Below are 57,671 nucleotides of genomic sequence, written 5' to 3' on the forward strand. Positions count from 1 at the left end.
AAAGACGAGATCTTGGATGCTGTAGAAAAAGACGAGATCTTGGATTCTGTAGAAGAAGAATCTATAAAGCCGGAAGAATCGGTTGTTTCTCGTGCTGGTCTTAAAACTATTGGGTCAGGAGTAATGATGCAAGCTTTTTATTGGGATGTTCCTGCTGGCGGTACCTGGTGGAATGTCGTAAAAGGAAAGGTTAGTTCCTGGAGTAATGCAGGTATCGATGCGATATGGTTACCACCTGTTAGTAAAGCGCAAAACGGTCCTTTTTCTATGGGATACGATCCTTTTGATTATTATGATTTTGGAGAATTTGATCAGATGGGAAGTAGAGAAACGAGATTTGGGTCTAGATCAGAACTAGAGTCGTTAATTTCCAGAGCACATAATAATGGGCTAAACGTTATAGCGGATATCGTTATCAATCATAACAGTGGAGGAGATTTAGAGCCGAATGAATTTGCGGGTAAGAATACATATACCTTGTTTAATCCAATGTCTAATAAGTTTAATAGAACAAAATACGATTTCCATCCAAATGAAGCATACAATTCTGATAGTGGTATTTTTGGAGGTTTTCCTGATTTAAGTCACAATAAATCATATGTGCAAGACTGGTTATGGAAGAGGAATAATTCTGTAGCAAAATATTATAAGAATACTATGGGATTTGATGGTTATAGATTTGATTATGTAAAAGGCTTTGCTCCATGGGTTGCAAAAGAATTTCGAAGATCAACAGGAGTATTTGGAGTTGGAGAATATTGGGATGGAAATGTGAATACACTAAAATGGTGGACAGATCAAGCGCAAATGTCTGCTTTTGATTTCGGATGTTATTATAAAATGAGAGATGCTTTTGTAGGTAATAATCTCAATGCACTAAGTGGCGATATGCTTTGGAAAAGAAATGCTAGTAGGGCGGTAACTTTTGTTGCTAATCATGATACTGATGAAATCTATAACAATAAAATATTGGCATACGCATATATTTTAACGCACGAAGGATATCCTGCGATTTTTTATAGAGATTATGAAGATTGGTTAGATAAAAATAAAATGAATAACTTAATATGGATTCATAATAATTTAGCAGGAGGAAGTACTACAAATTTATGGACTGATAATGATGAATATATTGCAAGAAGAAATGGAGGGTATGGAAAGAATGGTCTTATCGTATATATAAATAACTCCAATTCTTGGAAAGAAAGATGGGTTCAAACAAATTGGTCTAGTCGAAGAATAAAAGATTATACAGGAAGCTCTGGTTGGGAGCCTGTAACTCAAGGTGGAAGATGGGTTAAAATACAGGCGCCACCAAAAGGATATACAGTATGGGCTCTAAAATAATATTTATTAGAACTAGCTTAAATAAATGATATGCAAAAGTCTTATGATTTCCTAAATCAGGTAATTATAAGACTTTTTGTAGAATAAGAATTAGTCTATTAAAAAGCTCTACATTAAAATAATTAAAAAAAACTTTGTAGATAATACTTTTGTAGTATATTTGCATCCTAATTTTTAAAGAAAGGAGGTGCCACTATGTTAATTATACCAGTTAAAGACGGAGAAAATATAGATAGAGCGTTAAAGCGTTTTAAACGTAAATTCGACAGAACAGGAACTATGCGTCAGCTTAGAAAGCGTCAAGCATTTACAAAGCCTTCTGTAGAGCGTAGAGCTCAGATTCAAAAAGCGCAGTATATTCAGCACTTAAGAGATCAAGAAGAAATTTAATTAAATGTAAAACGTTGTGTTTATAGGTTTTTCTTAAGGAAAAATCATACTTCGTTTTTTACTATATAAATTAAGGACCATTGGAAGCTAAAAGTTTTATACTTTTGTCTTCTAATGGTTTTTTATGTTTATAAAAGAGTTTGTTGATTATTTACTGCTGGAAAAAAAATACTCTAAACACACAGTTACTGCATATCAAACAGATTTAGAATCTTTTTCTAACTTTTATTTGCAAGAATATGGAAACGAGGATATGTCGAAATCTAACTATTCGCAAATCCGTTCTTGGATAGTAAGTTTGGTTGATAAGGATGTTTCTAATAGAACTATTAATAGGAAAGTTTCATCGCTTAAAGCATATTATAGGTTTTTGTTGAAGCTAGAGATTATTGAAAAATCTCCTCTAGCTAAACATCAAGCTCTTAAAGTTTCTAAAAAAATGCAAATCCCTTTTTCTGATACCGAAGTAGATGATGTTTTGAAAGTGTTGGAAGAGGGAAGGGATTTCAAAAGTGTTAGAGATCGGTTAATCGTTGAGCTTTTTTATGCTACTGGAATGCGTAGAATTGAATTGGTTAACCTTAAGGTAAGTGATATTGATTTTAATGCTTGTCTGGTTAAAGTTGTGGGTAAGCGTAATAAAGAAAGGTATGTTCCTCTAATACCTTCAATCATTGAAACTGCTAAATTGTATTTAGAACTACGAAAAGATGTTGTAGGGGTGGATGGTAATTTAGAGTTGTTACTTACTGAAAAAGGAGTTAAAATCTACGAAATGCTTGTTTATCGAATCATAAATAGTTATTTTAGTAAGGTATCTTCTAAGGTAAAAAGGAGTCCGCATATACTCAGACATTCATTTGCGACACATCTCCTTAATGAAGGTGCTGATTTAAATGCTGTAAAAGAATTACTTGGTCATTCTAGCTTAGCTGCTACACAAGTTTATACTTATCAGAGTGTGGCACAGCTAGCAAAAGTATATAAGAAATCTCATCCTAGGAATAAAAAGTAATATGGAGGCAATCGTTCTTCTTTCTTTTAGGCTTTAAAAATTTGTTCAACCAATTAAAATATCACCTATGAAAGTAAACTTGCAATCCGTAAATTTTAATGCAGATCAGAAACTTGTAAATTTCACACAGGCAAAATTGGATAAGTTAGAAAATCATTTTAGTCGTATTATTTATGCAGATGTTTTTTTGAAAGTTATGAATACAAGTGGAAAAGAGAATAAGATTACTGAAATTTTATTAAGTGTTCCTGGAGACGAGTTTATTATTAAAAAAATAAATAAAACCTTTGAAGAAGGTGTGGATGAGTGTGTTAGTTCTTTAGAAAGACAGCTTCGAAAACGGAAAGAAAAATTAAATGCACATGTTTGATGATTTTTTTTTAAAAAATGTTTTGTGTAAGAAATAAATTCTATACATTTGCAGTCCGTTAGAAATAGCGGACTTTTTTATGTTCAAAAACATAGTGAAAAGCCGATATAGCTCAGCTGGCTAGAGCAGCTGATTTGTAATCAGCAGGTCGTGGGTTCGAGTCCCTCTATCGGCTCTTTAAAAGTGGTTTTTTTGAAAGAAATTAACACTTTTAAAATTTAATTTTGAATTGTAAAATATTTGTTTACTTTTGCGCTTCGAAATTGAAAAGTTCAGTATTAAATTAGTGAATTATTTGGGGAGATACTCAAGCGGCCAACGAGGACAGACTGTAAATCTGTTGGTTTTTACCTTCGCAGGTTCGAATCCTGCTCTCCCCACACCTTCAATTCTTATTTTTTAGGATTGTAAAAGCGGGAGTAGCTCAGTTGGTAGAGCGTCAGCCTTCCAAGCTGAATGTCGCCGGTTCGAACCCGGTCTCCCGCTCTAAAAGCACAGAGCTAATCTTGATGCATTATTGGCATTGGATTTTTAAAATAAAAATAATGATGAATCGGTTTTCTTTCGATAGTAAATGAAGAACTCTGGTTTATCATTCTGTACTTTAAAAAGCCGGTGTAGCTCAGGGGTAGAGCGTTTCCTTGGTAAGGAAGAGGTCACGAGTTCAAATCTCGTCATTGGCTCTTAGTTCAGAAGCATTAATTGAACACTAATATATAACTAAGATTAAATAAATTAATTATGGCAAAGGAAACTTTTGATCGTTCCAAACCGCACTTAAATATTGGTACTATTGGACACGTAGATCACGGTAAAACAACTTTAACGGCTGCGATTACTAAAGTATTAGCTGATGCTGGTCTTTCAGAGGCTAGAGATTTTGATACTATTGATAACGCTCCGGAAGAAAAAGAAAGAGGTATTACTATTAATACGTCTCACGTAGAATACCAAACAGCTAATCGTCACTATGCGCACGTTGACTGTCCAGGTCACGCCGATTATGTAAAGAACATGGTAACAGGTGCTGCTCAAATGGACGGTGCGATCTTAGTGGTTGCTGCTACAGATGGACCAATGCCACAAACTCGTGAGCATATATTATTAGGACGTCAGGTAGGTATTCCTAGAATTGTTGTGTTCCTTAACAAAGTGGACATGGTTGATGATGAGGAATTATTAGAATTAGTAGAGATGGAAGTAAGAGATCTTCTTTCTTTCTATGAGTATGATGGAGATAATGGGCCTGTTGTAGCTGGTTCTGCTCTTGGAGCTCTTAATGGTGAGCAAAAGTGGGTTGATACTGTTCTTGAATTAATGAAAGAAGTTGATGCTTGGATTGAGGAGCCATTACGTGAAATTGATAAAGATTTCTTAATGCCAATCGAAGATGTATTCTCTATTACTGGTCGTGGTACAGTAGCAACTGGACGTATTGAAACTGGTATTGCTAATACTGGAGACCCTGTAGAGATCATCGGTATGGGAGCTGAGAAGTTAACTTCTACTATAACTGGTATCGAGATGTTCCGTCAAATCCTTGATAGAGGTGAAGCTGGAGATAACGCTGGTATCTTATTAAGAGGTATTGAAAAGACTCAGATTTCTCGTGGTATGGTAATCACTAAGCCAGGGTCTGTAACTCCACATAAGAAATTCAAAGCTGAGGTTTATATCCTTAAGAAAGAAGAAGGTGGACGTCACACTCCATTCCATAATAATTACCGTCCTCAGTTCTACGTACGTACAACTGACGTAACTGGAAACATTGCACTTCCTGATGGAGTAGAGATGGTAATGCCTGGGGATAACTTAACAATTACTGTTGATCTTATCCAACCAATCGCAATGAATGTAGGTCTTCGTTTTGCTATCCGTGAAGGTGGTAGAACAGTAGGTGCTGGTCAGGTAACCGAAATTTTAGACTAAACAATATTTATAATATAAGGAGAGGTATTCGTTACGACGAATACCTTGACTTATGTATACGGGTTTAGCTCAGTTGGTAGAGCACTGGTCTCCAAAACCAGGTGTCGGGAGTTCGAGCCTCTCAACCCGTGCAATGAAAGGATTGATATCTTAGGTTTTGACATAAGATTTTTATAACGAATTTGATAATGGCAATGTACTTGTCATTTTAAAGAATAATAAGATGGCTGGATTAATAAATTACATTACGGAATCATACAATGAGCTGAAAAATCATGTGACTTGGACTCCTTGGGCAGAAGCACAAAGGCTTACATTAGTTACTATAGTTTTTTCTGTTATCTTTTCTTTGGCCATCTGGGGAGTAGATACAGTATTTAGCAATTTGATAGAATATTATTTTACTTTAGTTAAATCATAAAAAATGGCTGAGGTTAGTAATACAAAAAAATGGTACGTTGTTCGTGCCGTAAGTGGGCAAGAGAATAAGGTAAAGGACTATATTGAGAGAGAAATTGCTCATTTAGGAATGGAAGATTATGTGTCTCAAATTTTAGTTCCTACGGAGAAAGTAGTACAGATTCGTAATGGGAAGAAAATAAATAAAGAAAGAGTTTATTTTCCAGGTTACGTAATGATAGAGGCAAATTTATCAGGAGAGATACCACATATTATAAAATCTATTAATGGAGTTATTGGTTTTCTTGGTGAGGTAAAAGGAGGAGATCCCGTGCCACTGAGAAAAGCTGAGATTAATAGAATGCTAGGTAAGGTGGATGAACTTGCTGTAAAAACAGACAATGTTGCTATTCCTTACACTGTTGGTGAAACGGTAAAAGTTATTGATGGTCCTTTTAATGGATTTAACGGAACCGTTGAAAAAGTAAATGAAGAGAAGCGTAAACTTGAGGTGATGGTAAAGATTTTCGGAAGAAAAACACCATTAGAATTAAGTTATATGCAAGTAGAAAAAGTATAATAATTGTTACATTATATATTCTGAATTGTTCTTATTGCTTCCACTTTATAGAGCAATTCTAATTTAAAATTAGAAAAATGGCTAAAGAGATAAGTAAGGTTGTAAAACTTCAGGTACGTGGAGGAGCGGCTAATCCATCCCCACCAGTTGGACCTGCTTTAGGTGCTGCCGGAGTAAATATCATGGAATTCTGTAAGCAATTCAATGGTAGAACACAAGATAAAGCTGGTAAAGTATTACCTGTTGTTATTAGTGTTTATAAAGACAAGTCTTTTGACTTTGTTATTAAAACTCCACCTGCGGCAGTTCAAATACTGGAAGCAGCAAAAACAAAGAAGGGTTCAGGAGAGCCAAACCGTAAGAAAGTAGCTAGTGTTACTTGGGATCAAGTTCGTACGATCGCAGAAGATAAAATGCAGGATTTAAATGCATTTACTGTTGAGTCAGCTATGAAAATGATTGCTGGTACCGCTCGTTCAATGGGTGTTAATGTAAAAGGAGAAGCTCCTTTTTAATCCAAAACGTGTAGAAAATGGCAAAAGTAACTAAAAAGCAAAAAGAAGTTAGAGCTAAAGTAGATAAGAATAAAGCTTATACATTAGAAGAGGCTTCTACTCTAGTAAAAGAAATAACAAACGTAAATTTTGATGCTTCTGTGGATTTAGCGGTTCGTTTGAACGTAGATCCTCGTAAAGCAAATCAAATGGTACGAGGTGTGGTAACGTTACCACACGGAACAGGAAAGGATGTTAAGGTTCTTGCATTAGTAACTCCGGACAAAGAAGCGGAAGCTAAAGAAGCTGGTGCTGATTTTGTTGGCCTTGATGAGTACCTTGATAAAATTAAAGGTGGATGGACTGATGTAGATGTGATCATCACAATGCCTAGCGTTATGGGTAAATTAGGGCCATTAGGACGTGTTTTAGGTCCTCGTGGATTAATGCCTAACCCAAAAACAGGAACAGTAACAATGGACATTTCGAAGGCTGTTTCTGATGTAAAAGCAGGTAAAATCGATTTTAAAGTGGATAAGACGGGAATTGTACATGCTGCAATAGGAAAGTCTTCTTTTTCTGCTGATAAAATTGCCGGAAATGCTAAAGAATTATTGACAACATTAGTAAAGTTAAAGCCTGTAGCTGCTAAAGGAACTTATATAAAGTCAATTTATATCTCATCAACAATGAGTCCTGGAGTAGAAATAGATTCTAAAAACTTTGCTGGGTAATTAAGATAGACGATTATGACAAGAGAAGAAAAATCACAAGTAATTGAAGACTTAACTGCTCAGTTAGCCGAAAATTCTAATATCTATTTAGCTGATATTTCGGGATTAGATGCAGGAACAACTTCAAATTTACGTAGAGCTTGTTTTAAAGCTAACGTTTCATTAAAAGTTATTAAGAATACACTCCTTGCTAAAGCAATGGAGAATTCAGATAAGGATTTCGGAGAATTGCCAGATGTATTAAAAGGGAACACTTCTATTATGTTTTCTGAAACTGGTAATGCTCCAGCAAAAGTAATCAAAGAGTTTCGTAAGAAATCTGAGAAACCTTTATTAAAAGGAGCTTTTGTTGAAGAAGCAATCTTTGTAGGTGACGAAAACCTTGAAGCACTTGTAAATATCAAGTCTAAGGAAGAAGTTATCGGAGATATTATTGGCTTATTACAATCACCAGCTAAGAATGTTATTTCAGCATTAAAATCAGGTGGTGGTACTATAGCTGGAATCCTTAAAACATTATCCGAGAAAGAAGGATAGTATAAGCGTGTACGCACTTTTTAACAAATTATATTTCAATTAAAAAAAATTATTTAAAACGATAGAAAATGGCAGATTTAAAAGAATTCGCAGAACAATTAGTTAACTTAACAGTAAAAGAAGTTAATGAATTAGCTGATATATTAAAAGATGAGTATGGTATTGAGCCTGCTGCTGCTGCTGCAGTTGTTCAAGCTGGACCTGGTGGTGGTGGAGATGCCGCTGAGGAGAAGTCAGAATTTGACGTAATCCTTAAAGCTCCAGGAGGTGCTAAGTTAGCTGTTGTTAAATTAGTAAAAGAATTAACTGGTCTTGGTCTTAAAGACGCTAAAGGATTAGTTGATGGTGCTCCAAGTGCAATCAAAGAAGGAGTAGCAAAAGATGAAGCAGAAGCTCTTAAAGCTCAATTAGAAGAGGCTGGAGCTGAGGTTGAGCTTAAGTAAGCTTACCATATATTGACATAAAGGTTTAGACCTGGAGAATTTTCTCTGAGGTCTAAACCATTTTGCGTATATGACTGTTAGGTTATCATACGTTATTTTTAAAATTTTAATTTAATTCCGTCCATTGATGTTAGCAACGCAAACTGAAAGATTGAATTTTTCTTCCGTAAAGAACAGACCTGAGTATCCGGACTTCCTAGATATTCAGATTAAATCTTTTCAAGATTTCTTTCAATTAGAAACAAAGTCAGAAGAAAGAGGAAACGAGGGTCTTTATAACACCTTCATGGAAAACTTCCCGATTACAGATACACGTAATCAATTTGTACTAGAATTTTTAGATTATTTTGTAGATCCTCCAAGATATGATTTACAGGAGTGTATAGAGAGAGGACTTACCTATAGTGTTCCGTTAAAAGCACGTCTAAAACTTTTCTGTACAGATCCTGAGCACGAAGACTTTGAAACTATCGTTCAGGATGTATATTTAGGTACTATACCTTATATGACTCCTAGTGGTACATTTTGTATCAATGGAGCAGAACGTGTAGTAGTTTCTCAATTACACAGATCACCAGGTGTTTTCTTTGGACAATCTTTCCATGCAAATGGAACTAAATTATATTCTGCCAGAGTAATACCTTTTAAAGGTTCTTGGATAGAGTTTGCAACAGATATCAATAGCGTTATGTACGCTTATATTGATAGAAAGAAAAAATTACCAGTAACTACTCTTTTCCGTGCAATTGGATTTGAGAGAGATAAAGATATTTTAGAGATTTTTGACCTTGCAGAGGAAGTAAAAGTTTCTAAATCTGGATTGAAGAAAGTACTAGGTCGCAAATTGGCCGCTCGTGTTTTGAATACATGGCATGAAGATTTCGTAGATGAAGACACAGGAGAAGTAGTTTCTATTGAAAGAAATGAGATTGTATTAGATCGTGATACAGTTCTTGATAAAGATCACCTAGATGAGATTGTAGATTCTGGAGCAAAAACTATTTTACTTCATAAAGAAGACAATCAAAAAGGAGATTATGCAATCATCCACAATACATTACAAAAAGATCCTACAAATTCTGAGAAAGAAGCAGTAGAACATATATATCGTCAATTACGTAATGCAGAACCGCCTGATGAGGAGACTGCAAGAGGTATTATTGACAAATTATTCTTTTCTGATCAGCGTTATAACTTAGGTGAAGTTGGTCGTTATAGAATGAATAAGAAATTAGGTCTTAATATCGAAATGGATAAGCAAGTGCTTACTAAAGAAGATATTATTACCATAATTAAATATTTGATTGAGCTTATCAATTCTAAAGCAGAAATTGATGATATCGATCACCTTTCTAATCGTCGTGTTAGAACTGTAGGTGAGCAATTATCACAGCAATTTGGAGTTGGTTTAGCACGTATGGCTCGTACTATTCGTGAGCGTATGAATGTAAGAGATAATGAAGTATTTACTCCGATAGATTTAATTAACGCAAAGACCTTATCTTCTGTAATTAATTCATTCTTTGGAACCAATCAGTTATCTCAGTTTATGGATCAAACGAATCCATTAGCGGAGATTACACATAAACGTCGTCTTTCTGCATTAGGACCTGGAGGTTTATCTAGAGAGAGAGCTGGTTTTGAGGTTCGAGATGTTCACTATACACATTATGGTCGTTTGTGTCCAATTGAAACTCCTGAAGGACCAAATATTGGATTAATTTCTTCATTGGCTGTTTTTGCCAAAGTGAATTCTATGGGATTCTTAGAAACTCCTTATAGAAAAGTAGAAAATGGAAAGGTAAACTTAGAAGAATTTAGATATTTAAGTGCTGAGGAAGAAGAAGAAAAATTAATCATGCAAGCCAATCTTCCGTTAAAAGAAGATGGTACTATAGAAAGTGATAAAGTAATTGCACGTATGGAAGGTGACTTCCCAGTTATTGAACCTGATAATGTAAATTATGCAGATGTTGCACCAAATCAGATTGCTTCTATTTCGGCTTCATTGATTCCTTTCTTAGAGCATGATGATGCAAACCGTGCTTTGATGGGATCGAATATGATGCGTCAGGCAGTTCCATTATTAAGAGTTGACGCACCAATTGTAGGTACTGGATTAGAAAGACAAGTAGCTTCCGATTCAAGAGTATTGATAAACGCCGAAGGAGAAGGTGTTGTTGAATACGTAGATGCTCAGAAAATTATCATTAAATATGATAGAACTGAGGAAGAAAGAATGGTAAGTTTTGATAGTGATTCTAAAACTTATAATCTTATCAAGTTCCGTAAAACAAACCAAGGAACTTCTATTAACCTGAAACCAATCGTAAGAGCTGGAGATAGAGTTACTAAAGGTCAGGTTTTATGTCAAGGATATGCTACTGAAAATGGAGAGTTAGCTTTAGGTAGAAATATGAAAGTAGCCTTTATGCCTTGGAAAGGGTATAACTTTGAGGATGCGATTGTAATTTCTGAAAAAGTAGTAAGAGATGATATCTTTACTTCTATTCATATTGATGAGTATTCATTAGAAGTAAGAGATACAAAATTAGGTAATGAAGAATTAACTAATGATATTCCTAATGTTTCTGAAGAGGCTACCAAAGATTTAGATGAGAATGGAATGATCCGTGTCGGTGCGGAAATCAAACCAGGAGATATACTTATAGGTAAGATTACTCCAAAAGGAGAAAGTGATCCTACTCCAGAAGAAAAATTATTGAGAGCGATATTCGGTGATAAAGCAGGTGATGTTAAAGATGCTTCATTGAAAGCTTCTCCTTCTTTACACGGAGTTGTAATTGATAAGAAGTTATTCGCTAGAGCAATTAAAGATAAGCGTAAACGTTCTCAGGACAAAGAAGATATTTCAATTTTAGAAAGATCTTACGATGCTAAATTTGCATTACTTAAAGCTGAATTAGTAGATAAATTATTTGTAATTGTTGGAGGAAAAACTTCTCAAGGAGTTATAAATGATTTAGGTGAAGAAGTGCTTCCGAAAGGAAAGAAGTTTACTCAGAAAATGCTTAATAGCGTTGATGATTATGCTCACCTAACTAAAGGTACTTGGACGACAGATGATCATCTAAATAAGATGGTGGCTGATTTGATTCATAACTTTAAGATTAAAGAAAATGATTTACAAGGTAATTTAAGAAGAGAGAAATTTACAATCTCTGTTGGAGATGAATTACCTTCTGGAATTATAAAACTTGCTAAAGTTTACATTGCTAAAAAGCGTAAACTTAAAGTAGGAGATAAGATGGCAGGTCGTCACGGTAATAAAGGTATCGTTGCACGTATCGTAAGAGAAGAAGATATGCCATTCTTAGAAGATGGAACACCAGTAGATATTGTATTGAATCCATTAGGGGTACCTTCTCGTATGAATATTGGTCAGATTTATGAGACCGTATTAGGTTGGGCTGGTCAGAAATTAGGTAGAAAATATGCTACACCAATTTTTGATGGAGCTTCCTTAGATCAGATTAATGAATTTACGGATGAAGCGGGTATTCCAAGATTTGGACATACATATTTATATGATGGAGGTACAGGAGATCGTTTTGATCAGCCGGCAACTGTAGGTGTTATCTATATGCTTAAATTAGGGCATATGGTAGATGATAAGATGCACGCACGTTCTATTGGTCCATATTCATTGATTACGCAACAACCACTTGGTGGTAAAGCACAGTTTGGAGGTCAGCGTTTTGGAGAGATGGAGGTATGGGCATTAGAGGCATACGGTGCTTCTGCTACTCTTCGTGAGATATTGACTGTTAAATCTGATGATGTAATAGGAAGAGCTAAAACATACGAAAGTATTGTAAAAGGTGAGCCTATGCCAGAACCTGGATTACCGGAATCATTTAATGTATTAATGCATGAATTGAAAGGTCTTGGTCTGGATATCAGATTAGAAGAATAATATGGAGGCAATCGTGCCCTTGGTAAATGCTAAGGGTACGATACTCATTTATTATTCAAATTTAAATTACAATAATTCTTAAGTAACCATATATTATGGCAAGAAATAATGATAAGAATACAGTAAAGAGATTTAATAAAATCTCTATAGGTTTAGCTTCTCCAGAGTCGATTTTAGCAGCGTCTCAAGGTGAGGTTTTAAAACCTGAAACTATCAATTATCGTACTCACAAACCTGAACGTGATGGTTTGTTCTGTGAGCGCATCTTCGGACCTGTAAAAGATTTTGAGTGTGCTTGTGGTAAATATAAAAGAATTCGTTACAAAGGGATCGTATGTGATCGATGTGGAGTAGAAGTAACGGAAAAGAAAGTTCGAAGAGACCGTGTAGGACATATTAATCTAGTTGTTCCTGTAGCACATATTTGGTACTTCCGTTCTTTACCTAACAAAATTGGATATTTATTAGGACTTCCTTCTAAGAAGTTGGATATGATTATCTATTACGAAAGATATGTGGTTATTCAACCTGGTATCGCAAAGAATGAAGAAGGAGAAGCTGTTCAGAAAATGGATTTCCTTACAGAAGAAGAATATCTTAATATCTTAGATAGCCTTCCTCAGGAAAATCAGTACCTTGATGACACTGATCCGAATAAATTCATCGCTAAGATGGGGGCAGAATGCCTTATTGAAATCTTAAAAAGAATTGATCTTGATGAATTATCATACGAATTAAGACATAAAGCAAATAATGAGACTTCTAAGCAACGTAAAACAGAGGCTTTAAAGCGTCTTCAGGTTGTAGAGTCTTTACGTGATGCAAACAAAAATAGAGAGAACCGTCCAGAATGGATGATTCTTAAAGTGGTTCCTGTAATTCCACCAGAATTACGTCCATTAGTACCATTAGATGGAGGTCGTTTTGCTACTTCGGATTTAAATGATTTATATCGTAGAGTTATCATACGTAATAATCGTTTGAAGCGTTTAATGGAAATCAAAGCTCCTGAAGTGATTTTACGTAATGAAAAGCGTATGTTACAGGAGTCTGTAGATTCTTTATTTGACAATACTCGTAAAGCTTCTGCTGTAAAAACAGATTCTAACAGACCATTAAAATCCTTATCTGATTCATTAAAAGGTAAGCAAGGTCGTTTCCGTCAGAACTTATTAGGTAAGCGTGTGGATTATTCAGCACGTTCTGTAATTGTTGTAGGACCAGAGTTGAAATTATTCGAGTGTGGTTTACCAAAGAATATGGCGGCAGAATTATACAAGCCATTTGTAATCAGAAAATTGATTGAGCGTGGTATTGTAAAGACTGTAAAATCAGCTAAGAAAATAATAGATAGAAAAGAGCCTGTAGTATGGGATATCTTAGAAAATGTTCTTAAAGGGCATCCAGTATTACTTAACCGTGCTCCTACGCTTCACAGATTGGGTATTCAAGCTTTTCAGCCTAAATTAATCGAAGGTAAAGCGATACAGTTACACCCATTGGTATGTACTGCATTTAATGCAGATTTTGATGGGGATCAGATGGCGGTGCATTTACCATTAGGGCCAGAAGCAATTTTGGAAGCGCAGTTATTAATGTTGGCTTCTCATAACATTCTGAATCCAGCAAATGGTTCGCCGGTAACAGTACCTTCTCAGGATATGGTTCTTGGATTATACTACATGACAAAGTCTCGTAGATCAACTCCAGAATTAGAAATCAAAGGAGAAGACTTAACCTTCTATTCTCCAGAGGAAGTAGTTATTGCTTACAATGAGAAAAGATTAGATATCAACGCTAATATTAAAGTTAGAACGAAAGATATCGATGAAAATGGAGAGCTTGTAACGAAGATTATAGAAACTACTACAGGTAGAGTTTTATTTAATGAAAAAGTACCTGAGAAAGCAGGATATATAAATGAAGTATTGACTAAAAAGTCTTTGCGAGATATTATCGGCGGTATTCTTAAAGTTACAAGTGTGCCAGAAACTGCTTCATTCTTAGATGAAATCAAGACATTAGGTTATGAATTTGCCTTCAGAGGTGGTCTATCCTTTAGTTTAGGGGATATTATTATTCCTGAAGAAAAGACGAGCATGATTGCTGAAGCCAATGAAAAAGTGGATGGTATTGTATCTCACTATAACATGGGTCTTATTACTAATAATGAGCGTTATAATCAGGTTATTGATATTTGGACGTCTACAAATTCGCAATTGACAGAATTGTCAATGAAGCGTATTAGTGAAGATCAACAAGGTTTCAACTCGGTATATATGATGCTTGATTCTGGAGCAAGGGGATCTAAAGAACAGATCCGTCAGCTTACTGGAATGCGTGGATTGATGGCAAAACCAAAGAAATCGAATTCTGCAGGTGGAGAAATTATTGAAAACCCAATTCTTTCTAACTTTAAAGAAGGTCTTTCGATTCTTGAATACTTTATCTCTACACACGGTGCTCGTAAAGGACTTGCAGATACTGCATTAAAGACAGCAGATGCAGGATATCTTACACGTCGTTTGGTAGATGTTGCTCAGGACGTTATCGTAAACATAGAGGACTGTGGAACATTAAGAGGTGTAGAGGTTACTCCTTTAAAGAAAAATGAGGAAATTATAGAAGGTCTTGCTCCACGAATTGCGGGTAGAACTTCATTGGTAGATGTTATAAATCCTTTAACTCAAGAAGTATTAGTAGAAGCAGGCGTAGAAATTGATGATGCAACTGCTAAAATTATTGAGGATTCTCCAGTGGAGTCTGTAGAAGTTCGTTCTCCGCTTACTTGTGAGGCTAAGAAAGGAATCTGTGTGAAGTGTTACGGACGTAATCTTGCTACTGGTAAAACAGTGCAAATTGGAGAAGCTGTAGGTGTTGTTGCTGCTCAATCTATTGGAGAGCCAGGTACGCAGCTTACATTACGTACTTTCCACGTAGGAGGTATTGCAAGTAACATTTCTGAAGAAAATCAACTAAAATCTAAATTTGCTGGTAAAGCTGAAATAGAAGAATTGAAGACCGTTAAAGGTGAAGATTCTGAAGGAAATGAAATTGATGTTGTGATTTCTCGTACATCTGAGATTAAAATTATAGATCCAAAAACTAAGATTGTACTTAGTACCAATTTAATTCCTTATGGGTCACAGTTATTTATTAATAGCGGTGATATGGTAGAAAAAGATCAAAGTATCTGTCAGTGGGATCCATATAATGGTGTGATTATTTCAGAATTTGCTGGTAAAGTAAAATATGAAAATGTAGAACAAGGTGTTACTTATCAAGTTGAAATAGATGAGCAAACTGGATTCCAGGAGAAAGTAATTTCTGAATCACGTGATAAGAAAAAGATTCCTACCCTTCTTATAATGGGAAGTGGAGATGAAGTACTTCGTTCTTATAACCTTCCTGTTGGTGCGCACCTTATGGTAGATGATAATGATAAGATTAAGGTTGGTAAGATCTTAGTGAAGATACCGCGTAAATCTGCAAAAGCAGGGGATATTACAGGAGGTCTTCCTCGTGTGACTGAGTTATTTGAGGCACGTAACCCTTCTAATCCAGCAGTGGTAAGTGAAATCGATGGTGTAGTTTCGTTTGGTAAAATCAAACGTGGTAACCGTGAGATTATCGTAGAATCACGAATAGGAGAGATCAAGAAATATCTTGTTAAATTATCGAATCAGATTCTTGTTCAAGAGAATGATTTTGTAAGAGCAGGTATGCCATTATCAGATGGTTCAGTTACTCCAGAAGATATTTTGAAAATCAAAGGACCTTCTGCTGTTCAACAATATTTGGTTAATGAAGTTCAGGAAGTATATCGACTACAAGGTGTGAAAATTAATGACAAGCACTTTGAAGTAGTAGTACGTCAGATGATGCGTAAAGTTAGAATTCAAGATCCAGGAGATACTATTTTCTTAGAAAATCAATTGGTACATAAATCTGATTTTATTCAGGAGAATGATGCTATATTCGGAATGAAGGTGGTTGAAGATGCAGGTGATAGTGAAAATTTAAAGGCTGGTCAGATTGTTTCTCCTAGAGAATTGAGAGATGAGAATTCTATCTTAAGAAGAGAAGATAAGAACTTAGTAGAAGCTAGAGATGTTACTCCTGCTACTGCAACTCCAATACTTCAGGGTATTACAAGAGCATCACTTCAAACTAAATCATTTATCTCTGCGGCATCCTTCCAGGAAACTACCAAGGTTCTTAATGAAGCTGCGGTAAGTGGTAAAGTTGATGATTTAGAAGGATTGAAAGAGAATGTAATCGTTGGACATAGAATTCCTGCTGGAACAGGTATGAGAAGTTACGAAAGTATCATAGTAGGTTCCAAAGAAGAATTCGAAGATCGAATGGAACAACGACAAGAAGTAAATTATAATTAATTTGTAAAGCCTGCCAATTGGCAGGCTTTCTGTTTTTAATAAACATTGTTTTTTAAATAATAGTAAAAGATGGCAGAAGAAAAGAAACAAAAACAAAATCAATTAAATATTGAATTGGATGATGCTATAGCAGATGGAGTATATAGTAATCTTGCAATCATCAATCATTCTGTTTCGGAATTCGTTGTTGATTTTGTGAATATTATGCCAGGAAGACCTAAAAGTAAGGTAAAGAGTAGAATCATTTTAACGCCACAGCATGCAAAAAGATTACTAAAGGCTTTAGGTGATAATGTAGCACGATTTGAAGCTGCTCATGGAGAAATAAAAGATTATGAGCAGCCACCAATTCCTTTAAATTTTGGGCCTACTGGACAAGCTTAAAACAAATTTTAGTTATTAAAATGAGCCCACTATTTTTAGATTTAGTGGGTTTTTATATATAATCTAGTACTGATTAGATGTATTTAATCTTAATATCTAATTTACCATTTTAACGATGTTTTTAGGCCACGGATCTTCAAATTCGATACCATCTATCCATAGGCTTATTTCTTCATCAGTAAGAAAACATGATTTTAATGCATTTGTGAATCTATCTACTTGTGTCTTATCTCCGATTACGGTGAGTTCACAATGACGATCTCCAAAACGCCCAGATTCTTGAGCAAGCATTTCTTTTAGAAGTTTCACCTCTTCATCAGAAAGGTTGTGGTTTTCATCTTCAATAATTCCAGATCGCCAAGACCCTATTATTTCCAGACTGATTCCTCCAGCTGCCTGATTCCATAATAGCGAATGCTTGTCTCGACTAGCGAGCCAGAAAAATCCTTTACTTCGATAAATTCTTTTATCAAGGTATTGATGACAAACATCCCACAGCCGTTGAGGATGAAATGGTCTGTCGTCTTTGATAACTCTGGTTTCTAAATCATAAGGTTTGTTACGATGTTTTTCGGATTCTAGTACAGGTTTTAGCTCCTCAACTAGCTGAGCGACTTTATAATAATCATATTCTTCAAGTTCGAATAAAGAATCAATAGAGAGTTTTCCAAAAAGTACTGAATGAGTTGATGCGAAAGGATTGATGTCCTGAATATGCGATGCTATTAATGGTAATTTATTTTCTTCTATACGATCAGACTTGGTAAGAATAAGGTGGCTACAAAACATAATTTGTTCAACCAGAAGGTTTATGGTGCTACGGATGCCTTCGGCCATATTTCTTTGGAGGTTAGGAATAAGAGTTTCTCCATAATTGTAATCGTGAGATAGCATTAAGCTATCGACAAGTACAAATACTCCTGTCAACATCACCTCTGTCTGTTTTTTAAAATATTCAATTAACGGCATAGGATGACAACTTCCAGAAGTTTCAATAATGATTAGTTCGGGATTTTGGTTTAAAACCAGTTTTCGAATTGCATCATCAAGTTTTTTGATGCCTTCTTCACTACTAAGTACACATGAAGAGATGGATTCTAAAATATTATTATTTTCTTCGACAATATCTGTATTTCCGATTAATTCACCATCTACATCTAATTCACTCATATCATTTACAATTGCGCAAACGGATATATTTTTCTTTTTTGATTGAGATAAAAGACTTCTGAAGAGAGTGGTTTTCCCAGATCCAAGGAATCCATTAAGAATAATAGCTGGGATCTTTCTTGTTGTTTTCATTGATGCCTGTTTAGGTTTTTGTTATAGAGACTAATAGAAGGTAATATTTATACAACATTTTTTACAAATCTATAGTATTTCTGATGGATCTAAAATTATCAAGTGTAAAATTAATTTTAGCATTTTTCTACCGCAATAACTAGCTACTATTTTCTTTGATCTTTATTCTTGAAATGCAAAATATTTTAATAATTGAAATCTCTTTCAATTTGCTTTTTTCGATACATAGTGAAAATTATAATAGAGCTATTTTTAATATTGCCAGACCTGATATTCAAAAAGCTGCATAAAACATGGTTTGCCGGATGATTACATTTTTAGTATATTATACACTCTTTATTACTAATTGTATTTAAAATGTCTGATCGAATTAAAACATATTCCGAATTTTATAGATTCTACCTTACAGAGCATCAAAATAAAACCAGTAGAACACTTCATTTTGTTGGTACGTTTTTGGTTTTTATAATTGTTGGTGTTGCTATCTACTATGGTTGGAGTTGGAAGTGGTTTTTGGTTCCTATTGTGGGATATGGTTTTGCTTGGGTTGGGCACGCTTTTTTTGAAAAAAATAAACCTGCAACCTTTAAGTATCCATTTTGGAGTTTGATTTCAGATTTTAAATTGTTTTTTGAAATTCTAGCAGGAAAACGATCTTTTGATAGTTCGAAAGATTAGCATTTGTTTTTCTAATGACTTTTGTATGAATAATAGATTTTAGTTATGTGTTTGCAAAAACAAGCTTGTATACCTCTTAAATGAGCTACTTATTTTTTTTGGCAATATAATTTCATGGCTATAACTGTAAAAAGCTTTTAAAAGTCTTCAAAATACATTTAAAACTCAGAGGTGAAATGAAAATTGATAGAAGGGTACTTCTGTTGCGTCATTTGCAAACTAAAAGAAGAATCCGCTAAGAATACAAGTTGTCCTTGTTTGTCTTTTGCTAAAAATTTTCCTTTTACTCTTTTAAAATCCTTAAATTCATCATTATTTTCATCTTCGACCTCAACCCAACAGGCTTTGTGAACATTAAGGTTTTCATAAGTACATTTTGCACCGTATTCATGTTCTAATCGATATTGGATTACTTCATATTGTAAAGCGCCAACAGTTCCTATTACTTTTCTTCCGTTTAACTCTAGTGTAAATAATTGAGCAACACCTTCATCCATTAATTGATCAATCCCTTTAGCTAATTGCTTGGATTTCATTGGATCAGCATTGTTGATATATCTAAAGTGTTCAGGGGAAAAGCTAGGTATTCCTTTATAGTTTAGTTTTTCCCCAGTTGTAAGTGTATCTCCAATCTTAAAATTTCCAGTATCATGAAGTCCCACAATATCACCTGGATAGGAAATGTCTACAATTTCTTTCTTTTCAGCAAAAAAAGCATTAGGGCTCGAGAATTTTAGTTTTTTATTATGTCTTGTATGTAAATAAGGTACATTTCGTTCGAAAGTGCCAGAAACGATCTTAATAAAAGCTAAACGATCTCTATGTTTAGGATCCATATTCGCATGAATCTTAAATACAAAACCAGTAAAGACTTTTTCATCTGGTTGTACCACTCTAATGTCACTTTCTTTAGGTCTAGGAGTCGGAGCAATTGAGATAAAACAATCTAATAATTCACGAACACCAAAATTGTTTAGCGCAGAGCCAAAAAATACTGGCTGTAGCGTACCTTTTTGATATAAATCCTGATCAAAAGAAGGATAAATTCCATCTACTAACTCAATTTCTTCTCGCAAAGTTTCAGCAGCATCTTCTCCAATTAAAGTGTTTAATTCAGTAGAATTTAGATTTGATATTTCAGTAGTTTCTTCAATATTTTTTCTACTATCTCCACTGAATAAGTTGATATTTTTTTCCCAGATATTATATATTCCTTTAAAATCATACCCCATTCCAATAGGAAAACTTAATGGAGTGACTTTGAGTCCCAATTTTTGCTCGACTTCATCTAATAGTTCAAAAGCATCTTTTCCTTCTCTATCTAATTTATTTATAAAAACTATCATAGGAATATTCCGCATTCTACAGACAGAAACAAGCTTTTCAGTCTGTTCCTCAACACCTTTAGCTACATCAATTACCACGATCACACTATCAACGGCGGTTAAGGTCCTAAAAGTGTCTTCAGCAAAATCTTTATGACCTGGTGTGTCTAAAATGTTAATCTTTACACCCTGATATTCAAAAGCTAAAACAGATGTAGCTACAGAAATACCTCGTTGGCGTTCAATTTCCATAAAATCACTGGTAGCTCCCTTTTTTATTTTATTTGACTTAACAGCTCCAGCTTCCTGAATTGCACCACCAAATAGAAGTAATTTTTCTGTTAATGTTGTTTTCCCTGCATCAGGGTGAGAAATGATACCAAATGTTCTTCGTCTATTAATTTCTTCTGAGAATTTCATCGTAATTGTCTTGCTAAAGTTTGCAAATATACTATATATATGTACAATGAGTATAAAAGTACATTTTCGAATAGAGAAATAGARTTATTGTTTTTTTAGTGTGTTTTATAGCTAAAAATTGTGTATTTCATCGAAAACATTAAAAAAATAAGGGAAATTAGATGCTAAAATCATAAATGTATTGCCATATTTGTATGTAGCAGAATTTACGGTTTAACCGTAAATCTTAATTAAATTTTTAAATTTATATATTTAAAAGTATTATAAGACACTTGTAAAAGTAATGCCCAATTGTTTTTGCGAGCTATTGTAAACCATCGTCATATGAAAAAAATTACCCAAGTCTTATTGGGTCCAAAAGGAACGTTGTTTCTTATGGCCCTTATGTTTTTATTCACCTACAATACAACCTTTGGACAAGAAGGTAAAGATGGTGATCTTACCGTAACAACTGCTAATACTATATTAAATACTTATAGTCCGGTTACCTCGGATGTTTCTGCTGGAGATACTACGGTAGATGTAAATGATGTGACTGCAGATCTTGGTGGTTTAGTTAGCGGTGACCTTGTTTTAATATACCAAGCTCAAGGAGCAACAATTAATACAACGAATACCGTAAATTATGGAGATATAACGGATTATGGGAGTTCTGGTTTATATGAATTTGCTTATGTATCGTCTGTGTCTATTAATACTATAACATTGACATGTGCAATTGCTAATTCTTATTTTGTAGCTGGTAGAACACAGGTTATAAAAGTTCCTCAATATGATACACTTACTATTGATGCGGGAGCATCGGTTTCAGCACTACCTTGGGAAGATTTTGCTGGTAGTAGACGTGGCGGTGTAGTCGTTATAATTGCAAATACTATAGATATAAATGGTGATATCGATACCTCCGGTCTTGGGTTTAGAGGAGGTGTTATAGATAATAATACTTCAGCGACTGGAGCAAATTTAGAAACGGATTATGTTACCTCGGTGAGTAATGATTCTGCGGAGAAAGGAGAAAGTATTGTTGGATTTCAGACTGATTATGATGCGTTAGGAGGAAGGTATGGTAGAGGAGCTCCTGCGAACGGAGGAGGAGGAGGAAACGGTCATAACGCTGGTGGTGGCGGTGGATCGAATGGAAATAATGGTAATGTATGGTTCAATGGTGCCGGAGTTATGTGTTCTGGTTGTACAGGTGCTGCAGCATGGACATTAGACCCTGATTATATAGCAAATGGTAATGCTCTTACAAATTCTTCGGGAGGAGGAAGAGGAGGATACTCTTTTGGGTCAAGTAATCAAGATGCTTTAACATTAGCTCCAGGTAGTAGTGCATGGGGAGGAGATCGAAGAGATCCTGTTGGAGGATTAGGAGGAAGACCCTTAATTGCGAATGAACAAAATAGAATATTCCTTGGAGGAGGAGGAGGAGCTGGTGATGGAAATAATAATGCTAGTCAAGATGCTGCCAATGGAGGTGGTGTTATTTTATTAGGAGCAAATGCGATCACAGGATCGGGAAATATAATAGCGAATGGAGCTAATGCTTTACCAACCGTTCCTGGGCATAATGATGCACCTGGTGGAGGTGGAGGTGGAGGAAGTATTGTATTAAGAGCAGCCTCTATCGCGAATACTCTAATTTTAAATGCCAATGGAGGTAATGGAGGTGATCAACTTATTACCGGTAATGAGAGTGAAGGTCCTGGTGGAGGAGGAGGCGCTGGTTTTGTTGCTATTTCTGCGGGAACTCCAACTATAAACATTAATGGAGGTGCTAATGGTAATAGTAATAGTGCTGCAGTAACGGAATTTCCTACTAATGGAGCTACGCAAGGTGCCAATGGAGAATCTGTAACTGGCATTGCTGGTAGTGCAATAACATGTGCTAACCCAGGAACAATAAGCGGATTGGTTTATAATGATGCTGATGGTGATGGATTTCAAGATGGAGGAGAAGCTGGTATAGGAAGTGTCACTATCATAATAAGAGATGTTAACGGCAATACACAAACTATACAAACAAACCCTGATGGAACTTATACAGCGACATTACCTCCGGGAAATGCTGTGATTAGTATTTTGGATTTTGATCCTAATTTACCCACAAACGCTGTTCAAACACAAGGTGATGATCCAACTACTATAACCGTAGTCGCAGGAATGAATACGGCTTCAACTCCTGATGGTTTTGTAGTAGATACTGATGGAGATGGTATTGGAGATCCAGTAGATAATTGCCCTACCATTGCCAATGCAGGACAAGCAGATAATGATTCGGATAATGTAGGGAATAATTGCGATAGTGATGACGATAATGACGGATTATTAGATACTGATGAAGGTTTAAATTGTGCTGCCACAGATATCGAAGTAGGAACCGCTCCTGCTACTAATCAAAATGTAGCAGGATTTATCAATGATATTTATGATTTTGATGGAGTTGATGTGGATATAACCACAACAATAAACCAAGTGGATGGAGGTACATTAAACATTTTACAAGTAGAAGATGTCACAACTTTACGAATTCAAGGAGAAGAAATCGATGATGGCCTATCAGAAGGTTTGGTGTATACATTTACTTTCAGTGTGCCTGTAACAGGTGTTAAGTTTAGATGGTCAGGAATAGATAGTGGTGACAAAGTAACAGTAAATGCCTCCGGACCAGGATCTCAAACTATTAATATTGGATCCTTAATGGCTCCAACATCATTTCCTTCAGGAGTATATGCAACTACTTCTGGTGGCAGTTCTCATATTATAACTGGTAATGATAGTGCTTCTCCATCAATAACTTCATATACTGCTGGATCAGGAGATACTACGTTAAATTATTCTGATATTGTGATAGAAGGATTAGTATCATCTTTTCAAGTTACAACTGGTAAAGAAAGACAAGATGGAAATGTCGCTAATAATGGGCTCATTACTTTTCTTTTTTCCAATTTTACATATTGCACTTATGAAGATACAGATGCAGACGATATTCCTAATCATTTAGATTTGGATTCTGATGCCGATGGATGTAGTGATGCTAATGAAGCGTATAATGATGCGAATGCAGATGGTGGTGATGGAGGACAATTTGGTATGACAGATCCGGCGACTGTAGATGGAGCAGGGTTAGTAACCGAAACAGGAGTAGATTATACGTTAGGAACGAATACTAATGTTACTGCAGGAGGAGCTAATATTTGTACTGCTCCTGCTCCTGTAATATTACATCAGAATCCTGCATGTACAAGTACAGTATTTAATTTAGTATGGGATAGTTTTGCTCCTAATGGAATGGATGAGTTTGATTGGACTCCTGATGGAGCCTTAACAAATACTTTTAATGATGTTGATGGTTCTGGTGTAAATATTACGCATACGTTTTCTGGAGAAACAGGAACATTAGGTACTTGGCCAACAACAGGTTCGACGCAGAGTCCTTCAGTAGATTCTAATGGTTCTGGAGTTATTAGTGATGAAGTACTAGAATATTTTACCAATGGTTTTGGAACAACAGGAATTACACAAACAATAACATTTAGTACAAATATATACTCTATAGGGTTTGATTTATACCATATTAATGAGAATGGATCGGGTAGTGGAGATTTATTTACTGTAACAGCAACTGATGGTCTCGGAAATACTATATTTCCAACATTTACAGATTCAGCAACACCTTCTTATACATCAAATGGAACTAATGGACAGATTGATGCGACGGGAAGTTCTGTGTCAAATCAAGATGATCAAATAGGTGTTAATTTTGAAGATTTAGATGGAATAGCTAGTATTACTATTGTTTGGCAAAATTGTTCTACATGTAATACTGGAGTACAACATGGTTCAGCTATTGGAGGATTTGATTTTTGTACGACGATACCAGCATCAAGTGATTTAAGTATATCAAAAAATGCCGTATTAACAACGGATGCAGATACTAGTGGAAGTATTACTGCTGGTGACACTGTTACTTTTACAGTGACGGTAAATAATGCCGGACCTAATGATGCCACAGGAGTAGGAGTAGGTGATACGGTTCCTGACGGATATACAACGATAGGAAGTATTAGTAATAGTGGAAGCGAGAGTGGTGGATTGATAAGCTGGAGTGGATTGTCAATTACTTCAGGATCGAGTTTAGGATTGACCTATACCGCAGTAGTTACAGCTACAGGGAACTACACAAACTTTGCTGAGATTACAGCGAGTGATACCTTGGATCCAAATAGTAGTCCAGATCCTACACCAGATACAGATACTCCTGCAGAGGATGATGAGACGAGTTTTACGCCTCCAGTGGTGTTAACTTCGGATTTAAGTTTAGCCAAGAGTGTTAACAATAGTACCCCTAATGTAGGAGACACGATTATCTTTACGTTAGAGGTTAGTAATGACGGTCCAAATGATTTACCAGCAGGAGCTACAGTAACAGATCAGTTACCGACAGGATATACGTATGTATCRGACAATGGATCAGGAGCTTATGTAAGTGGTACAGGTGTTTGGACGTTACCAGCAATTGCCAATGGAGCAAGTACAAGTTTAGAGATTACCGTTACGGTAGATGCGAGTGGAGATTATGAGAATGTAGCCGAAGTAACGAGCAGTGTGAACAATGATCCAGACAGTACACCAAATAATGATGATGGAGATCAGAGTGAGGATGATGAGGATAGTAATACACCTACGGTTACTCCGACGAGTGATTTATCCTTGACCAAAGGAGTTGTGTTGACAACCGATGCAGATACGAGTGGAGGCGCTACACCAGGTGATACAGTTACCTTTACGGTAACGGTAAGCAATGGTGGTCCAAATGATGCTACGGGAGTTGAAGTAACGGATCAGGTTCCAAATGGTTATACGATTGTAGGGACTCCTACGGTAAGTCAAGGTACTTATACAGTAGGTACTGGTGTTTGGGATGTAGGTACGATTACCAATAGTGGTACTGCTACCTTAACGGTTGTAGCTACGGTAAATGCTACGGGTACGTATGTAAATGTAGCCGAAGTAACAGCGAGTGATAATTTTGATCCAGATAGTACACCGAATAATGATGTGTTGGCAGAAGATGATCAGGATGATGCGGACCCAGGTGTTGATCCAGTAAGTGATTTATCCTTGACCAAAGGAGTTGTGTTGACAACCGATGCAGATACGAGTGGAGGCGCTACACCAGGGGATACAGTTACCTTTACGGTAACGGTAAGCAATGGTGGTCCAAATGATGCTACGGGAGTTGAAGTAACGGATCAGGTTCCAAATGGTTATACGATTGTAGGGACTCCTACAGTAAGTCAAGGTACTTATACAGTAGGTACAGGTGTTTGGGATGTAGGTACAATTACCAATAGTGGTACTGCTACCTTAACGGTTGTAGCTACGGTAAATGCTACGGGTACGTATGTAAATGTAGCCGAAGTAACAGCGAGTGATAATTTTGATCCAGATAGTACACCGAATAATGATGTGTTGGCAGAAGATGATCAGGATGATGCGGACCCAAGTGTTGATCCAGTAAGTGATTTATCCTTGACCAAAGGAGTTGTGTTGACAACCGATGCAGATACGAGTGGAAATATCAGTGTTGGTGATACTGTTACTTTTAGTATAACAGTTACCAATGACGGACCAAATGATGCAACAGGTGTTGGTGTAGGAGATATAGTTCCAGATGGATATACGACTATTGGAAGTATTAGTAATGGAGGAAGTGAGACTGGCGGATTGATAAGTTGGAGTGGTTTGAGTATTACGACTACTACTCCATTGGTATTGACATATACCGCGGTAGTTACCGCTACAGGTAATTATACGAACTTTGCCGAGATTACTGCGAGTGATAATTTTGATCCAGACAGTAGTCCAGATGTTACACCCGATACAGATACACCAGTTGAGGATGATGAGACGAGCGCTACACCTGAAGTCCCAAGTTTAAGTGTTATCAAAACAGTCAGAGTTGCAGGAAGTGCATTGAATGAAGTTATTGAGTATGATATTGTAGTAACCAATACAGGAAATATTACGCTTACTGATATTGAAATCACTGATGCTAATGCAGATGTTGGAAGTATAGTAGGTAGTCCGATAACAAGTCTAGCGCCAGGAGCTAGTGTTACAGTAACTGCAAATCAGACCATTACACAGGCTGATATTGATGCTGGATTCATTGAGAACAGTGCTACAGCCACTGGAGATAGTCCACTAGGTGGTCCTGATGATGTGACGGATGTGTCAGATGCAGGAGATGAAAGTGTAGAAACACCGAATGGAGATGGTACCACTGATGGTATTACCGACAATGATCCAACAGTTACAGACCTTGTAGCGGATCCAAGTTTAAGTGTTATCAAGACAGTTAGAGTTCCAGGAAGTGCACTGAATGATGTTATTGAATATGATATTGTAGTGACCAATACAGGAAATGTTACGCTTACTGATATTGAGATTACCGATGCTAATGCAGATGCTGGAAGTATTGTAGGAAGCCCAATAGCAAGTTTAGCTCCTGGAGCAAGTGTAACGGTAACAGCAAATCAAACCATTACACAGGCTGATATTGATGCTGGATTCATTGAGAACAGTGCTACAGCCACTGGCGATAGTCCACTAGGAGGTCCTGATGATGTGACTGATGTTTCTGACGCGGGAGATGAGACTGTAGAAACACCTAATGGAGATGGTACGACTGATGGTGTTACCGACAATGATCCAACGGTTACAGATCTTATAGCAGATCCAAGTTTAAGTGTTATCAAGACAGTTAGAGTTCCAGGAAGTGTACTGAATGATGTTATTGAATATGATATTGTAGTGACCAATACTGGAAATGTTACGCTTACTGATATTGAGATTACCGATGCTAATGCAGATGCTGGAAGTATTGTAGGAAGTCCGATAGCAAGTTTAGATCCAGGAGAAAGTGTGACAGTAACAGCGAATCAGACCATTACACAGGCTGATATTGATGCTGGGTTCATTGAGAACAGTGCTACAGCCACAGGCGATAGTCCACTAGGAGGCCCTGATGATGTGACTGATGTGTCGGATGCAGGAGACGAGACTGTTGAGACGCCAAATGGAGATGGTACTACCGATGGTGTTACGGATAATGATCCAACGGTTACAGATCTTATAGCAGATCCAAGTTTAAGTGTTATCAAGACAGTTAGAGTTCCAGGAAGTGTACTGAATAATGTTATTGAATATGATATTGTAGTGACCAATACTGGAAATGTTACGCTTACTGATATAGAGATTACTGATGCTAATGCAGACGCTGGAAGTATAGTTGGAAGTCCAATAGCAAGTTTAGATCCAGGAGAAAGTGTGACAGTAACGGCAAATCAGACCATTACACAGGCTGATATTGATGCTGGGTTCATTGAGAACAGTGCTACAGCCACTGGAGATAGTCCACAAGGAGGTCCTGATGATGTGACTGATGTGTCGGATGCCGGAGATGAGAGCGTTGAGACGCCAAATGGAGATGGTACTACCGATGGTGTTACCGATAATGATCCAACAGTTACAGATCTTGTTGCAGATCCAGAGTTAACACTAGTAAAAACGGGAGTAGTAAATGGTTCTAATGCTGGAGATACTATAACTTATACCTTTACAGTTACTAATACAGGAAATGTAACTGTGGATAACATATTTATAGATGATATTTTAACGGGAAGTACAAATCTTGCCGTAACTCCATCAACGCTTGCTCCTGGAGAACAAGGAACAGCGCAGGCAACATATGTGCTCACACAAGCTGATATTAATAATGGAGAGGTTATCAATAGTGCAACAGTATTGGGAGAAGATCCAAATGGAGATGATGTTATGGACGTTTCTGATAACGGAGATGAAACCGTAGATGATAATGGAGATAATGATCCAACAAACGATGAGACCATTACTCCTATAGATCAGTTCCCTAATTTAGCGCTAACTAAAACGGGTATTTATGTTGATGTTAATGGTGATGATCTTCCAAATGTTGGTGATGAAATTCAATATACCTTTACTGTAGAGAATACCGGTAATGTAGATATTACTAATATTATCTTATCAGATCCTTTAACTGGTATCGTCTTAAATGGAGGTCCAATTGATTTAGCAGTTGGTGAAATTGATACAACAACATTTACTGCTACCTATGTGTTAACAGCAGAAGATGTTCTTTCTGGAGAGGTTATTAATCAGGCTACAGTTACAGGTCAAGATCCAAATGGAGACGATGTTGTGGATATTTCAGATGATCCAAATAATACTACTGATATTGATACAGATAGTGATGGAGATCCAGAAGATGAAACGGTAACAATAATCGAAGGAGTATTTAACGATCCCGACAATCCAGTTACCATTTATACAGGAATTAGCCCTAATGGAGATGGAATTAATGATGAATTCAGAATCGTAGGATTGAGTAGTTTTCCAGATAATACTTTAAGAATCTATAACAGATGGGGAGTAGAGGTTTTTGGAGAAGATGGATATGAACAACCAGGAGTAGAATTGTTTAGAGGAATTAGTAACGGTAGAGCTACTATTTCTCAAAAAAATGAACTACCAGTGGGAACCTATTATTATGTTCTGGAGTACATAAATTCTAGAGGAGAAAATATCTATAAAGCAGGTTACTTGTATATTAACAGATAAATTTATATTTGGAATAGTATATTTGTTATTCCCTAAATCAAATATTGATACTTATGAATAGACTATTAACAATATTTATGCTGATAGCATTTGGTTTGATTTCAAATGATGCGCTATCCCAGCAAGATGCTCAGTATACCCAGTATATGTATAATACGATTAGTGTAAATCCTGCTTATGCAGGTAGTAGAGGAGTAATGAGTGTAATGGGATTACATCGAAGCCAATGGGTTGGATTAGATGGTGCACCAAGAACACAAACATTAACCTTAAATACACCTATTGGAGACAATAATCGTGTTGGATTGGGACTTTCTATTGTTAATGATGAAATCGGACCTACTGATGAAACCTATTTTGATATAGATTTCTCATATACAATTCCTACATCAGATACTGGAAAGTTAAGTTTTGGGCTAAAAGCAGGAGGACATCTATTAAATGTTGATTTCCAAAGACTAACTCAATTTGATATTAATGATCCAAATTTTGAAAACAATATAGATAATAAGTTTAGTCCTAACGTAGGTGTTGGGATCTATTACCATACAAATAAGTTTTACGCCGGATTAAGTGCACCAAATCTATTAGAAACAGATCATTTTGACGAAGATGCAACAATAAATAATAATAATTCTTCCACTTTTATAGCAGAAGAAAGAATTAACTATTATTTCATTACGGGATATGTTTTTGATTTAAGCGATTCTGTAAAGTTCAAACCGGCAGTTTTGTCGAAATTAGTGTTTGGGGCTCCGCTTCAAGTAGATATATCTGCTAACTTCTTGTTATATGATAAATTAACCTTGGGAGCGGCTTACAGATGGAGTGCAGCGTTTAGTGCGATGGCAGGATTTCAGATCTCAGATTCTTTGATGATTGGATTTGCATATGATAAGGAATCAACTGAATTAGGAAGAACACAATTTAATGATGGAAGTTATGAAGTAATGTTACGTTTTGAATTATTTAGAAAGTATAATAGAATGCTAACACCACGTTTCTTCTAGAATTGTGGTTAAATAGATGCTTTTATAGCTAATTATTGAATTTAAAGGAGTTATTTTTAGATAACATAATAATACAACCAAAATAAAATGAACAGATTATTACGCAGGTTATTATTTGTTTTTGTGGGGATCTTTTTTGTGAGTATTACTTGCGCTCAGGATAGAAAACTAAAAACTGCACAAAGTCAATATGATAAATATGAATATATAGATGCACAAGAGACATACCTAAAAGTCGTTAAAAAAGGGTATAAAAGTGCAGATTTATATAAAAACCTTGGAAATAGCTATTATTTTAATAGCCAGTTCGAAGAAGCTTCAAAATGGTATGAAGAATTAGTGAATAATTATCCCAATGAAGTGGAACCTGAATATTATTTTAGGTTTGCTCAGACATTAAAATCTGTAGGGAGATATGATGATGCTGATACATATATGAAGAAATTCGCAGAAGCTAGTTCTGATGATCAAAGAGCACAATTGTTTCAAGATGAACCTAATTATTTGAAAAGAATAGATTTTCAATCAGGAAGGTTTGAAATAGAGAACTCTTCTATTAATTCATCATTTACAGATTTTGGTTCTGCATTTTTTGGAAGATTTGTGGTTTTTAGCTCTTCAAGAGATACTTTACTTTTCAAGAAGAGCGTACACCAATGGAATGAAGAAGCTTTTTTAGATTTATATAGAGCTGAATATAATCCTACCAATGGGGAGTTATCTGAAATCGAAAAGTTCGATAGTAAAATCAATACAAAATTTCATGAGTCTACACCAATTTTTTCTAAAGATGGAAATACTGTTTATTTTACAAGAAATAATTATGATGGAAGAAAATATGGGAATGATAAAAAAGGGACAAATCGATTAAAAATATATCGTTCTTATAAAAACCCTCAAGGAGGCTGGACTACACCTCAGAATTTACCTTTTAATAGTGATGAATATTCTACAGCGCATCCAGCATTAAGTAATGATGAAAAAACATTATACTTTTCATCAGATATGCCAGGTGGTGAAGGACAATCTGATATTTATGAAATAGCAATTAATTCAGATGGAAGTTTTGGAGAACCTAAAAACTTAGGAAATCGAATTAATACGGAAGGAAAAGAAACCTTTCCTTTTATCAGTTCAAATAACGATTTGTACTTTGCTTCTGACGGTCATATCGGGTTAGGAGGATTGGATGTATATGTAACTAGATTAAATCCTCAGACAGATGAAGAAAAGCTAGTTGTTAATATCGGAAAACCTGTAAATGGCCCGGATGATGATTTTGCGTTTATCGTGGATGACGAGTCCAAGAGAGGATATTTTTCCTCTAATAGAGAAGGAGGAAGAGGAAAAGACGATATCTACAGTTTCCTGCAGTTAGAAGATTTAAAAAGCTTTTGTGAAATCACCATTGCAGGTGTTGTAAAGGATAAAGATACCCAAGAATTATTGGCAGGAGCTAAGGTTTCTATTTATGATAGTAGTAATAATTTGTTAGAAAGCTTTATTGTAGGCGATGATGCAACCTATTCACATGTGGTAAAATGTAGCTCTAAATACTTTGTTAGAGCAGAAAAAGAGGAATATACTACTATCGAAAAATTAGTGGAAACTCCTGGAAAAACGGAAACATTAGATGTGCCTTTATTATTAGAAAAGAAAGTGAAATCTGCTGATGTAGGAGATGACCTTGCTAAAGTTCTATCGTTGAATCCGATTTATTTCGATTTCGATCAATATTATATACGTAAAGATGCAGCGGTTGAGTTAGCTAAAGTAATAGAGGTGATGAATCAATATCCAGATATGAAAATTGATGTAAGATCTCATACAGATAGTCATGGAGATGATGCGTACAATATGTGGTTATCTGATCAAAGAGCTAAATCTACAGTAGAATATATGGTTTCTAAAGGAATAGCAGCAGATAGATTAACTAGCAAAGGATATGGAGAAACACAACTTGTAAATGATTGTGGAAATGAATCCAACTGTACAAAAGCAGAATACCAATTAAGTAGACGAAGTGAGTTTATCATTGTCAAATAATATAATAGCCCTATATAATCAATAATAAACCTTTGTCTATAAGAAACACCTTATTCGTAAGGTGTTTTTTTATAGAAAATCTTAAATAAATCTTTATTTTTTGCCAAAAATAAGATAGATTATGAATTACATATATGATTTTGTAGTTTTGAACCAATACTAAGAAATGGAAGAGGAAAAAGTCATTTTAGTGAATGAAAATGATGAGCAAATTGGACTAATGCCAAAGCTCGAAGCACACGAAAAAGCATTGCTACATAGAGCATTTTCAGTTTTTATTCTTAACGATAAGAAAGAACTAATGCTACAACAACGAGCACATCATAAATATCATTCGCCTGGTCTATGGACAAATACATGTTGTAGCCATCAAAGAGAAGGAGAAAATAATATAGAAGCTGGAACCAGAAGGTTGCAGGAAGAAATGGGTTTTACTACTCCATTGAAAGAAACAATTTCATTTATTTATAAAGCTCCATTTGATAATGGTCTTACAGAACATGAATTGGATCATGTTTTAGTAGGACAATACGAGGATGATCCCTTAATTAATCCCGAAGAAGTTGCAGATTGGAAATGGATGCCAATACAAGAAGTAAAAAAGGATATTACAGACTATCCAGAGAGGTATACAGCATGGTTTAAGATCATTTTTGATAAATTTTATGAACATATAACATTATGAGGATAAAAGCCTGTAGAAAAGCTCATTTTAATGCAGCTCATAGATTGCATAGAAAAGATTGGAGTGAAGAAAAAAACATTCAGGTTTTTGGAAAATGCAATAACCCGTATTATCACGGTCATAATTATGAGTTGATTGTAGCTGTTATTGGTGAAATAGATCCTGAAACTGGTTATTTAATAGATTTAAAAGTTTTGAAAGACTATATCAAAACTGAAGTTGAAGATTACTTAGATCATAAGAATCTTAATGAAGAAGTTGAGGAATTTAAAAATCTAAATCCTACAGCAGAAAATATTGCGGTAGTTATTTGGAATCGACTTCGTAAAAGACTAAATTTAAAATACGATATCGAAGTAACTCTCTTCGAAACCCCACGTAATTATGTAGTTTATAACGGCAAATAGTAACCTATGGGTTTACAATTAGGGGATAAAGTACCTGAATTTGTAGCGATTAAAGATGATGGAGGTAATTTCAATAGCAAAGATGTTATAGGAAAAATACCCTGCGTGCTGTATTTCTATCCCAAAAACTTTACTCCAGGATGCATTAAAGAAGCTTGTGATTTTAGAGATAGCTATGAAGATTTTAAGAAAGAAGGAGTAGAAGTTATCGGTATAAGCTCAGATAGCGTGAAATCTCACGAAAGATTTAAGAATAGGTATAAATTACCTTTTATTTTTTTGTCGGACAATAAAGGAGAATTGAGAAGATTATTTGGAGTAAAACCTGGTCTATTTGGAATGTTACCAGGAAGAGAAACTTACGTCATAGATCAGAATGGTATTATTAAACTAAAGTTTAATAGTGCAAATGCATCAAAACATCTAAAACAAGCTATTAAAACCGTAAAAGATATAACCAATGGATAAGGATTCACTTTATATACTAAAATTTCAACCTATATTGAAAGAAAAAATATGGGGAGGTTCAAAACTAAATACGATCCTTGGAAAAGAAAAACAAGGAGATTCTGTTGGAGAAAGTTGGGAAGTTAGCGATGTAGAGGGTAATTATTCTGTAGTTACTAATGGGCATTTTAAAGGAAAAACTTTAAAAGATTTATTAGAAATGTATCCAGAAAGATTACTTGGAGAAAGGAATTTTGAACGGTTTGGCACTAAATTTCCATTACTTATAAAATTTATTGATGCCAAAGAAGATCTTTCAGTGCAATTACATCCCGATGATTTATTAGCTAAGAAGAAACATAACTCTTTAGGTAAAACAGAAATGTGGTATGTGCTTCAAGCAGATGAAAAATCTAATCTTATAATTGGTTTTGATGATGAAGTAAGTCAAGAGGAGTATGAGAAAAGTGTAGAAGATAAAACTATCAAAGAATTATTGCATTATGAGCCTGTTACTACTGGAGATACATTTTTCGTATATGCAGGTTTGATCCATGCTATTGGAAAAGGTGTGTTATTAGCAGAAATACAACAAACTTCTGATATTACGTATCGAATTTATGATTGGGATCGCCAAGATTCTAACGGAAATTATAGAGAGTTACATCAACAAGATGCATTAGAAGCAATCGATTTCACTACTGATAGGGAATCTAAAGTACATTATACTTCTGAAAAAAATGAAATTACGAGCTTAGTAAAATGCCCTCATTTTATTACTAATGTAATTGAGTTGGATGAACAAAAAACACTATCTCATCAAGGACTTGATTCTTTCGTAATTTATATATGTATTGGCGGAACGGCTGAGATCGTTAACAAAGAGCAAAAATTAATTATGAAGGCAGGAGAAACAATTTTAGTTCCTGCAGATATAGATGGTATTGAGATCATTTCTGAAAATGCAAAATTTCTACAAACCTATATTTAACGGTAACTTCTTTTGATAAAACACACTGATAAATATTTTAAAAGACTAATTTTGCATAAAATATTTAAGAAATGGCAAATAAAAGAAATCTCAAGAAAGATATTAACTACGTATTAGGAGATATCATAGAAGAAGTATACATCTGGGAAGAAAATAATCCAGACAAGGATAAAAAAGCAGGAGAAGAGATTATAGACGAAGCAATCACTTCTTTTGATGAATTTATGACAAGAGTTAGTGATCGATCGGTAGAAAATCCAGCGAAACACTTTAAATCAATTCGAGAGGATTTAGAAAAAACAGCCCAATCTTTAGTGGAAAAAGTAAATTCGTTATAATTTTTTTAAAAAAGTATTTGCAAATTTAATTACAGAAATTATATTTGCAACCGCTTTGCCGATATAGCTCAGCTGGCTAGAGCAGCTGATTTGTAATCAGCAGGTCGTGGGTTCGAGTCCCTCTATCGGCTCTAAAAGCATAAATCCTGATTTCACCTAGAAATCAGGATTTTTTTGTAAAAGCAATTAGAAGCGTATTTTATAAGTACAATTTCTGAAAATAGAGATAAATAATAAACCCCAAACTAATTATTAGTTTGGGGTTTATTAAAATTACTTTTCCTCTTTTTTTACCTAATTTTTGAACCCTATTAAGAATTGAAATCTCTTTTAAATAGTTAAAAAGAGTTATTTGTTAAGTGTATAAGTACTTAAGATGGTAAATAAAGCTTTCAATTGCTTGTTGAAATACCGTCATTAGTAGTGGTAATATGATCGTTTTTTACGAAATTAAGTAACAAATGATGCATTAATTTGTAGACTCTTGTGCCTTTGCTGCTTCTTTAGTCTTACGTTCTTCTAAATACTCAATCAATTGTTTTCCATACAACGACTTTTTTACTTTCGGAGATAAAGAATTTACAACAGTATCGAGATATTTAATATTGGCATCAAAAACTTCATGAAGCGTGATATAAGGAGCAACTTCTAATTTTCTATTATTCATCGCAAAATTGATAGTATATAAATACTTTTGACGTAGTAAGTTTTTATAAGCAATATCATTTTCTGCAAGTTTTTCCTCGTCGTTTTGCTTTTTAGCTTCGTAATCTTCTTTTATGATCCTAAGATTTCTGTCTTTAAATCGTTGGTTCATTTTATTGAATTCTACTAATTTGGTTTGATTTTTACCACCAGAAATAATTGCATCTTTTTCAAATCCATTTAAAGAGGTATTGATAACTACTTCTCCAGGCTCAACAAAAAAGTCTATTCTGTCGTTATACTGATTTCCATCATGTTTATCCAAAAATAAATAGTGAATTTCAGGCTCATCCACATTAGTTTGAAAAGAAAATTTAGGATCACCTTCAATCACCAACGAATCTACATTTACTAAAATAGTATCCTGTATTTTTTGAAGATATAAAGTGCCCTTTTTAAGTCCCTGTATAGTTCCATTTATAGAAACATTTCCTTCTTTTTTAGGAGTACTACAAGCAGTAATCAAAATAATCAAAAATAGTATAGCCGAAAATCGTTGCATTTAAGTTTTTTACTTTTAAAAATTGGAGTACAAAGATGCTATAAATTCGATTGAAAAACTAACTTCCGGAAGCAATTTGCATTAATATTGTACAAAGGATTGCACCATAGGTTCCTACTACATATCCAAAAACAGCTAATAATACACCCACAGTTGCAAGAGAAGGATGAAAAGCAGCAGCAACTACTGGAGCAGAAGCAGCACCACCAATATTTGCTTTACTACCAACTGCAAGGAAAAAATAAGGCGCTTTAATAATTTTGGCAACAATGATTAGCAATACTACATGAATGAACATCCAAACCAATCCTATACCAATTAATCCTGGATTTTTAAATATTTGGGTCAAGTCCATTTTCATACCAATCGTAGCCACTAGAATGTAGATAAAGATACTTCCTATCTTGCTTGCTCCAGCTCCTTNATATTTTTTAGCTTTTGTGTAAGATAATAAGATCCCAATTGCAGTTGCAATAGTAATCATCCAGAAAAAAGTTGATGTAAAAGAAGATAAAGCAGAGGTTTTATCATTAAAAACTTCAAAATTAGAAGATAAAAATTTAGAAATTCCTCCTGCACCCCAATGTGATAGTCCTACTGCGGTAAATGCAATCGCAAGCATGATCATATAATCGGATAATGTAGGATTTCGTTTGATGCTTTCGGCATATGTAGAAACTTTTTCCCTTAAAGATTCAATAGCGCTACTATCTGCTTTTAGCCATTGATCAATTTTTTTACTTTTTCCTATTCCGATTAGTAACAGTGCCATCCATATCTGAGCTACTACAATATCTACCAATACCATACCCCCATATTTATCAGGATTGTATTCATAGATTTCAAGCATGGCAGCTTGATTAGCTCCACCACCAATCCAACTACCTGCAAGGGTAGATAATCCTCTCCATACAGCATCAAATCCTGCACCGCCAACAGTTTCAGGTGAGAATATAGAAATTATAAGAATCGCTAAAGGACCTCCAATAATGACTCCTATTGTGCCGGTAAAAAACATAATCAGTGCTTTGGGACCTAAATTGAATATTCCTTTTAAGTCAATACTTAAAGTCATAAGAACCAATGAAGCTGGTAGTAAATAATTTTTAGCAACATTATATACATTCGTTGATTTTTCAATAATACCTCCATTAGCATCAAGTTCTTCCCATTTAGGGGCAATGATGTTGAAAGAAGTAAAAATCGCGGRCAAAAAATAGCAAAGTAATAAGGCCGGAATAAATTTGTAAAATTTTTGCCAGAAACCTGTTTTAAGAGAAGAAGTATAAAAAACGAATCCTAAGCAGAGTAATAAAATTCCAAAAACAATAGTATCATCAGTGAAAAAAGGACGATTATCCATAGAGTGAGTTCATTTGTTATGAGATGTCTTGCAAAATACAATTTTTGAAATAAACACAAACAAGTAAATTATACGTTTAATCGTTAACCCAACTTTTTAAGTTATCAATTTGCTGGGAAGTTGCGTTTGGGTTTTCTTCGAGCATTATTTTTTCTACCGTTGGAGTGATTACTTTAGAGTTAAATCGTAGTATTTGATTATTTCGTTCTATGATAAAAAGAATATCGTCTCCAACATTCCATTTGTTTGAATCACTAAACAAATCATAGATGTTTTTGATAGTATATTTCTTTTCATTAATGCCTAATAGAATATCATTTTTTCTAATACCAGCTTTTCTTAGGAAGTTACTACGCTCTACACCTTCTGTAAAAACCACTTTTTTTGTAGCTTCAGAACCTTTAATAAATGGTTCTTGCTCATAAATAAAATAACCAGAGGGGACTTCAACAGTATTATAAATTAACCCAACTTTTTTTAGATAAAATCCATAGTCTATTGGAATGTTGTTTACTACATGAGCATTTAAGAAATCAGTAACTTCTGTAAAAGAGATTTCTTCTATGATTCCAAGAAGTTCCTCGTCTTTAAACGGTGTCTCACTACCAAATCTACCTGATAATCCTTTAACGAGATCTAAAATACCATAAGCTCCAGAACTTTTTTCGCGCATAATAATATCTATACACATAGAAATAAGCGCTCCTTTTTCGTAAACATTAGCATAATTTTCGTTGTAATGCTCTTGTAGTATGTTTTCACTCATTTCCGTAAACGAGAGTGTATCATCAAAGTTCTTCGAGTTATTTATTTTTTCAAGAATTCTTTCAAAAAACTCTTCTTTAGTTATTAGCGCTTGATTAATTTGAAATAGTAATGAAAAATATTCAACTGTTCCTTCATACAACCAAAGGTGTTTTGACATTTTTGCATTGTTGTAATCAAAATGATGTATCTCTTCTGAGTGAATGTTTAGCGGAGTTACAATATGAAAGAATTCATGCGATACAATATCAGTTAGGGATTCATTTAATAATTTCAAAGGAATAGATTCTGGCAATACTACTACAGTGGATGTATTATGCTCTAAGGCACCAAAACCTTTGGCGTCATTACTTTTAGCAGATGATAGATATAATAAAACACTATACTTTTTTGTAGTGTCAATATACCCTAAAAAGTTTTTTTGTGCTCTAATCATACGCTCCATTTGGGGCATTAACTGAGCCGCTCTATGCACTTTGTTTGGAGAATAAACACTTAATAAAACTTCAATGTCATTAATAGTAAAGGTTACTCGATCAGGAACAGAATACATAATTGGAGAATCCGCTAGGTCAGCGTATCTTTTAAAAATAAAAACATCAGTATCATAGATAGCACCTGCTAATGGTTCTTTTGGTAAATATTCAGTTAGCGAAGTAGAAGCTTCCAAATCTATTGGATGTTTTATGAAAAGATTGTATTTCTTTTCCTTCATATTCCCAAAATAACCTACAAATGCATAAAGGTTAAGAATAAAGTTTTCATTTTGAGCAATATTTGTGCCTGTTGCGGAAAAAACTTCATGAGTTTCTTCAATATCAAAAGTGTCATTAACTAAGTATGTAATCTTGTTTAAACTTTTGGAGTTACCTATTTTCCATCGATTGTTATCAAGTTTTTCAACCTTAAGTTCGTTTCCTTCCTTGTCAAAAGCTTTAAACTGTTCTATATACTTTCCGTAATCATTATTTTGGTAAGTTCCTGGAACAATTTTTGGTAAATAATAGCTGATAGTATCTGTAGAGATATTGCTGATTTTTAGTTCTACAGGCACTTTGTCTTCTATAATATTTACTAAATCCATTGAAGCTATAACTGGTGTAGTATCTAACTTTATCACAGGCTCTACAGATTTACAGCCTACAATAAAGTGTAGCAATATACTATAAAGAACAAAAGTTCTTATTACGTTAATTTGTCTTAGCACAAGTATTAGATATTGTTTTTAATATAAGTAGCTACTCCATCTTCTTTTCCAGATAAGGTAACTACATCAGCAATTTTTAAGGTTTCTGGTTTGGCATTAGCAACAGCAACTCCAGTACCAACGGCTTTTATCATAGCAATATCGTTATAATTATCACCAAAAGCTACTGCTTCTGATATGGAGATTTTATAATGAGTATCTAAAAGCAATTCTATTGCAGTTAATTTTGAAATACTTTTATGAGCAATTTCAATATAAGTTGGTTTAGATCTGTATAAATGTAATTTGTTACTAAAATTATTTTCTAAAAAATTAAAGGCTTTATCGATATATTTTTCATCACCCATACACATGATTTTATGAGCCCCTATGTTATGTAAAGTCCAATCATTGATAACATCTCGAGTAGGTTTTACAACTGGTATTACTTTGGTGTTTTGAGCTTCTCTATTTGCCCAGAAGTCCATTTCGGGAACAAACCAGTCATCATTATGATATAAACTTATATGAAAAGACTTATCCTCATTAAAGTGATCTAACTCACTAATAATATCAGGTTCAATAAAGGTAGAATGAATTACCTGATTATTTACTATGACAAGTCCTCCATTATAGCAAATTAAAGGAGAGTTAGAAATATCTAGCTCTTCCTGAAGGTGTTTCATAGCGCTTGGCATTCTAGAAGAAATCAATATGACTGGAATCGTATCTTTTATTCTTTTTATTTCTGAAATGGTAAAATCCGAAAGCTCTCTTTCAGCATTTAATAGGGTACCATCAATATCAGAAAATACAATACTGGGTAAATTCAATTCTGAGAAATTAGGGTTAGCAATTCTTTTTTTAAAGGTAGCTAATTTTTTACGAACTTAACAATAGTTGTAATAACTTCAGGCATGATTTCTAACCAATACTCATTATAAGATTTATGATTTTCTAGTCTACTACCTTCTATTTTTCTAAGGATATGATTCATGTTTTCGATGACTGCATATTCTGCATTAGGCATCGCTTCTTTTAGTTTCTCAGCTTCAGAGACCTCTACCTGTAGATCTTTATCGCCTTGCAGTATTAAAATAGGAATGTCTAAATTTTGAATTTCTTCAGAAGGAGTATACTTTAACCAGGATTTCATAAAGGGTTGTAATTGATATCCGAAAATAGATTCTAAAGCAGGGTCATAATTTATAGCCCTTCCTTTTTCTTTTAGATCTGAGAAAGCTACCGCTGCACTTTTGTCCAATCCAGGAGCTTGCTTTTCTAATTGTTGAACAACTATTTGATCAATAGATTGGGCATTTCCTGCAATTGATATAAACCCATTTACATTGTTTTTAGCGGCTACCATACCTACTAAAGATCCTTGTCCATGACCTGCTAAAATAATTTTTGAGTAATTTCCATTTTGTTGAAAGTAACTAACAATATCTTCTGCATCTTTGATAAAATGATCTATGGAAAGTTCATTCTCGCGTATACCATATGCATCAATTTTAAATAGCCTTTTGTCATACCTATACGAAGCAATACCTTGTTTTGCAAGTTCAATAGCTAACAATTTGAAAGCATCATTTTTAGACATTCGGTCATTTCCTTCTCGGTTTATGGCTCCAGCATCCATAATGAAAATTATCAAAGGTACACTGTCATCAGAGTAGGGTGTAGCAAGGGTACCTTCAATAAAACGATTTACTCTTACAATCGCAGAATTATATTCTTTTTCTTCTTTTTCCTGCCCAAAACAAAAAGAAGTAAGAATGATCAGTAAAATGGAAAATCGTATTTTCATATATAATGGGGTTTACAACTATTGTATGTATGAAACGTCAAATATATTGCCATATTTTTATAGGTAAACTCTTTTTGTAAAATATTCTTAGTTAAAATAGTTTAAAACAACAAGTTTACATATAAAATGAAGAAATGTTACTAACTAAATTCTTAAATAGTATGTTAGAATAAATACATTTTAATCATTTACTGTAGCCAAATCTTTTCTGTATTGTTTGGGAGACATAGAAAAGTATTTCTTAAAGGTTTTGGTAAGATGACTCTCATCAGTATAGCCTAACTGATAGGCAATTTCTGCAATAGTGAATTCAGTATTTTGAAGTCGATATTCTACTAATTTCATTTTGTACTTAGTGACATATTGATGAATAGATTCTCCAGTTGCTTTCTTAAAATAAGTACTTATCGAGCTTTGAGACATATTAAATTTATCCGCCATATAACTAATCTTGGTCAAATCATTGTCATATACATTTTGTCGTATATGACTTAATATTTGATCAATTCGAGAATCATTGATAGATACATTCCTCTCATGACTACTGTATTTATCTGAAATATTGCGAACGATAATACTTAATATGGTACTTATGGCGTTGGAAATAATTTCTTGGTAATAGATTTTTTCATTTTTAAACTCCTCCATTACCACATTGTGAATATCCCATATAATACTTCGATCTTCTTCGTGAGAAATAACATCACCAGGGATAATATTAGGATGATGCAAAAGTTGTTCAATTCTCTGCAACCAGTATTTCCTATCGGGTAAGTTGACTTTACTCGAAAATAAAAGTTCGGTAAATTTAAAATGAGTAAATCCGGAGTGTTTTTCTATTTCAAAGTGATGTGTATCCTCTGGAGCTAATAAGAAAATATCATTTTTTTTATAACGAAATCGTATACCGTTTATAGTGTGATAACCGCTCCCTTTTTCAACAAAAATAATCTCGAAATAATTATGATTATGTGGCTCCGCTTCCCATTTGTCAAATGCATATTGATGTACAACAAAAGTTTCATGTAAGGTATAACGATTCATAATCAATTCTTTCTTTTGTTTTAAAGTTACAAAAATAAAATCAAACACAGGAGCAGTTTTATACTTGTAAATTACAGTGAAAATTATCAAAATTAACTGATAATTAACATGTTATGTTTTGATTGTACAAGTTGTTTGTAAAATTCTACAAGTAACAGGTAGCACTAGTCATGTATTTTTGCAGGCTAAATTTTCGCACAAATCAATATGAAATTCAAGGTGTATTTGTATACAGCAATTAGGGGGCTATTGGGCGTTTTTTTAACATTGCACGCCATTTATAACGTATTAATATATACTGATTTCTTAGTAGAAATAGAGATGTATTTTAAGACTTCAGAATTATTTAATTACGATTTTATCGAAGCACTAGCTCCTTTGGTTCCTTTTGAAGAATTCATTTTAGGAATGTTCTTAATACTTGGCGTTTTTACTAAAGAGGTTTTGATCTGTTCCTTATTTTTGTTTGCTTTTATTTCCATTTTTTTATTGGATGCAAACTTCCCAGTTTTATCAGCATTACATATGTTTTTCTTTATGGTTACATTACTACTTTTGAAAAAACATAATTACAATTTAAAATCGATGGATTACTCCAGAGATTTATATAAAACCATATTATTTTAAGGACGTTAATTGTTTGAATTTACTTCCAAGGAGCTTTATTTAATAATTCGGAACGTTAAATTAATTCTAGGTTTTGTAATTTTTTTTGATTTTGGAATTTGATGCAACCAGTTTTCTTGTGTGGTGCCTTTCATAAGTAATAAACTACCATGTTGCAATAAGATTTTTTGCTTTAGATTTTTAGTTTTATGTTTAAAATGAAACCATCTATCTTCTCCAAAACTAACAGATGCAATTGTAGGATTTGGACCTAATTCTTTTTCATTATCCGAGTGCCATCCATTACTATCTTGACCATCTCTATATAGGTTAAGTAAACAAGTAGTAAAATGTTCTGAGGTAATTTGTTCTACTTTTTTCTTGATAGCTAACAACTCTTTTGTAAATTGATGAGGCTGCATAGTAATATTGGAATAGGTGTAGGTTCTATTATTACTAGCATATAGTGCTGTAAGACGTGGTTGTGGATATACTTTGCCAAACACTTTGATGTCATCTTGTTGCCAAGAAATAGATTGACTTAAAATTTCAAATAATTGATCAGCTTCTTTTTTATTAAAAAATTCTGGATAGTAATATGCCTCACCATCTGGCAACGCTAAAGGTATTTGTTCATTCTGAGAAGAGAAAAGATCCAAAATATATAATGTTTAGGTATATAAATATGCCCAATATATCAAACCAAATTGAAGTAATAACCTTAAGACTAAAATAAACTTTGGCAATTTTAAACCGGCTTTCTCATTAACCAACATGTGTATATGTACGGGAAAGAAAAGGATAAGCATACATATTATTCCCCAAGCGGAAATGAATCTGGTTTCTATGAATAATAATCCAATTCCTGCAATAATCTCAGTTAGACCACTCATATAAACAAGTTGTCTATGAAATGGAATATACAAGGGCATTACTCTCATAAAAGCTTTCGGTTTTATAAAATGAAAAATACCTGCTAAACTAAAAATACCTGATAAAAGAAATAAATGCCAATTCATTAAAAACCAGTAGTTTTTTCTTTACCAGCACTACTTAGTGCAAAATCTTTGTTTCGTGTCATTTTTTTTATAAAACCTACTTTTCTAAATCGTAAAGCACTCCAATCTTCATCGATCGAAACTTGTCTCACAGCTTCTAAATTATAATCTCCTAAAACTCCCCAACCATAATCCCTTGTAATTTCAGAACTATATTTTCTAGAACTTTTTTTGGGATAGGCAAACCATAAAATTGCATCCCCAACTAACTTAGGGTATACAGTTTCTATTCGATTCTCAATCTGTCTTTTTTCGGTTACAAAAACTAATGCAAAATCAACTTCAGATACCTGTATAAGAGATTCTTTAATCATAACATCTTTTAAACAATCTAATTCCTTGCAAAAACCTTCAGGTTCATTTAAGATTAAAATTTCATCAAGGGAAGGTGGAAGCTGTAGTTTTTTAAATAACGGTGTCATGAGATTCAATTTTAATTAGTGCCTACTGATTTGCGAGAGTATTAAAGATACAAAAAAATCGGATTAGAATGATGGATTTTAACGTGCTGTAAATAGTAAAAGAAGTTTTCACGGTAAACTGGGTATAAGAAGCTTTAAATAAACTTTAATTTAGAGATGTGAAAAGTGTTTTTCGATGTTATGCTAAATAAAAAGACAGAACAGATATCCTTACTATTTTTATTGATTTTTGTAATCTTTACTGGTTGCAAAAAGAACTATAAAGCAAATACTATAGAACAGGAGAAAACTCCAGTTGTAATCAGCCCATCGAAGCAAAAAACACTGACTATTATTGGAGATAATATTTGGGTAAGGGATTATCCAAAGAAAGGCAAAGTAGTCTTAAAACTTAATCAAGGGAATCGATGTGTAGTACTAGATACTAGCAATATAGATACTACAAGAGGATATATAGATTATTGGTATCAAATTAAATATAAAGATACTATAGGGTGGGTATTTGGATCACAAACCAATTTGATGACAACGGATAGTAAAAACACAGACTTATTCTTAATGCAAATGGAAACATTTATCAATGCACTAAAAATCAGAGATTTTCGAACATTAAATAATTTTATATATCCAAATGAACCTGTTCATTGTCTACTAGGAACTTCGGGAAGTGACCATTTACGTATTACTATTACAGAAGATTTAGAAAAAACGTACAAGAATTATTATGACGTTAAAGGACTATTAGATACTCTTTAGACTTATAAAGCAATTAAAAGTAATTTAGGATACTCGGATATACCAAAATCTGGAGTCTATAAACCTTATCTGAAAAGAGGATTTTATTACCAACGAATAGATCAAGTGCATACAGGTATTTCGGATAGAGAGAAATGGCAATTGGATAACGATTTGATAACCGTTTTTGATGATGATTTGTCAAAAGAATATCCAAAATACCTAGTAAGAGAGAAAGAAGTAAGGTTTAGGCTTTTTGTTGTTTTTGATAATATGGGTAGCGATGAAGATCCCTATTATGAATTTTACTTCTATTTCAGAGAAGGAAAATGGTATTTATCAGGAATCTATCATCCTTATTTATCTTAAATAAAAGCCAGTATATGATAGAAATGATATCTAATAAATTTTTCTAAGAATACCACGGCTAATATTTATCTTCTCCAGTTTTCTTTATAGGATTTCATAGTTTTTTTAGACTATACAAAACGAATACTTTTTTATACATATCGTTTTTTAATGGTTTCAAAGCACTTAGTATTTTATGAATAAAAGTATGAATGGAAATCGATACTATTGTGTAGACTTTTATACCTAACACAAACTCAACCATGAAAAATTACTTCGCACTATTTGTGGGATTATTTCTTATGCTCACGAATACACTATTTATTTCTTGTGAATCTCAGGAATTTGAATCCAATGATCAACAGAATCTTTATGAAGATTTTGTACTAGAACAAGCCTATCCAGATGAAACAGGAGAACTACTTCAAATTTTATTAGATGGAGAAGAAGTGGATGTAGAAAGTATCAATAAGCATTATATATTAGAAGGGGATATTAAAGTATTACTATCCGAAACTAACAAAGGAGTTGGAAGAGTAGGAGGTAGATGGCCCAATAATACGGTATACTATTCCATTCAGAATGGAATGCCTAATCAAGCTCGTATTACGAATGCTATTGCTCATTGGGAGTCCAAAACTTCATTGAATTTTGTAAGGAGAACCAACCAAGCCAATTACGTTTATTTTAAGAAAGGATCAGGATGTTCTTCATATGTAGGTAGAATTGGAGGACGACAAGATATCACCCTAGCAAATGCTTGCTCCACTGGAAATACCATTCATGAAATTGGTCACGCTATAGGATTATGGCATGAACAAAGTAGGAAAGATAGAGATCAATACATCAATGTCTTATATGAGAACATACAAGACGGGAGAGAATTTAATTTCAGAACATATACAGAGCAAGGACAAGATGGGAATGAGTATACTTCTAGTTTGGATTTAGGTAGTATCATGATGTATGGTTCCTATGCGTTTTCCAAAAATGGAAAACCTACTATCACAAGACTAAATGGGAATACATATAATGCACAACGAAATGGATTGTCTAATAGCGATGTTGATGGAATTAATAAGATGTATCCGCCAAGTTCATCGGGAGAGACTATTACTTTAAAAGGAAATAATAATAAATATGTAAGTAGTGAAAATGGCAGTAATCCAATGAATTGCAATAGAGATGCTGCTCAAGGTTGGGAAAAATTTGAAATCATCACGCTTAGTGGAGGTAAGATTGCTTTGAAAGGGAATAATGGTAAATATGTAAGCAGTGAAAATGGTTCAAAACCAATTACCTGCAATAGAACCCAAATAGGAGCTTGGGAGCGATTTACATTAGAAAACATAAGCGGAAATAAATACGCATTAAAAGGTAATAATGGTAAGTATATAAGTTCAGAAAATGGTGCGACACCAATGACTTGTAATAGAACAGCCATAGGAGCTTGGGAAGAATTTGTAATTTCAGGGTTATAGACTGATTTTATTAAACCTGTAGACAAAAAAACACCGCATAATTGCGGTGTTTTTTAATTATTATATATAATTATTCGATAATCTTAGAGTTTTCTGGATCGTCAAATAAGTTTCCTTCGTTTTCAATAAAAGCAATATTACTAATAGTTGCTTCACCTAATTGATCGGTCATTCCTTTTTCTGAAGTCCAACCATAAAACTCCCATTTCGTTGCAAAAGGAATCTGATCTATCGTCTTAAAATCTTTGTAATGAATAGCATGAGGATCAGCTTCTGCTTTAGAAATATCTCCATCATTTCCAAAAGTTACTATATAAGCGGCTGCTTGAAGTGATTTTGCAACAGGATCTGCATAAACAACATACCAATCATCTGGTGCATCTCCTATTCCTGCTTCAAAAGTTAACTTTGCAGTGCTATGCGTAATATTATTGAGTACACGATCTTCTTGCATTTCCCACTTCGTACCAGGATCACTTAGTTTATATGGCAATCCAAAGAAGTAAGTCCAAGTAAACATATCAAATCGCGCACCTTGATCATTAGCATCTGCTGGCTGTAAATACACATTTTCTCCATCATAAACGAGTTGGCTACCATCTTTTTTATCGATCTTAATTTTGGTCGAATTGGTTAGCATCGTGATTTTTCCCTCAAGATGTTCTTTCCCATTAAATATAATTTTTATATCAAAGCTTACAGCTTTGTGGTTTAAGAACCTTTCTTTTTTATGAGCTTTTTCGATACCTTGAATAAAATGATCAGTAAGAGATGGTGTTCCATTGCCAATTCCTGAATCAGGCTCCACAGGAATTTTTTCAGTCTTTTCAATTACTTCAGGAGTAGTACTTTCTTCCTTTTTTTTCTGATTACAACTCAGTATACCTAAAGCTATAAATACATACAAAATTCTTTTCATAATGAGGTTATTTGTGTTAGCAAACTAAAATAAGAAATGCATGAGTAGTACTATAATCTTTATGAAAATTGTAACAGAAAACACCTTAAGAAAAGTAATAAGTTATCATAGTTTTAATGTGTTAAATTTTTTAAAAGATGTAACAAAATTGTCTGATTGATTACTAATTCCATATATCTAAATAATATTCATCAATCTAAACAAAAGTTATATGAAACAGTTATCAAAAAGAATTTGGGGACTATGTTTGATCATACTATGTATGTCATTTGTCCAAACATATGCTCAAGAAGCTATAGGAACATGGAAAGGAAAATTGTCCGTACAAGGAACAGAAGTGCCTTTAGTATTTCATATTGAAAAACAGGATGGAGCACTAGCTTCAACAATGGACAGCCCATCACAAGGAGCAACTGGAATTCCAATGGATTCTACAGTTTTTGAAAACAATCAATTAACGTTGACTTTCAAACAAGCAGGGATCAAATATGTAGCATCTTTAGACAATAACAAACTAAAAGGAACTTTCTACCAAGGAGGAATGGAATTACCCCTAGAAATGGAGAGATCAGAAAAGACAATACCGGGAAATCCAGCATTGGTCTCTTCAGATTCAGCATTAGGAAACATGGCAAGTCTGGATAAAGGCAATTATAAATATTCAGTAGAAGATTATTTTGCGAGACCAAAGGCGAGAAGTTTTCAGTTTTCTCCAAACGGAAAATACCTTTCTTATAGAGAGAAAGATGCAAATAGTAAAAACCATGTTTATGTAAAGGAAATTGCAACCGAAAAAGTAACACGTGTTATAGAAGAAAAGGAAGAATTAATTCGTGGATACGGTTGGGCTAATAACGAAAGATTGGTATATGTAATGGATAAAGGAGGAAATGAAGATTACCACCTTTTTGCTGCAAATATCGATGGAACTGATCAAAAAGAATTAACTCCATATGAAGGTGTACAGGTAAATATATTAGAAGGCCTGAAAGAAGACAAAGATCACTTGATCATTTCTATGAATAAAAATAATAAACAGATTTTTGAGCCTTATAAAATCAATATCATCACTGGAGAGATTAAACAATTGTTTACCAATGAGGATGCTGCAAATCCTATAGCAGGGTATAGTTTTGATAAAGATGGGAAACTAAAAGGGTACGGAAAGATTAGAGATGGAGTAAATGTAGACTTCTATTATGCAAAAGAAGATGGAAAGTATGAAATACTTAAAAAAATGAACTGGAAAGATTCATTTTCTATTCTAGATTACGATTACTCCACAGATAATCCACATGATGCATATGTGGTTTCTAATTTAGATACGGATAAAGCGCAAATCTATTTGTATGATTTGAAAAAAGATAAAGTAATCAAGAAATTATTCTCTAATGATAAATATGATGTGTCTAACCTTTCAATATCTAGAAAAAGAGGATACGAATTAGATTATTTCTCATATGAAGGAGAAAAGACAGTAGTAGTACCAGTAAGTGATTATTATAAAAAATTACACGCTAAGATTACTAAGAAGTTCCCTGATCATCAATACTCTATTACTGGAAAAACAGATGAAGAAGATAAGTATTTGATTTTCTTACAAAGTGATAAACTATATGGTGTTTATTATTCTTACAATGCTAAAAAAGATGAATTTAAGTTATTGTATAATTTAATGCCACAGCTGAAGGAAAATGATATGGCAGAAATGCGACCAATTACTTTTAAAAGTAGAGATGGTTTAACTATTCATGGATATATCACTCTACCTAAAGAAGCTATTCAAGGTAAAAAAGTACCACTAATCGTGAATCCACATGGAGGACCTCAAGGAGTCAGAGATTCTTGGGGATTCAATCCAGAATCTCAATTATTTGCTAGTAGAGGATATGCAACCTTACAAGTGAATTTTAGAATTTCTGGAGGGTATGGTAGAGAGTTCTTAGAATCTGGATTCAAACAAATCGGTAGAAAAGCTATGGATGATGTAGAAGATGGTCTGCAATATGTAATTGATCAAGGTTGGGTGGATAAAGACCGAGTAGCTATTTATGGTGGTAGTCATGGAGGATATGCCGTTTTGAGAGGGTTAACAAAGACACCTGATTTATATGCTTGTGGAGTAGATTACGTTGGAGTATCTAACTTATTTACCTTTATGAAAACAATTCCACCATATTGGAAACCTTATTTAAAGATTATCAAAGAAATCTGGTATGATGAAGAGGTAGCTGAAGAGAAAGTAATTATGGAAGAAGTTTCTCCAGTGTACCAAATTGATAAAATCAAGAAACCTCTATTTGTAGTACAAGGAGCGAACGATCCTAGAGTAAATATAGACGAGTCAGATCAGATCGTTAAAGCATTACGAGATAAAGGGTTTGATGTACCGTATATGGTAAAGTATGATGAAGGACATGGTTTTGCAAAAGAAGAAAATTCTGTAGAAATGTATAAAGCTATGATGGGATTCTATGCAAAACATATAGGTGAAAATAAAACAAAACCTGTAAAAGGATAATTCTATTTATTTCTTAGAAGAACGGGACTTATTATCTTCTTTGAAATATAGTAAAACCTCCTGAAAACTTGGGTCAGGAGGTTTTTTTATGATTTTTCTTCAAATTCTGGGCAATCCAATCGGATTGCTTTGGATACAATATCCTTTTGTATAAGATTGCAATAACCATTATTGGAATTATGTACTTCATAATACTTACAGGCATAACAGGTTCTTTGGACAGTAATCACACCAGATGCATTAAGCTTATGAATCAAAGTGCTAATAGTGCCAAAAAGCGATTCTTGTTCTTCTGTGGTTAACTTAGCAATTTGTTTTTTGATCGGGTTCGCAAAAAGTTCTGTTTGGGAAACCTTCTCTTTACCATCTTTAGTTAAACTGATAAAATAACTTCTGCTATCAGCTGAGGTTTTGTTTTTTGAAATCATCTCCTTTAGTTCCAAAACTTTTACCGCATCGCTGATAGTCGGTTTGGTTAGATTGAATTCTTTTGCTAAATGACTTACTGTACATAATTTATCATCGTGATAGGCCACGAAAATTAGTATTTGTATTTGTATAGGACTTAGCTTTACTTCTTTTGCATGTTCCCATAACAATGCCCTAAAAGCTTCTGAAATTCGCTCTAAACCAATGACAGTTTTCGCATTTATATCGTCATGTTGAAAAGGAATATTAAAAATACTTTTGTTCATATTTCATAGGAATTTTAACTTTCCAAAGTTAGCAATCCTAATTAATTATATCTAATTACAATTTTCCATTTCAAAAATACTATATCCATTGGCTTCTATATCTTCAATCATGCCATTTGGAGCTTTCTGAATATGACAGAACTTACATTCATTAGAAGTCAGTTTACCAGTTTTAAAGGTTTTTGTGTCAAGATATTTCCTGCCATATGCTAGTATTTTGTTTTCATCTGTTATATGATCCGGAACCAAAATATCGAAATGCATTGATAAACCATCCATTCGGTTTACATACGTATCCCATACTGCTATTTTCATATTTTTTATTATTTTAATTGTACTTTATTAGGAAGTGAAAGATCCTTACTTAAAACGCTATATACTTCATAAACACCAAGCATAGGAAGATCATTTTGCATCGTATTTACTTGCATAAATGCAGTAACAGCATCAAACTTGAAATTTGTTTTATAATTAATTCTATAATCAGGTATTACTACTTTTATAGTATTTCCTTCTGTAATAACTTGAAATCCTGGAGAATCCATAAACATAGGCATACCTGGGTTTGTTGGAGGAAGCTTTACTGAAGGATCACCCTTTTGGAATTGTTTGACTGATAATCCTCCTTTAACTCTATCATCTTTTTGTAGAACTACCCAATGTGGATGCCATACAACACCGTCATTATTGTAATTGTTATCAAGATTTTCATCCCATAAAGGAGTATCGTCAAAATCCGGATGTGATGTTAACGCCAGCGCAACAATCCCTTCTGTATGACTAAAACCAACATCGTTAGGTTGTAATGTCGTAGGGAAAACATAACCTAATACTGGAGCATTATGAAGCTGTCCAGCTGGTTGCGGAGTCGTAGCACCTGCTTTTCCCTTTACTTTAATCTCCCAAATAGTGGTCGATAATTCTTTCCAATGAGTAACATTGGTTTCAATAACTTTGAAATCATCAGTATTGTAGGTTTTGTAATCTTTGTTATGATACAAACTATAACCTAGAAATGTAATGATTGGTAATAATAAATACTTCATGGTTTTTAAGTATTAAAATAGTTAGGATTTTATTAGGAATCCTAACTATTTGATTTAAATTTTTTTACTTTTTAAGATCGGTAATAGATGCACCAAAATTGATATGCAAAACATTGCCATTTGGAGTAATAAGTGCTGGGACCGATTGTACACCTGATGCTTCAGCGTTACTAATTCTGGAGTGTTCTTCTCCGAGATGTATGATTTCAACATTAGGAGCACCTATTAGATTGATGATGTCATGTTCTGCACTCACACAAACAGGACATCCAGCGTGATAAAAAATTGATTTACTCATTGTAATTGTATTTATGGTTTAAATTAATTCACAACAAATATAGTAAGGATTCCTAACTAAAATAAATTTTTAAATAAATTTAACATTCTTATGCTATACTTCAATTTGATAAAAGAGGATTAGATTCGTTTAAATCTTTTTTAAGTATGAAGTTAGTTTATCACAAAATAGGCTTGATATGACCATTATTCCAATTCCTGTTCTAATCCTAATTCCTTTAGTAAATTTTCATCATTTTCTGAATCGGAATTGGGTTTAGATCTGTCTTGTTTTGCGAAAAATCGAGGAAATAGGTTGATGTATTTATTAAAAGTATCAATTTCTTGATCGATTAACTCATCATCTTTGTGAGTAGCTAGTGTATCTATCAGATCTCTATAATACGTTACATTGTCCATAATATTTTCGAAATGCTTGTATTGCTTTTCATAAGATAAGCCAGAAAAATAGATCAACTTTTCTTGATATTTAGTAGCTACTTGTTTCCATAAAGATCTTGCCTTCTCATTTTTGTTAATCTGATAATAGTTATCGATGAAATCATGTAATGGCGTATAGTATTCATAAAATTCTAATGGAAATTTCTCTAGTCCCAGATCCAATATTTCTTCCGCTTTAAGTGATTGATCTTCTTTGATTAGTTGTTCTGCTAATCGGCTGAGGTTAGTTCTGTATGAGATGCCATTTCGCCTAGTTTCTGTGTCATGATAAATCTCTGTACTATCTCCATTTCCCCAATCCCAGTTTAAAACATTCTGATACATAACATCCGTATTCACTCTTCCTAATTCATACGGGTTTGATGGATTTACTTTAGTTTCAATGGGAACAAGTTTATAGGTCATACCATCCAATTGTAAGTAATCTTTCATCCATATATAATCGTCATCCCCAAAACTACCTCCTGTAAAATAAATAGGACGTTCCCAATCATTATTGGCAATAATATCAAGCATCATCAGTCTATGCTTAGCAATGTAATTCCCTTTTAGATGTATATCTATATATGGAACAATTTTATCATAATCTTTCTCAGAAACAATGCCATTTTTAATTACTTTTTCCTTGTCTACTGGGATTCGTATGCTTTTCGTAGGAAATGTAGATACAACTTTTCCATTCATAAGTTCTCCCTTTGTTCTCGGATCATCTGATGATATCCATCGCATCCAGTTTTTAATGAGCATAGTATCTTTAGTAACTTCTTTAAAGAAAATAGCATCATTGTTTCCGTAAGCATAAAATTTATGCTTTAGTCCAGATGGAACAGGTTTTCCATTATAAGCAGCTTTTTTCATTTGATCCACATACCAATCTGTAGCTAGAAGATTGGTAATAAGAATTCGAATATCCGTTCGGTATCCTTCTATTTCTTGTAAATACCATAAAGGGAAACTATCATTATCTCCAATAGAAAACAGGATAGCATCTTTTTGACATGAGGACAGGTAAGTTTGTGCAGAGGATGTAGCGGTATATCGATTAGAACGATCATGGTCATCCCAATTTTGTGCTATCAATATCGAAGGTGCTCCTAATAACGAAATAGTGATCGCCAGATAAGAAGCGTATTTTGAATTTAAATAGTTTTTAAATAAGTCAAAAAGAGCAAAAACGCCAAATGCGATCCAAATAGCAAATACATAGAATGAACCAACCAATGCATAATCCCGTTCTCTAGGTTCAAAAGGCCTTTCATTAAGATATATTTTTAAAGATAAACCCGTAAATAAAAAGAATACCAGAAGTACCCAAAAGGTTTTTTTATCATTTCGAAACTGAAATACCAATCCAATTAAACCTAAAATAAGCGGAAGGAAATAATAAGTATTTCTTGCCTTGTTATTCGCTGCATCTGATGGTAAATTGTCTTGAGAACCAAGGTGGTACTTGTCAACAATAGGGATTCCGCTAAGCCAATTACCATGTAAATCAGATAGTTTTCCTTGAACATCATCTTGTCTACCAACAAAATTCCACATAAAGTATCTCCAATACATATAGTTTATTTGATACTCAAATAAATAAGATACATTATCCCAAAAAGAGGGAGGTTTAATATCTAAGAACTGGCCAAATGACTCTAAAAATTTATGATAATCGCTGTTGTCTAATTCTCCAGAAGCATATTTTTTACGAAAGTCTACAACAGTATCGATAAGTTCTTTTTCATCTTGGAATTCTGTTTTTATGGAAAATTCTAAAGGTCCGCTATAAATCATGTAATTGCTGATATGTTCGGTGCTCCACATTCTCGGTAGCAAAGTTTTATGGGTATTGTCTAGGTTTTGCCTTGCATTTTTCCAATCATTGACTATAACATATTTTCCAGATTTTGAATCTTTCTCATATTTAGGCTTGTCATCTAAATAGGGTTCATTTTCATCTAGATTACCATAGATTTCTGAAAATTGCGGCCCATAAAAGAGATAAGTTTTAGGATACTGTTCTAAGTTATAGTAGGCCAATAATTCTCTAGCATTGTTTGGGTTATTCTCGTTAATTACGGTTCCGCCGTTAGCTCTTACAGGAATCATTAACCAACTAGAGAAACCGATTAAAATAAATACAATACATAGTAATGAAGTGTGTAGTAAAGGATATACTTTCTTCCGGGTATACTTTAGTCCTATATAAAAAGCTGTAGCAATACTCAAAACCGCTATGATGGTTCCTGAATGGAAAGGAAGTCCAATAGAATTAACAAAAAATATTTCTGAAAAACTTATATAAGTTAATGTATACGGTATGAGTATTTTAAAAATAAATAGAAGTATAGCAACAACTATGATATTTGCAACTATAAAATTTTTAAAGGTAATTGTTTTATAATTTTTAAAGTAGTAGAGTAGTCCAATGGCAGGAATGGATAATAATCCCATAAAATGAACACCAAAGGATAAACCAATTATAAAAGCAATTAAAATAATCCATCTGTTTCCTTTTGGAGTATGCATATCCCGTTGCCATAATAATCCCAAATAAAACATGATAGAAAGAATTAGAGTTGCCATGGCGTATACTTCGGCTTCTACGGCATTGAACCAGAAACTATCAGTAAAGGCAAAACCTAACGATCCTGTAATTGCACTTCCTAATATAGTGATAGCTGTATTTTTTGTTAAACGTGCTGTGCGCACAGCCAAGTCTTTGAGCAGCATAGTAATTGACCAAAACATGAATAAGATAGTAAAAGCACTTGCTAAAGCTGATGTTATGTTTAGCGTATAAGCTATTTGTTTAGGATCTGCAGCAAAAGTAGAAGCAAAAGCACCGATCATCTGAAATAATGGCGCGCCTGGTGGATGCCCGATTTGTAATTTGGAAGAAGTTGCTATGTATTCTCCTACATCCCAAAAACTGTTTGTTGGTTCTACGGTATTAATGTAGACCAATAATGAAATCATGAAAACCATCCAACCAAGGATAAGATTCAGTTTTTTAAATAGTATAATATTCATGTGATTTACCCATCTTATTTGGAACATCAAATGAACTTTAAAAATGAAAAAAAGAACAGCGGAAAGCGTTGTAAAAAGGTACTAGTACCCGTATGATTTTATGTGTTTAAAGGGATTTAAGCCTAATAATTAATCTTTTCAAAAAGGTTAAACAGTCGTTAAAAATCTTAAATTAAAGGGAAATTTCCGCTTTATTTTGTTAAATTGTTGAAGATAGTCAAACACTTTTTGTTAAGTATAATCCCTAAAATAAAACCTGAATAAGGTTATACCTACATGATGAATAGTCCCAATGAAATTACTACGATTAGCTATATCAGCAATGCGGTTAAGTTAGATGAAGAAGAGATAGAAGAGCTAATGATCCATACTAAAACTACTAATAATAAAAATGGTATTGGAGGTCTTCTAATTTATATCGATGGCACTTTTTTTCAAATTATAGAAGGAAGTTCTAATGATATAAAAAATTTATTTACTAAAATAAAATTAGATAGAAGACATTGTAATATTTTGAAAATTTTTGAAATAAAGAAAGCTAATAAAAAATTCGAAAGATTTAACTTCAGTTATATCCATAATAACAATACCAATAGCTCATTATCTGATCTATTTAGTCTTATTGAGAATAATACTTCGGATTATAGCACTCACGAAACCTTTATTGAGAAAGCACATAATTTGTTTAGTACATAATATAATACCAATCAGGCATATTGAAAATATTCGAAGTTTGTATCTAATCGATATAGAAAGAACATGGATAAAATAACTACAAGTTTCTGGTAAATTATCTTCCGATACTATGTGTTTAAGTTATTTTTATTAATACCTATTAATTATTTCTTAAAAACATGTATTACATCGATTTATTTGGGTTATATGCTCATTTTTAATGGTTTTATATTCGTTTTTACGGTTTAAAATCCTACAAAATAGTTAAAAATACATCTTTTTTGTACGGTAAAACCGTAAAATTTGTGTATTTCATCGACTTTAAAAACCACTTTGTCTAAAAGTTTCTAAAACATTTTATTCCAATGTTTTTTCATCATAAATTTACATCAGTCAATCAAAGTAACTTTAAGCCCCCAATACTATGAGAACTTTAATTTTTACAATCGCAGTTTTATTTTCTACACTAACAATAACAGCACAAGAAGTTGCAAATGAAGAAGCTACTGTTTCTTCGGTAAATGTGAAAAGTTCAAAAACTGATTTTTTCAAAGCATTGGTAAAGGCAAATAACTTTGATATTACTATTAAAGAAAACAAAAAAGAAGTAGCATCTAATAAGAATACTACTAAGACTGAATTTTATCAGACGTTGTTAGAAAAAAATGGTTTTACTACAGATATTAGAAAGACTACAAGATTAACGAACGTTTTGAATACAAAACAAAATACTGAAATGACTCAGAAAAACGCTGTAGCTAG

The 57,671-nt window shown here is 33.8% G+C and carries 47 protein-coding genes and 6 tRNA genes (1 of these 53 running past the window's edge); 36 read left to right on the forward strand and 17 right to left on the reverse strand.

The annotated features are described in order from the left end of the window. The first annotated feature begins 9 nt into the window (after positions 1 to 9). The 19 genes from GBO31_RS25240 (at position 10) to GBO31_RS25330 (ending at position 16,956) form a co-directional block, all read left to right on the forward strand. Positions 10 to 1,347 (forward strand): alpha-amylase, encoded by a 1,338-nt coding sequence (locus GBO31_RS25240; protein ID WP_343211350.1) that lies wholly within the window; start codon positions 10 to 12, stop codon positions 1,345 to 1,347. 195 nt (positions 1,348 to 1,542) lie between these two features. Then, a complete protein-coding gene (gene rpsU / locus GBO31_RS25245; protein WP_034242830.1) occupies positions 1,543 to 1,737 on the forward strand; it encodes a 30S ribosomal protein S21 in 195 nt (64 codons plus the stop codon). Between the two features lie 124 nt (positions 1,738 to 1,861). Continuing rightward, positions 1,862 to 2,752 (forward strand): tyrosine-type recombinase/integrase, encoded by an 891-nt coding sequence (locus tag GBO31_RS25250; RefSeq protein ID WP_219011418.1) that lies wholly within the window; start codon positions 1,862 to 1,864, stop codon positions 2,750 to 2,752. Between the two features lie 67 nt (positions 2,753 to 2,819). Then, positions 2,820 to 3,122, forward strand: a complete 303-nt coding sequence (gene hpf, locus GBO31_RS25255) for a ribosome hibernation-promoting factor, HPF/YfiA family (RefSeq protein WP_219011419.1) — start codon at positions 2,820 to 2,822, stop codon at positions 3,120 to 3,122. Between the two features lie 101 nt (positions 3,123 to 3,223). Then, a tRNA-Thr gene (locus tag GBO31_RS25260) sits at positions 3,224 to 3,297 on the forward strand. Between the two features lie 122 nt (positions 3,298 to 3,419). Further along, positions 3,420 to 3,502 (forward strand) — tRNA-Tyr (locus GBO31_RS25265). Positions 3,503 to 3,535: 33 nt separating this feature from the next. Beyond that, positions 3,536 to 3,608, forward strand: a tRNA-Gly gene (locus tag GBO31_RS25270). A 125-nt stretch (positions 3,609 to 3,733) separates the two neighbouring features. After that, positions 3,734 to 3,805: transfer RNA gene (locus tag GBO31_RS25275), tRNA-Thr, on the forward strand. 58 nt (positions 3,806 to 3,863) lie between these two features. Then, entirely contained in the window at positions 3,864 to 5,051 is a 1,188-nt protein-coding gene (gene tuf, locus GBO31_RS25280; RefSeq protein WP_219011420.1) for an elongation factor Tu, read from the forward strand. Between the two features lie 58 nt (positions 5,052 to 5,109). Continuing rightward, a tRNA-Trp gene (locus tag GBO31_RS25285) sits at positions 5,110 to 5,182 on the forward strand. Between the two features lie 92 nt (positions 5,183 to 5,274). Beyond that, positions 5,275 to 5,472, forward strand: coding sequence for a preprotein translocase subunit SecE (gene secE, locus GBO31_RS25290; RefSeq protein ID WP_219011421.1), 198 nt, complete (start codon positions 5,275 to 5,277; stop codon positions 5,470 to 5,472). Between the two features lie 3 nt (positions 5,473 to 5,475). Beyond that, positions 5,476 to 6,030 (forward strand): transcription termination/antitermination protein NusG, encoded by a 555-nt coding sequence (nusG, locus tag GBO31_RS25295; protein WP_219011422.1) that lies wholly within the window; start codon positions 5,476 to 5,478, stop codon positions 6,028 to 6,030. A gap of 77 nt (positions 6,031 to 6,107) precedes the next feature. After that, a complete protein-coding gene (gene rplK, locus GBO31_RS25300) occupies positions 6,108 to 6,545 on the forward strand; it encodes a 50S ribosomal protein L11 (protein WP_219011423.1) in 438 nt (145 codons plus the stop codon). Between the two features lie 17 nt (positions 6,546 to 6,562). After that, positions 6,563 to 7,258 (forward strand): 50S ribosomal protein L1, encoded by a 696-nt coding sequence (gene rplA / locus GBO31_RS25305; RefSeq protein ID WP_219011424.1) that lies wholly within the window; start codon positions 6,563 to 6,565, stop codon positions 7,256 to 7,258. Between the two features lie 15 nt (positions 7,259 to 7,273). Continuing rightward, positions 7,274 to 7,795 carry a 50S ribosomal protein L10 gene (gene rplJ, locus GBO31_RS25310; RefSeq protein WP_219011425.1) on the forward strand — a complete coding sequence of 174 codons (522 nt, stop codon included), beginning with the start codon at positions 7,274 to 7,276 and terminating at the stop codon, positions 7,793 to 7,795. Between the two features lie 68 nt (positions 7,796 to 7,863). Further along, positions 7,864 to 8,238 carry a 50S ribosomal protein L7/L12 gene (gene rplL, locus GBO31_RS25315; RefSeq protein ID WP_219011426.1) on the forward strand — a complete coding sequence of 125 codons (375 nt, stop codon included), beginning with the start codon at positions 7,864 to 7,866 and terminating at the stop codon, positions 8,236 to 8,238. A 127-nt stretch (positions 8,239 to 8,365) separates the two neighbouring features. Further along, the gene (gene rpoB, locus GBO31_RS25320; RefSeq protein WP_219011427.1) at positions 8,366 to 12,175 is read left to right on the forward strand and encodes a DNA-directed RNA polymerase subunit beta; all 3,810 of its coding nucleotides are present in this window, start codon (positions 8,366 to 8,368) and stop codon (positions 12,173 to 12,175) included. Positions 12,176 to 12,270: 95 nt separating this feature from the next. Further along, on the forward strand, positions 12,271 to 16,572 hold the full coding sequence (rpoC, locus tag GBO31_RS25325) for a DNA-directed RNA polymerase subunit beta' (protein WP_219011428.1): 4,302 nt from the start codon (positions 12,271 to 12,273) through the stop codon (positions 16,570 to 16,572). A gap of 69 nt (positions 16,573 to 16,641) precedes the next feature. After that, the gene (locus GBO31_RS25330; RefSeq protein WP_219011429.1) at positions 16,642 to 16,956 is read left to right on the forward strand and encodes a DUF3467 domain-containing protein; all 315 of its coding nucleotides are present in this window, start codon (positions 16,642 to 16,644) and stop codon (positions 16,954 to 16,956) included. A 96-nt stretch (positions 16,957 to 17,052) separates the two neighbouring features. Here GBO31_RS25330 and GBO31_RS25335 read toward each other — a convergent pair whose 3' ends face one another. Further along, positions 17,053 to 18,258 (reverse strand): CobW family GTP-binding protein, encoded by a 1,206-nt coding sequence (locus tag GBO31_RS25335; RefSeq protein ID WP_219011430.1) that lies wholly within the window; start codon positions 18,256 to 18,258, stop codon positions 17,053 to 17,055. Between the two features lie 357 nt (positions 18,259 to 18,615). Between GBO31_RS25335 and GBO31_RS25340 the strand changes: the two genes are divergently transcribed. Then, complete coding sequence (locus tag GBO31_RS25340) at positions 18,616 to 18,936, forward strand: DUF962 domain-containing protein (protein WP_219011431.1); 321 nt, start codon at positions 18,616 to 18,618, stop codon at positions 18,934 to 18,936. Positions 18,937 to 19,094: 158 nt separating this feature from the next. On the opposite strand, the gene GBO31_RS25345 is transcribed toward GBO31_RS25340, so the two are convergent. Continuing rightward, positions 19,095 to 20,681 carry a peptide chain release factor 3 gene (locus tag GBO31_RS25345; RefSeq protein WP_219011432.1) on the reverse strand — a complete coding sequence of 529 codons (1,587 nt, stop codon included), beginning with the start codon at positions 20,679 to 20,681 and terminating at the stop codon, positions 19,095 to 19,097. A 324-nt stretch (positions 20,682 to 21,005) separates the two neighbouring features. Here GBO31_RS25345 and GBO31_RS25350 point away from each other — a divergent pair, with 324 nt between their 5' ends. The 9 genes from GBO31_RS25350 (at position 21,006) to GBO31_RS25390 (ending at position 35,400) form a co-directional block, all read left to right on the forward strand. Beyond that, positions 21,006 to 29,345, forward strand: a complete 8,340-nt coding sequence (locus GBO31_RS25350; RefSeq protein WP_219011433.1) for a DUF7507 domain-containing protein — start codon at positions 21,006 to 21,008, stop codon at positions 29,343 to 29,345. A 53-nt stretch (positions 29,346 to 29,398) separates the two neighbouring features. Further along, positions 29,399 to 30,355 (forward strand): PorP/SprF family type IX secretion system membrane protein, encoded by a 957-nt coding sequence (locus GBO31_RS25355; RefSeq protein ID WP_219011434.1) that lies wholly within the window; start codon positions 29,399 to 29,401, stop codon positions 30,353 to 30,355. Positions 30,356 to 30,442: 87 nt separating this feature from the next. Beyond that, positions 30,443 to 32,401 carry an OmpA family protein gene (locus tag GBO31_RS25360; RefSeq protein ID WP_219011435.1) on the forward strand — a complete coding sequence of 653 codons (1,959 nt, stop codon included), beginning with the start codon at positions 30,443 to 30,445 and terminating at the stop codon, positions 32,399 to 32,401. 166 nt (positions 32,402 to 32,567) lie between these two features. Continuing rightward, the gene (gene idi / locus GBO31_RS25365) at positions 32,568 to 33,086 is read left to right on the forward strand and encodes an isopentenyl-diphosphate Delta-isomerase (protein ID WP_219011436.1); all 519 of its coding nucleotides are present in this window, start codon (positions 32,568 to 32,570) and stop codon (positions 33,084 to 33,086) included. Next, a complete protein-coding gene (locus tag GBO31_RS25370) occupies positions 33,083 to 33,493 on the forward strand; it encodes a 6-pyruvoyl trahydropterin synthase family protein (RefSeq protein WP_219011437.1) in 411 nt (136 codons plus the stop codon). Before idi ends, GBO31_RS25370 begins: the two co-directional genes overlap by 4 nt. A gap of 6 nt (positions 33,494 to 33,499) precedes the next feature. Continuing rightward, on the forward strand, positions 33,500 to 33,961 hold the full coding sequence (locus tag GBO31_RS25375; RefSeq protein ID WP_219011438.1) for a peroxiredoxin: 462 nt from the start codon (positions 33,500 to 33,502) through the stop codon (positions 33,959 to 33,961). Continuing rightward, positions 33,954 to 34,931 (forward strand): type I phosphomannose isomerase catalytic subunit, encoded by a 978-nt coding sequence (locus GBO31_RS25380; protein WP_219011439.1) that lies wholly within the window; start codon positions 33,954 to 33,956, stop codon positions 34,929 to 34,931. The genes GBO31_RS25375 and GBO31_RS25380 overlap by 8 nt, the downstream gene beginning before the upstream one ends. Before the next feature lie 71 nt (positions 34,932 to 35,002). Continuing rightward, a complete protein-coding gene (locus GBO31_RS25385) occupies positions 35,003 to 35,269 on the forward strand; it encodes a hypothetical protein (protein ID WP_219011440.1) in 267 nt (88 codons plus the stop codon). Positions 35,270 to 35,326: 57 nt separating this feature from the next. Beyond that, positions 35,327 to 35,400 (forward strand) — tRNA-Thr (locus GBO31_RS25390). Between the two features lie 338 nt (positions 35,401 to 35,738). Here the strand turns inward: GBO31_RS25390 and GBO31_RS25395 are convergent. From GBO31_RS25395 to GBO31_RS25420, 6 genes are all read right to left on the reverse strand, one after another. Next, positions 35,739 to 36,476, reverse strand: coding sequence for a DUF4369 domain-containing protein (locus GBO31_RS25395; RefSeq protein WP_219011441.1), 738 nt, complete (start codon positions 36,474 to 36,476; stop codon positions 35,739 to 35,741). A gap of 58 nt (positions 36,477 to 36,534) precedes the next feature. Then, positions 36,535 to 37,839 (reverse strand): DUF819 domain-containing protein, encoded by a 1,305-nt coding sequence (locus GBO31_RS25400; RefSeq protein ID WP_219011442.1) that lies wholly within the window; start codon positions 37,837 to 37,839, stop codon positions 36,535 to 36,537. A gap of 76 nt (positions 37,840 to 37,915) precedes the next feature. Then, positions 37,916 to 39,724: a peptidase M61 gene (locus tag GBO31_RS25405; protein ID WP_219011443.1), complete on the reverse strand. Its 1,809-nt coding sequence runs from the start codon at positions 39,722 to 39,724 to the stop codon at positions 37,916 to 37,918. A gap of 92 nt (positions 39,725 to 39,816) precedes the next feature. Continuing rightward, positions 39,817 to 40,623, reverse strand: coding sequence for a Cof-type HAD-IIB family hydrolase (locus GBO31_RS25410; protein WP_219011444.1), 807 nt, complete (start codon positions 40,621 to 40,623; stop codon positions 39,817 to 39,819). Positions 40,624 to 40,664: 41 nt separating this feature from the next. Continuing rightward, on the reverse strand, positions 40,665 to 41,600 hold the full coding sequence (locus tag GBO31_RS25415) for an alpha/beta hydrolase (protein ID WP_219011445.1): 936 nt from the start codon (positions 41,598 to 41,600) through the stop codon (positions 40,665 to 40,667). A gap of 180 nt (positions 41,601 to 41,780) precedes the next feature. Continuing rightward, a complete protein-coding gene (locus GBO31_RS25420; RefSeq protein WP_219011446.1) occupies positions 41,781 to 42,692 on the reverse strand; it encodes a helix-turn-helix domain-containing protein in 912 nt (303 codons plus the stop codon). 159 nt (positions 42,693 to 42,851) lie between these two features. Between GBO31_RS25420 and GBO31_RS25425 the strand changes: the two genes are divergently transcribed. Further along, on the forward strand, positions 42,852 to 43,271 hold the full coding sequence (locus tag GBO31_RS25425; RefSeq protein WP_219011447.1) for a MauE/DoxX family redox-associated membrane protein: 420 nt from the start codon (positions 42,852 to 42,854) through the stop codon (positions 43,269 to 43,271). A 35-nt stretch (positions 43,272 to 43,306) separates the two neighbouring features. On the opposite strand, the gene GBO31_RS25430 is transcribed toward GBO31_RS25425, so the two are convergent. From GBO31_RS25430 to GBO31_RS25440, 3 genes are read right to left on the reverse strand one after another with little or no spacing between them, the layout of a single operon-like run. Beyond that, complete coding sequence (locus GBO31_RS25430; protein ID WP_246615989.1) at positions 43,307 to 43,909, reverse strand: alpha-ketoglutarate-dependent dioxygenase AlkB; 603 nt, start codon at positions 43,907 to 43,909, stop codon at positions 43,307 to 43,309. 12 nt (positions 43,910 to 43,921) lie between these two features. After that, entirely contained in the window at positions 43,922 to 44,269 is a 348-nt protein-coding gene (locus GBO31_RS25435) for a DoxX family protein (RefSeq protein WP_219011448.1), read from the reverse strand. Continuing rightward, positions 44,269 to 44,730, reverse strand: coding sequence for a hypothetical protein (locus tag GBO31_RS25440; RefSeq protein WP_219011449.1), 462 nt, complete (start codon positions 44,728 to 44,730; stop codon positions 44,269 to 44,271). Before GBO31_RS25440 ends, GBO31_RS25435 begins: the two co-directional genes overlap by 1 nt. A 180-nt stretch (positions 44,731 to 44,910) precedes the next feature. Here GBO31_RS25440 and GBO31_RS25445 point away from each other — a divergent pair, with 180 nt between their 5' ends. The 3 genes from GBO31_RS25445 to GBO31_RS25455 all read left to right on the forward strand — a co-directional run bounded on the left by GBO31_RS25445 (position 44,911) and on the right by GBO31_RS25455 (position 47,294). Continuing rightward, on the forward strand, positions 44,911 to 45,486 hold the full coding sequence (locus GBO31_RS25445; protein ID WP_219011450.1) for a hypothetical protein: 576 nt from the start codon (positions 44,911 to 44,913) through the stop codon (positions 45,484 to 45,486). A 105-nt stretch (positions 45,487 to 45,591) separates the two neighbouring features. Next, entirely contained in the window at positions 45,592 to 45,834 is a 243-nt protein-coding gene (locus GBO31_RS25450; RefSeq protein ID WP_219011451.1) for a hypothetical protein, read from the forward strand. 242 nt (positions 45,835 to 46,076) lie between these two features. Then, positions 46,077 to 47,294: a M12 family metallopeptidase gene (locus tag GBO31_RS25455; RefSeq protein ID WP_246615990.1), complete on the forward strand. Its 1,218-nt coding sequence runs from the start codon at positions 46,077 to 46,079 to the stop codon at positions 47,292 to 47,294. Positions 47,295 to 47,364: 70 nt separating this feature from the next. On the opposite strand, the gene GBO31_RS25460 is transcribed toward GBO31_RS25455, so the two are convergent. Next, positions 47,365 to 48,213 carry a DUF6503 family protein gene (locus GBO31_RS25460; RefSeq protein WP_219011452.1) on the reverse strand — a complete coding sequence of 283 codons (849 nt, stop codon included), beginning with the start codon at positions 48,211 to 48,213 and terminating at the stop codon, positions 47,365 to 47,367. Between the two features lie 262 nt (positions 48,214 to 48,475). Here GBO31_RS25460 and GBO31_RS25465 point away from each other — a divergent pair, with 262 nt between their 5' ends. Next, positions 48,476 to 50,734, forward strand: a complete 2,259-nt coding sequence (locus GBO31_RS25465; RefSeq protein WP_219011498.1) for a S9 family peptidase — start codon at positions 48,476 to 48,478, stop codon at positions 50,732 to 50,734. Between the two features lie 86 nt (positions 50,735 to 50,820). Here GBO31_RS25465 and GBO31_RS25470 read toward each other — a convergent pair whose 3' ends face one another. From GBO31_RS25470 to GBO31_RS25490, 5 genes are all read right to left on the reverse strand, one after another. Next, entirely contained in the window at positions 50,821 to 51,429 is a 609-nt protein-coding gene (locus GBO31_RS25470; RefSeq protein WP_219011453.1) for a MarR family winged helix-turn-helix transcriptional regulator, read from the reverse strand. Positions 51,430 to 51,480: 51 nt separating this feature from the next. Continuing rightward, on the reverse strand, positions 51,481 to 51,744 hold the full coding sequence (locus GBO31_RS25475; protein WP_219011454.1) for a DUF2024 family protein: 264 nt from the start codon (positions 51,742 to 51,744) through the stop codon (positions 51,481 to 51,483). An 8-nt stretch (positions 51,745 to 51,752) separates the two neighbouring features. Next, on the reverse strand, positions 51,753 to 52,475 hold the full coding sequence (locus GBO31_RS25480) for a hypothetical protein (RefSeq protein WP_219011455.1): 723 nt from the start codon (positions 52,473 to 52,475) through the stop codon (positions 51,753 to 51,755). A gap of 64 nt (positions 52,476 to 52,539) precedes the next feature. After that, a complete protein-coding gene (locus GBO31_RS25485) occupies positions 52,540 to 52,773 on the reverse strand; it encodes a thioredoxin family protein (RefSeq protein ID WP_219011456.1) in 234 nt (77 codons plus the stop codon). 185 nt (positions 52,774 to 52,958) lie between these two features. Next, positions 52,959 to 56,234, reverse strand: coding sequence for a protein O-mannosyl-transferase family (locus GBO31_RS25490; protein WP_219011457.1), 3,276 nt, complete (start codon positions 56,232 to 56,234; stop codon positions 52,959 to 52,961). Positions 56,235 to 56,510: 276 nt separating this feature from the next. Here GBO31_RS25490 and GBO31_RS25495 point away from each other — a divergent pair, with 276 nt between their 5' ends. Both GBO31_RS25495 and GBO31_RS25500 read left to right on the forward strand, forming a co-directional pair. After that, positions 56,511 to 56,930 carry a BLUF domain-containing protein gene (locus tag GBO31_RS25495; RefSeq protein ID WP_219011458.1) on the forward strand — a complete coding sequence of 140 codons (420 nt, stop codon included), beginning with the start codon at positions 56,511 to 56,513 and terminating at the stop codon, positions 56,928 to 56,930. 403 nt (positions 56,931 to 57,333) lie between these two features. Continuing rightward, on the forward strand, positions 57,334 to 57,671 hold the 5' portion of the coding sequence (locus GBO31_RS25500; protein ID WP_219011459.1) for a hypothetical protein. Its footprint extends 13 nt past the window's final position; 338 of the gene's 351 nt are visible here — the first part of the coding sequence; it begins with the start codon at positions 57,334 to 57,336; its stop codon lies off the right edge, out of view.

This window comes from Aquimarina litoralis (assembly GCF_019295435.1).
Lineage (GTDB): Bacteria > Bacteroidota > Bacteroidia > Flavobacteriales > Flavobacteriaceae > Aquimarina > Aquimarina litoralis_A.

Coding starts and splice junctions, on each gene's coding strand:
- GBO31_RS25480 (WP_219011455.1), bottom strand. CDS start 52,475: ATGAAGTATTTATTATTACCAATCATTACATTTCTAGGTTATAGTTTG.
- rplK (WP_219011423.1), top strand. CDS start 6,108: ATGGCTAAAGAGATAAGTAAGGTTGTAAAACTTCAGGTACGTGGAGGA.
- GBO31_RS25395 (WP_219011441.1), bottom strand. CDS start 36,476: ATGCAACGATTTTCGGCTATACTATTTTTGATTATTTTGATTACTGCT.
- GBO31_RS25345 (WP_219011432.1), bottom strand. CDS start 20,681: ATGAAATTCTCAGAAGAAATTAATAGACGAAGAACATTTGGTATCATT.
- GBO31_RS25360 (WP_219011435.1), top strand. CDS start 30,443: ATGAACAGATTATTACGCAGGTTATTATTTGTTTTTGTGGGGATCTTT.
- GBO31_RS25380 (WP_219011439.1), top strand. CDS start 33,954: ATGGATAAGGATTCACTTTATATACTAAAATTTCAACCTATATTGAAA.
- GBO31_RS25460 (WP_219011452.1), bottom strand. CDS start 48,213: ATGAAAAGAATTTTGTATGTATTTATAGCTTTAGGTATACTGAGTTGT.
- GBO31_RS25445 (WP_219011450.1), top strand. CDS start 44,911: ATGCTAAATAAAAAGACAGAACAGATATCCTTACTATTTTTATTGATT.
- secE (WP_219011421.1), top strand. CDS start 5,275: ATGGCTGGATTAATAAATTACATTACGGAATCATACAATGAGCTGAAA.
- idi (WP_219011436.1), top strand. CDS start 32,568: ATGGAAGAGGAAAAAGTCATTTTAGTGAATGAAAATGATGAGCAAATT.
- GBO31_RS25335 (WP_219011430.1), bottom strand. CDS start 18,258: ATGAAAACAACAAGAAAGATCCCAGCTATTATTCTTAATGGATTCCTT.
- GBO31_RS25435 (WP_219011448.1), bottom strand. CDS start 44,269: ATGAATTGGCATTTATTTCTTTTATCAGGTATTTTTAGTTTAGCAGGT.
- GBO31_RS25455 (WP_246615990.1), top strand. CDS start 46,077: ATGAAAAATTACTTCGCACTATTTGTGGGATTATTTCTTATGCTCACG.
- tuf (WP_219011420.1), top strand. CDS start 3,864: ATGGCAAAGGAAACTTTTGATCGTTCCAAACCGCACTTAAATATTGGT.
- GBO31_RS25495 (WP_219011458.1), top strand. CDS start 56,511: ATGATGAATAGTCCCAATGAAATTACTACGATTAGCTATATCAGCAAT.
- rplL (WP_219011426.1), top strand. CDS start 7,864: ATGGCAGATTTAAAAGAATTCGCAGAACAATTAGTTAACTTAACAGTA.
- GBO31_RS25485 (WP_219011456.1), bottom strand. CDS start 52,773: ATGAGTAAATCAATTTTTTATCACGCTGGATGTCCTGTTTGTGTGAGT.
- rpsU (WP_034242830.1), top strand. CDS start 1,543: ATGTTAATTATACCAGTTAAAGACGGAGAAAATATAGATAGAGCGTTA.
- GBO31_RS25425 (WP_219011447.1), top strand. CDS start 42,852: ATGAAATTCAAGGTGTATTTGTATACAGCAATTAGGGGGCTATTGGGC.
- rpoC (WP_219011428.1), top strand. CDS start 12,271: ATGGCAAGAAATAATGATAAGAATACAGTAAAGAGATTTAATAAAATC.
- rplJ (WP_219011425.1), top strand. CDS start 7,274: ATGACAAGAGAAGAAAAATCACAAGTAATTGAAGACTTAACTGCTCAG.
- hpf (WP_219011419.1), top strand. CDS start 2,820: ATGAAAGTAAACTTGCAATCCGTAAATTTTAATGCAGATCAGAAACTT.
- GBO31_RS25465 (WP_219011498.1), top strand. CDS start 48,476: ATGTCATTTGTCCAAACATATGCTCAAGAAGCTATAGGAACATGGAAA.
- rplA (WP_219011424.1), top strand. CDS start 6,563: ATGGCAAAAGTAACTAAAAAGCAAAAAGAAGTTAGAGCTAAAGTAGAT.
- GBO31_RS25375 (WP_219011438.1), top strand. CDS start 33,500: ATGGGTTTACAATTAGGGGATAAAGTACCTGAATTTGTAGCGATTAAA.
- nusG (WP_219011422.1), top strand. CDS start 5,476: ATGGCTGAGGTTAGTAATACAAAAAAATGGTACGTTGTTCGTGCCGTA.
- GBO31_RS25440 (WP_219011449.1), bottom strand. CDS start 44,730: ATGACACCGTTATTTAAAAAACTACAGCTTCCACCTTCCCTTGATGAA.
- GBO31_RS25475 (WP_219011454.1), bottom strand. CDS start 51,744: ATGAAAATAGCAGTATGGGATACGTATGTAAACCGAATGGATGGTTTA.
- GBO31_RS25340 (WP_219011431.1), top strand. CDS start 18,616: ATGTCTGATCGAATTAAAACATATTCCGAATTTTATAGATTCTACCTT.
- GBO31_RS25355 (WP_219011434.1), top strand. CDS start 29,399: ATGAATAGACTATTAACAATATTTATGCTGATAGCATTTGGTTTGATT.
- GBO31_RS25470 (WP_219011453.1), bottom strand. CDS start 51,429: ATGAACAAAAGTATTTTTAATATTCCTTTTCAACATGACGATATAAAT.
- GBO31_RS25370 (WP_219011437.1), top strand. CDS start 33,083: ATGAGGATAAAAGCCTGTAGAAAAGCTCATTTTAATGCAGCTCATAGA.
- GBO31_RS25250 (WP_219011418.1), top strand. CDS start 1,862: ATGTTTATAAAAGAGTTTGTTGATTATTTACTGCTGGAAAAAAAATAC.
- rpoB (WP_219011427.1), top strand. CDS start 8,366: ATGTTAGCAACGCAAACTGAAAGATTGAATTTTTCTTCCGTAAAGAAC.
- GBO31_RS25330 (WP_219011429.1), top strand. CDS start 16,642: ATGGCAGAAGAAAAGAAACAAAAACAAAATCAATTAAATATTGAATTG.
- GBO31_RS25385 (WP_219011440.1), top strand. CDS start 35,003: ATGGCAAATAAAAGAAATCTCAAGAAAGATATTAACTACGTATTAGGA.
- GBO31_RS25415 (WP_219011445.1), bottom strand. CDS start 41,600: ATGAAAATACGATTTTCCATTTTACTGATCATTCTTACTTCTTTTTGT.
- GBO31_RS25490 (WP_219011457.1), bottom strand. CDS start 56,234: ATGAATATTATACTATTTAAAAAACTGAATCTTATCCTTGGTTGGATG.